Consider the following 44,697-nt stretch of genomic DNA (forward strand, 5'->3'; position numbering starts at 1 on the left):
ATAGAATCCTTTTATTCACTTTTGTTGCTGCCATCGGATGTGCGCAATCTAAAACCACCGGGTCATCTGAACCAGCAATGTTTGATGAAGATCAATTACTCGAACACGCAAGGGTTCTTAGTTCTGATAGTTTTGAAGGAAGAGCAACAGGGGAACGCGGCAACGATTCTGCAAGGGCATATATCATAACCCAGTTTAAAAAGCTAAAGGTTAATCCATTTAATGCTACTTATGAGCAAGTATTTTCTTTCGATAGAACAGGGGTTGCTTATGAAGCTAAAAATATCCTAGCTGAAATTCGTGGAACAAAATTCCCTGATACATACATTGTAATAAGTGCACATCAAGATCACTTGGGTATAAGAAACGGTAAGATTTATAATGGTGCTGATGATAATGCCTCTGGTGTATCTGCCTTATTTAGTATTGCAGAATACTTGATTGAGAACCCGCCAAATCATACGGTGATTTTTGCGTCGTTTGACGCCGAAGAATTAGGACTACAAGGATCGAAGTATTTTGTAGATAACATAGACAAAGAGAAGCTGCTTCTCAATATGAATATGGACATGATTAGCCGTAGTGCTAAGAATGAACTTTATGTTGTAGGAAGTCGATATCATAAATCACTGAAAAGGCATATAGAGGCTTTTAAAAATCCAACAGATTCTAAACTTTTAGTTGGACATGATGGTACTGACGGTAAACAGGATTGGACGCATTCCTCTGATCATGGCCCATTTTATAAAGCAGGCATTCCTTTTCTCTATTTTGGCAATGAGGATCATGAGGCTTACCACAGCCCAACAGATGATTTTAACGATATTACTCCTAAATTTTACATCAATGCCGTTCGTATAATTTTATCTATCTTCAACACCATAGATGTATCTGGCCTATAATGAACATAATGCAACAAACAATATCATTTTATAAAGCACAACATACGCATCACCAATCAACTTCTAAAGCTATTTTTAAGAAGATGGGATGGTATAGTGCATTAAGACTTCTAGTATTTGGTGTTACTATTTTTGGGATTTACCTGACCTTCTCTAACTGGAAACTCGCTTTTATTATTGGCATTTTTGGTAGTGGTACGTTTTTGTATTTATTGTCTCAGTATACAGACCTCAAACAAAGCAGAGCCTTACACAAACGTTTAGCAAAGCTCAATGAAGAAGAACTCGAAATCGCTACAGGTAATTTTCACCATAGATATGATGGTAGTCAATTTCATAATCCTAAGCATGCTTATAGTCTAGATATAGATTTATTTGGGAGAGGGTCCTTTTTTCAGTACATCAATAGAACTAGCATCCAAGAAGGTACGCAATCGCTGGTCTCAATTTTATTGGCCAATGATATATTAAATATAAAAACACGTCAAGAGGCCATTAAAGAATTGGCATCTATACCTAAGTGGAGGCAACATTATTCAGGTATTGCTAGAGGAGTAGAAGTTGAGCATTCTGCGAGATCAATTATTAAGTGGTTAAAAGCGTATCAGCCATTTTTAAAAACAAGATTGTATTGGTTAACTATTGTATTTAGTGTAGCTTCAGTGAGTCTCATTACTTTAGGAATCACTGAAATTATTCCAATAAAGTATGTAGGATATTGGTTAATCTTGGGCCTAATAATTACTGGTAAATTCTTAAAACAAATTAATAAAGTTGCTCAAATTACGGAAAAAGCTAAAGATACATTTAGACAATATGCCTTATTATTAAAACAGATAGAAGACACTAATTTTGAGTCAGATTTATTGCGGCAAAATCAAGAAAAAATAAAGTCTGAGAACCTAAAAGCATCTCAAATTTTCTCAAAGTTTTCAAAGGCATTAGATGCATTAGATAATAGAAATAACTTAATATCAGCCATCTTTGGAAATGGCTTTTTGCTTTGGGATCTTAGACAGACTTATCATATTGAGCAATGGATCATTACTTATGCAGATAAAGTTGAGGATTGGTTTGAGGTTGTTACTTTTTTTGATGCCTTCAATAGTTTGGGTAATTATGCATTTAACCACCAAAACTTCACTTATCCTCAAATTGTACATAATGGAAATACGCTCTCAGCTAAAGCCTTAGGACATCCACTGCTTAATCCGCAAAAACGAATAGATAGTGATTTAGACATTCAGAAACAGCAATTCTTTATAGTTACAGGTGCAAATATGGCTGGTAAGAGTACTTTTTTAAGAACTGTAGCTTTACATATTGTTATGGCTAATGTTGGGCTACCAATTTGTTCTAAGGAAAGTATTTACAATCCAATCAAGCTAATCACGAGCATGCGTACAACAGATTCCTTAACTGATGACAGTTCTTATTTCTTTAGTGAGCTCACACGTTTAAAGTTTGTGGTGGACACTATCGAAAAGGATAGCAACTATTTTGTGATATTAGACGAAATTTTAAAAGGAACCAATAGTACGGATAAAGCTATAGGTTCAAGAAAATTTGTAGAGAAACTTGTTCATCTCAATGCTACTGGCATTATCGCAACTCATGATCTAAGCCTCACGGAAATAGAGAAGCAACTCGATAAGGTTAAAAATTATTTCTTTGATGCTGAAATTAAAAATGACGAGCTCTTCTTTGACTATAAACTAAAAGAAGGAATTTGCCAAAATATGAACGCTAGCTTCTTATTAAAGAAAATGCATATTGTGTAAATAAAAAAACCCTCTCTAAATAGAAAGGGTTTAATTTTTTTAAGAAAGGTTTCTTAAGCTTCAAATGGTGCTATAGAAACATAAGATTTATTATCTTTCTTTTTCGTAAATTGTACGATACCATCAACTTTAGCATGTAAAGTGTGGTCTTTTCCTTGGTATACGTTTTCACCTGGGTGATGAGTATTACCTCTTTGTCTTACGATGATGTTCCCAGCAACAGCAGCTTGTCCACCAAAAATCTTAACACCTAAGCGTTTCGATTCTGATTCTCTACCGTTTTTAGAACTACCAACTCCTTTTTTATGAGCCATTGTTTTTGGTTTTTATTATTTACTTTTTAATGCTTTAAATCTATCGATGTTAGCAATTATTGCGTCATCTACTTCTTCATGAGTTAGGATTTTTTTCCCTAACTTTTCTTTAGTTTCAACACCTAATTCTGTTAATGCTTTTCTATTAGCTATAGATTGAGATAATCCATTTTTCTTCAAGTGATAGTTCAGCTCGTGATCCTCACCAAAGTTAACCGTAGCTCTATCAGAGTTCGGATTTGCACTAGATGTTTTAGGTTCAGCTTTTTTAGTTTCTTTCTTAGGTGCAGCTTGCTTTGCTCCAGAAGCAGTAATACCTTCAATTACAATTTCAGTTAAAGCTTGTCTGTGTCCATTTTTTACACGGTAACCTTTACGTCTTTTCTTCTTGAAAACAATTACCTTGTCACCCTTAAGGTGTTTTAAGACTTTTGCACTTACTTGTGCTCCGTCTATAGCTGGGGCGCCTAAAGTAATGTCTTTACCATTTCCTATTAAAAGAACGTTATCGAAAGAAACTTTCTTACCTTCTTCGGTAGATAAACGGTTAACAAAAACTTTCTGGTCTTTTTCAACTTTAAATTGATGCCCTGCTATCTCTACAATTGCGTACATAGCGTAACGTTTTTATTAGATTATTTATATCAAATTTTGCTTTTCTTAGAAAGCGGATGCAAATATACTTCTAAAATCGTAATATACAAACGTTTTGGGGCTTTTCGAGCGGCTATATTCTCTTCTTTTAAAATTTAATGCGGTTAAATCATTTTTAAAAAACTAGAATATAAAGTTTTCACATTTTGTTTAGTATTTCAAGGGAAAGGATTCCTTATTTTTGCTAGGCCTATTGTAACAATACGCCAATAGCTAAGACAAACACTAAAACAAATTAAATTTTTAAACACTATTAATAATGAAAAAAAGCTTATTTACTCTAGCTCTTTTGATGCTTGTTGGGTTTTATATCAATGCCCAACAAGTTGAATTTGAAGAGTTTGATTTAGACAATGGCTTGCATGTTATCCTACACCAAGATAATACAGCGCCAGTAGTAATTACATCTGTAATGTATGATGTAGGTGGTAAGGACTTAGGAGGAAAAGCAGAGACTGGTTTTAGAACAGGATTTGCTCACTTCTTTGAGCACCTATTATTCGAAGGATCTGAAAATATCGAGCGTGGTGAATTTATGAAGATTATTCCTGCTAATGGAGGTACTTTTAATGCCAATACATCGCAAGACAGAACCTATTACTATGAAATATTTCCTTCTAATAAGTTGGAGTTAGGCTTATGGTTAGAGTCGGAGCGTATGTTACACCCAGTTATTGACCAAGTAGGTGTAGATACACAAAACGAGGTTGTAAAGGAAGAAAAGCGTCAACGATACGATGCTCCTTATGGAAAACTTTTAGAAGTTATTGGCGAAAATTTATTTGAGGCGCATCCATACAAGTATCCAAATATTGGTTTTATGGAAGATCTTGACGCATCAACTTTAGAAGAATTTTATGCGTATTTTGACAAGTACTATTCTCCAAGTAATGCTGTATTAATTGTAGCCGGCGACATAGAGTCGGGCGAAACCAAAGAAATGGTTAAAAAATACTTTAACGCAGTTAAAAGAAGACCTGATTTTGTGCGAGATTTTCCTAAAGAAAAACCAATTACAGAAACTAAAAAAGTAACGGCTTATGATGCAAATATTCAAATCCCAGCAATAATTGCCGCTTACAAATTACCAGGGCAAGCAGAAAGAGATGCTTATGTATTAGATATGATTTCTACTTATCTGAGTGGTGGTAAAAGTTCAGTACTTTACAAAAAGATTATCGATGAGCAAAAACAAGCATTAACAGTACAGGCAGTTAATCTTGGTCAAGTAGATCACAATATTTTTGCATTGTTTGCCTTACCTCAGGGTGACGTATCGTTGGATACACTTTTGGAAGAAATGGACGAGGAGATTGCAAAAATGCAAACTGAATTAATTTCTGAGCGTGATTACCAAAAATTATTGAATCAATATGAAAATCAATTCGTGAACTCAAATTCGAGTGTGGCTGGTATCGCTAATTCATTAGCGAGATATTACATGTTATATGGTGATGTTAACCTAATTAATACACAATTAGATTTATATAGATCTATCACAAGAGAAGAAATAAGAGATGTGGCTAAGAAGTATTTAAGCCCAAATCAGAGAGTTGAAATTCAGTACTTACCTAAAAAAGATGAAGAATAAGATGAAGAATTTTAAAATAAAATTAGCTGTATTTATTGGTATTACGTTAATCACATTTAGTGCTAATGCCCAATTAGACAGGTCTAAAATGCCAGAACCAGGACCAGAACCAACTATTAATTTAGAAAAACCAACTGAATTTCAATTGAAGAATGGCATTAACGTAATGGTTGTTGAGAATAACAAACTTCCAAGAGTGTCTTACCAATTATCAATTGATAATAAACCTTACAGAGAAGGAGATAAAGCAGGAGTTGCAAGTATCTTATCTGCTATGTTAGGAAATGGAACAACTTCTATATCTAAGAATGAGTTTAATGATGAAGTAGACTTTTTAGGCGCTAACATTAGCTTTGGTTCAAGTGGCGGTTTTGGTAGTGGATTAGTTAAATATTCAGATCGAATAGTTGAATTAATGGCAGATGCCACTATAAATCCGTTACTGATAGAAGAGGAGTTCCAAAAGGAAAAGGATAAGTTATTAGAGAATCTAAAAACTGACGAAAAAAGCTTAGATGCTGTGTCTGGCCGTGTTGGTGGTGCGCTTTCTTATGGAAAAGATCATGTTTTTGGAGAATATGTAACCGAAGAAACTGTTAATAATGTCACTTTTCAGGATGTTTTGGATTTGTACAAAATTCGTTTTGCTCCAAACAATGCAGATATTGTTGTTGTAGGCGACATTGATGTAAAAACAGTTAAGAAGCAAATGAAAAAATATTTTGGAGTATGGGAAAAGGTTGATTTAGCTGACATGCCTGCACCAGAATTAACGGCGAATGCATCTGGCGCACAAATTAATTTTGTGGACATGCCAAATGCAACACAATCTGTTATAACAGTAACTAATAATGTAGATCTTAAGCAAAGTGACGAAGATTATTTTGCAGCTTTAATGGCAAATAACATCCTTGGTGGTGGTGGTGAGGGTTATTTATTTAAAAACCTTCGTGAAGATAAAGGTTACACTTATGGCGCTTATTCAAGATTAGGTGCGAGTAGATATGGTGTTTCGCGTTTTACTGCAAGTGCAAAAGTGCGTAATGCAGTGACAGATAGTGCAGTGGTAGAATTTTTAAAGGAGATTAAACGCATAAAGACTGAACCTGTAGAGGCATTAACCTTAAAGAATGCCAAAGCTAAATATGTAGGTAATTTTGTAATGGCTTTAGAAAGACCGCAGACAATTGCTAATTATGCGCTCAATATTAAACGTAACAAATTGCCAGAAGATTTTTATGCCAATTACCTTGATAACATAAATAAGGTATCTATTGAGGACGTTCAACGAGTTGCTAACAAATACTTTGATTTAGATAATGCCAGAGTTATTGTTGTTGGTAAAGGAAGTGACGTTTTAGATAATTTGGAGAAAGTAGGATTACCAATCAACTATTATGATGCTTATGCTAATGAGACGGATAAGCCAAATTACGACCTTGACGTACCAGAAGGTGTTGATGTAAGTACAGTGATCAATAAATATCTTGGAGCTGTTGGTGGAAAGTCTAAGATTGATGCTACAAAATCTATCTTAGTCTCTTATGAAGGATCGGCAATGGGAGCTACAATTGTTAGTGAAGAAAAACGTATTGACGGAAAAGCATCACAGAGTATTTCTATGAACGGAAACGTTATGATGGCCGTTGTTATGACGAAAGACAAAGTAACAATGAATAAGAACCCATTACCAGAAAATATGGCCAATGACATGCAAACATTATCTGGGTTATTTCCTGAATTAAATATTTTGAATTCTGAAAAAGCTAAATTTACTGGCGTAGAAGCTGTTGATGGTAAAGATGCTTATAAGATCGAAATCCCAGGAGAGGTGATCACGCTAACGTATTTCTACGATGTAGAATCTGGATTGAAAGTAAAAGAAATTCAAACGACGAACATGCAAGGTCAGACGCAGAGCCAAGAAACATTCTTGAAGGATTATCAGGAATTTGGAGGGTTAAAATTTCCTGGAGTTAGATCAGGAACACAAATGGGTCAGGTGATCGAATTCAAATTAAAAGAAGTTAAAATTGACGAAGGTGTGTCAGACGCTGATTTCGATTAATTTTAATTCCCATAATATTAAAAGAACCGAAGCATTTGCTTCGGTTTTTTTATGCTCTTTTTTTATGTGATAGATATACACCAACAAGAATTAGCAATGCTGCTAAGGCTTGTACTACACTAAAAGCTTCACCATCTAAAACTCCCCAAATCAAAGCGACTATAGGCATTATGTATGTTACGGAAGACGCAAAGACTGGTGTAGAAATCTGAACTAATTTATTAAAAATTACCTTAGCCATTGCAGTTCCAAAAACCGATAAGATTGTTACATACAACAAGGCATTAGGTAAATCTGGGTTATTTAGTCGCGAAGTCGTAAAGAAATCTGTGAATAAAAGAACAATTATAGCCGGTATTACTATAAACACATAGTTTCCCGCTGCAATTGCCAAAGGTTTAACATCTTGTAAGTAGCGCTTAATAATATTTACGTTTGTAGCATACATTAACGTTGATGCAATAACGAAACCAGCATATAAATAGTTTTGGTTAGGATTTAATTCAGAGCCTTTAAGAATGAGAATGGCAGTACCTATAAAACCAATGATGACTCCGAGAATCTGCCGTTTTGTTGATGCAATTTTAAATATTGCAAATCCTAATAATATGGTGTTTAAAGGTACTAAAGAGTTTAAAATTGAAGCTACAGCACTATCTATTTCGGTTTCTGCGATAGCAAAAAAGAAAGCAGGAATAAAGGACCCAAGTAACCCTGAAATAAATAGCCATTTCCATTTTGTTTTTGGAATCTGTTTGAGTTTAGGATATCCAACACCTAGAAGAATGACACCTGTTATTATGGTTCGAAGTGCTCCTAATTGGTAAGCAGTTAATCCAATGAGAGCCTTTTTAATTAGAATAAAAGAGCTTCCCCAAATTACAGATAAGATAAACAGATATACCCATTTAATATTAGGGTTTTTCATACTAAGGCTTTCTAAACGAATCACAAAATTCGTTAATTCTTGCGTAAGAAAGCGCAATAATTATTAGTTTTAGGCAAAATTTAATAGTTTAAATCAATGAACACATTTAAGAGTTTATGTATTGTTGCAGTTTTAGCTTTGAGTTTTATAGCCTGTAAAGATGAAGCAAAACCAGAAGTAAAAACAGTTGAGGTTGAGGTTAATGAAAAGGACGTTGCTCAAACATTAGAACCTAATGCTACATACGCAAAAGTAGAATTTGGAATTGATGGAATGACATGTGCTATGGGTTGTGCTAAGACCATTGAGAAAAAAATAGCCAAAATGGACGGGGTTAAATCTGCTAAGGTAGATTTTGATAAGCGCATCGCTAAAGTAGAGTATGATGAAGCCAAAGTAACTCCTATAATTTTAGAAAAAGCGGTAACCAGTGTCGCTGATGTTTATACAGTCAGAGACATGAAAAAGGTTCAAGACTAATTTCGCTTTATAAAATTTAAAAGTTGAAGTGCTGTCTTTATGACGGCATTTTTTTATTGCACTTGGAATAAAATAATAGCAATAGCCAAACATCCTATTGGTAATAGCCAGAGTAAAAACATAGAGTACTTTCCCCTAACTTTAGCCTTAAGGACATTTCTCTTTTTTCCGTTATAACGCAACCAGTTTTTAAAAACAATAAAGCAGCTTATTAAACTAAATAATAACCAGAATTTAGTCATGGACATAATTGGTATATTCATTTGATTTGCAAATGCTAAAAAGAATGCTGAACATGCTAGATATAACGACAGTTCAAAAAGATTAATATAAAATAAAGCAATCTTTAAACTGATCTTACCCAAACTTTGTTTGTAGTAGTTAAAAACAGCTATATAGAAATTATCTAGCATTTGGTTGAATTAAAAAAGCCATGCCTAAAAGAATAGACATGGCTCAAATTTATAACTTTTAAGTAACTATTGCTTAGTTACCCGTAACAATTACATTATCGACGTGGTATCTGGTTGTTGCACTTGGATCAGAGCCTTCATAGAAGAATCCAATTACAGCTGTACCATCAACACAAGAAATATTCACAGGACCTACAGTTTCAAAATTTCCGAAAGTACTTGCAGGGCCAACAGGAATTGTAACATCTAAAATAGACCAAGTTGCTGTTGTTGGGTCACCAGCGTAATCTGTAGAAATCCAAACTGATAAGTTAGTACCATTATCAAAATTTGCTTGGATATCAAATGATAGTTCTTCACCAGTTGTCATGTCCATATCAATTTCTGGTGTGACTAACCAAACATCTGCCTCATCATTATCTGAGTTAAATGCCGAAATTCTTGAGTAGAAGTTTCCACTGAAACTACTGATAAACCAATCCGTATCAGTACCACTAATGTTTATGTTATCCCAACCTTCAGAATTGTAAGTGCCAAATCCTTCAAAGTCTTCTTCATAGATTGCACTACCTCCTCCAGAAGGACTTGTACACTCTAAGAAATCTGGATCACAACGCTCTGGGTTATCAAAATTGATGTCTTCAGGGGAATTCACAACAACATTATAAACCTCTCCAAAGAAGTCTTTGGTTAAAATTGCATTCATACTCCCTCTTCCTGCTGGTAAGGTCAAGGCTTTAAAATCTGAAAAAGTACTTGTACTGAAAATTACAGCGGCAGCAGCAGAACAGCTTTCTAAAGTACGTTCGCCATCAAACTCATCTGATGGCTCAGCAGCATAAGTTTGTGCATTATCACCAACGATATTTCTGTTAAACTGTACATCTGGTAATTGGATGAATAAGTTAGTCTTATCATCTGAAAATTCAGAGAAATCTAGTGGCATTGGCACTAAGGTTTGAACTGTTGCAGATCTGAGAATGATATCACTTTCTGCAGCAGAAGGAATTTTATCTACCTCATTTCCATTTAATGCTCCAAGCGTTAATACACCATTAGTGATACCAACTGATAAACCATTAAGTTTTACGTAGACCTTTCGACCTGGTTCGTAACGAACAAATAATGGGTTAACATCAATTAATAATTTAATGCCTATTGTTGGATTTTCGAAATTGTCTTGAATGATAATTTCTTCAAAGAAATTTCCACCTTCATCAGATGATACAACAAATCCTTCCATGTATATAGGAGCTTCACTGAATGTATACGAATACGTTGTTTCTTCATCAGTATAGTCTAACGATGTATTATCCTGTGCTTGTGCTAATTCACCAGCAAGTGCACTAATCTGTACCTTAGCATTTTCAGGAATATTAGGTTCAACAACAGATGTGTCAGGTGTGTTAAATTCATCATCTTGCACACAAGCTGTAAATACTACTAAGCTTAGGAGTAGTATTATGATTTTGTTAATTTGTAAAGTCTTCATTTTTTGTAATTTATTTTGTTCTGACATAGCTTTTTTAGAATCTTACGTAAACATTAAGGTAATACGTTGTACCATTTCCATAGAAATATCTTGGACCAAAAACAGGACCATTAGCTCTAGACTGGTCTTCTTGCATGCGTCTGAAGTTAGCTAAACGCGATTGCTCAAAACCACCTGTTTTATACTGTTTATTAAAAACATTATTGATGGTCGCAAAGAAACCAACGAAGTAATCTTTGATTTTCCAAGATTTACCACCTATTATATTTACTAACATATAGTCGTCAAATTGTTCTTGCCTTAATAAATCTCTTGCAACATCAGCATCATAGTCGTTAAACGTGTTACCATCAAAATCCGAAGTAAAATTAGCAGATCTTGCTAGGTTACTTACGTCTACATAAGCGTTAGAGAAAAAGTTTGACGTTATTCCAATATTCCAGAAGTCAGGATCTCTATATTCGAAACCAATTTGGTAAGCACGTTCTGGTCCACCAGCAACATGGTAACCGTCTAATTGTGTTGTTCCATCACCAAATCTCACTTCTGTTCCTATATCACTTCTATTTTGGAAATCTACACTGGTTAAATATAAATTTGGATTATTTTGGAAGGTATACTGCCCTATAGAAGCAGCCCCTTTTAATTTGATGGTTGGGGTTATCTGAGCTTCAATACCTAATTCTACACCAACATGTCTGCGTTCTATGTTCGTTAGGATTTCTTGCACAAATGCATCACCCGTATCAACACCTAGACCAGCTAAGTCTTCTGTAAAATAGAATCCTATATCTGAACCATCTCGGAAACCAGAATAAAAACCTGTAACTCTAGCTTTCACTTTTGGTGATCTAAAAATGTAACTGACATCTACAGATTGTACTTTTTCACTCTCTAATCCAATAGTCGTAGCGTTAGATTGTCTAGCATTACTAAATGCGTTTCTAATAGCAGGTGCTTTTGTAAAATAGCTTCCATTTACATCAATCAAATGTTTACCTGTTACCTTATAAGTAAATCCACCTTTTACACCATAGTTAGAGAAACTTAATTCTTCACTATTACCAAATGACCCATCTCTTCCATCACCTTGGAAGAATCCATTTTCGTAAAGACCATTTCTTTGATACGTGGTTTGTGATAAACTAACACCAGCGTAAAAATCAACTTTGTTGTATTTAAATTGTGCTTGTGCAAATCCACTTATTACATCAGCATTAATCTCATAATTGTACTTGTACCGATCACCTTCAACTGCAATTCTGTTAGGGTTTCTTACATCAGACTGTGCAAGGTTTGCAGCAACTTCATCACTAATAGTAGAGTTTGCATCTTCCTCCGCAAAGAAATCAACGTCTAAATACCCAGTGCCACCAAGTAAATCTTCAACTCTTGCGAAGTTTTCACTTTTTAAGCTTCGGTAATTAATAGCGGCATTTAATCTAATATTATCTGCTAATTCAGCATCTAAGATAGAATTGAACGTTAATTGCTGGTCTTTTACAACATCTGCTTGGAGAACATATAAAGAGTTCCCTCCTTGCGCTCTTAATGTGGCATTACCTTCGTAAAGTGCGTTCCAATCCCATTGACCATCATTGATAAAATCTTGCTCTGCTAGGTAAGCCTGCTGATAATCAAAAGCTGTTGGGTTAGCATCTTGTAAAAAGAAGCTAGGTAGGTTTTGATAATACATTGGGTCTGGGTTACGTGCACCACCTAAATAAGCATTCTCACCATTTATAGTTACTAATCGTGTACCTCCATTATCGATTCTTGTATTGGCAATTTCACCAAACTGATAAGCGACGTTAGTGTTAAGCTTCACTTTTGAATTAATATTCCAATAGTGATTTAACATTAATATTGGCTCATTCGTTTCACGAATTCTAGAGTTACGGATATCTCCATTTAAAGTTCCCCAAAATGGATTGTATTGTCTTCCTTTAAGATTAAATACTTCTTCAGTTATAGCTGTAGATCGACCACGTCTGTTTTGTGCGTAGATTCCAGTAAAGTTAAGGCTATGTTGATCGTTAATTTGTTTTTCAACCGCTACAAAAAGTGAATTGGCATCGTATAACGTTCCTTCAATATACCCTTCGTTTCCAAAACGTCTAGAGCCTAAAACAGAATAAGACCAGCCACCTTCTAATAATCCAGAGCTGTAGCTTCCCATAACTCTGCCAGTATAACTTCTATTAGCAGAGGCATAAGAAACGCGTCCTCCACGTCTATATTTAGAGGCGCGCATTACAATGTTATTTGTACCAGCTAAGTCTCCAAAGTTGTAGTCATTTGCAGACATTCCCATTGAAAATTCTTGGTTACGCTGCACATCGTTTAAGCCTCCCCAATTTGCCCATTGTGGTCTACCATTAAACTGTTTGTTCATTTCAACACCATTGACAAGTACTTTTCCATTGGCGTTATCTAAACCTCTTGGTCTAAAGAATGTTGCACTAAAATCAAACGCGGCAGCACTAAGAAATACATCTCTGGAAGCTTGTAAAAGACCAGAAATGTTATCGGTTAAACCGTCATCTTCACTGTTTAGGTTGGCATCTGAGATTGAAATAACAAATAAATCTTTCTTGTCGCTTGTGTCAAAATCTAGCGTCATTCCGCTGATATCAACAGTTTGCCCTTCATTGACAATAATTGGATAGCGTTTTGTAGTATATCCAATCTTTTCAATTTTCAGGACTTGTTCTCCTAATGGCACATTTTGAGTAAAACTAAACTCACCCTTACCGTCTGTTTTTTTGGTTTGTCCAGTTTCTTCAATGGTAATAGTTACATCAGGAATTGGTTCTCCTGTGGTTCCATCCAAAACGCTTCCTTTAACAACAGTTTGTTGTGCAAAACTTGTTAGAGAAAAAGCTATTCCAAATAGAAAGAGTAAAAAACTTTTTTTCATACCTATTTTAAAAATTGATTGTTACAGTAGATTAAATTAAAGTTATTTAAGGGGGTGCAAAGGTACATCATTTATAATAATTACATACTTTTGGCAAGCAATTTGCTTAGAATATAACAATTAGATAATATATCAATCATGAAAATACTAAAATCCCTTCTTTTGACCCTTGCAATGATTTGTATTTCAAGTGTTTGGTCACAAGAAAAACGTTTTAAAATTCATACTGTAGCATTCTACAATTTAGAGAATCTATTTGACACCATCAATGATCCTTTAAAATATGATGAGGCAAGTCCAATCATGGAGATGAAGGCTAATCGTTCTGAGGTCTACCAGAAAAAGATCAAAAATATGGCTCGAGTTATTGCTAATATTGGAACTGATATGGCAAAAAACTCCCCAGCTGTCATTGGTGTTTGTGAAATAGAGAATAGAGATGTTCTTGAAGATTTAATTAACGATCCACTGTTGTTAGGTAAAGACTATGGTATCATACATTATGATGGACCAGACCGCCGAAGCATTGACGTTGCCTTATTATACCAAAAAGCGCTCTTTAAACCCATAGATTCAAGCTCACATGAATTATTAATTTACGACGATGTTACTAGAAAGCGTGTATACACAAGAGATCAGTTGTTGGTGAGTGGAGAACTTGATGGGGACCTTATTCATATTCTTGTTAATCATTGGCCTTCAAGAAGTGGTGGTGAAGCTAGGAGTCGGTCTAAACGAGTAGGAGCTGCAAAGCTTAATAAACGACTCATAGATTCTTTACAATCCATAGATCCTTATGCAAAGATTTTTACAATTGGCGATTTAAATGATGATCCAACAAATGAAAGTGTAAAGAAGGTGTTGAAAGCTAAAAAAGATAAGAAGAAAGTACCTTTTAAAGGTATCTATAATCCTTATGAAAAAATGTTTACTGAAAAAGGCTGGGGAACGACTGCTTACAGAGATGCTTTGAGTTTATTTGATCAAATAATGATGACAAAGCCTTTGTTAAATGAAGATTATTCTTCCTTTAGATTTTGGAAAGCTGGAATCTATAATCCGTCATATATGTTCAACAAGCGTGGGCGTTATGAAGGTTATCCCTTCAGAAGTTTTGCTGATGGAGGTTTTACGGGCGGCTTTAGTGATCACTTTCCAGTGTATGTTTATCTCATAAAGGAAGTCAAAGAATAGGAAGAGGCTACAGAAGACCAAGAAAATAGATTAAAAAGAAAAGCGCAAACTAAAGTTTGCGCTTTTCTTTTTAACTAAACCAAAGATTCCAAGGAATCATATATAAAACTAAAGCCAATGCTATGGTATAAAAGGTAGCAAGGACTTTAAATTTAGGTTTAGAGACGAGTTTCTTTTTATGTTTAGAATATCCTATTGTTACGAGAGCCACAGCAATAATCATAGTTGTAGGATGTTCTACCGCTAATTTTCGAATAGCTCCATTCTTCATAACTTCTCCAACACCCATCTCATCAAAATAGCCTTTAGAGAACCATAAAATTATACCTAATAGTAATTGAATATGCATGGTAATAAGAGCAAATAACGAAATCCGGAAATCTTTAGCATCAAATTCCTTGTCGCCAAAAAACTTAATCAGTGCATTGAGTGTGGCGAGCACTAAAACGACGAGGACCAGATAAGCCCATTTAGAATGTAAAAATTGTAAGGTATCCATAATACTATTGCTGTTTATTAGAACAAAAATAAAGATTTAGGGATTAAGAATCTCTCTTAATTAACAATTGTAATTTTGTGTTGTAATTCGTTGCCTAAATTATCAACTACTGTAAGGATATGTTCCCCTTCTTTAGGTATTATGGCAAAATCATGAATATCTTTTGTGCTTCCAACATAGGTATCGTCGATGTACCAAAACAATACAGACTCTGGTGCAGAGTGCGCTACTTTAAGGACCAGTTCATTAGTTGTTCCATCAAAATCTTTGGGTAAGAAAATGGTGTTTTGCTGATTTGGATATATAAATTCCATAGTAATCCTAGATTCTTGGGTGCAGTCGGATCGGTAAGGCGGGAGATCCTTATAGTAAGGGTCTCTATTTTTATAATAATACGCCTGTAAAGGAGGTAAAGAAAACCAAGCCGTTGAAGTTATACTTCTGAGATCAGAACATGACGAATTTACTTGATAGTTATTAGTTGCATCTAGATGCACCAACTTATGAAACGGGCAAGGTGGGGTTTTTTGCCCACTGGTTTGGATAAACCTTAATTCAACATCATCACATATAGTAGAAGCTCGGTATCCACTTTTTTTACAAATTCCAACTTCTAGCATTTCGTCATAAGGTTTACTGAACCATTCACTTTTAGGCAATAGCTTAAAAATATCGAACAGAATAGGAGCTGCTGTCTCCACACCGACTAAACCAGGTCGTCCTTCGCCATCGGCATTACCGACCCAAATACCAACCACATAATCCGTAGTAGCTCCAATGGCCCAAGCATCTCTATATCCAAAACTTGTCCCTGTTTTCCAAGCAATGTCTTGAGCGGAATCATAAAGGTCCCAACTTTCATCAGATTCTGGCCTATTTACTTGTTTCATACTGTCGAAGGTTAGAAATATGGATGCTGCATCATATATTGTTTTTTCGTTCTTAAGAATTCCAAAATCAACATTTTGATTGAAAAGAAATGAGGGTTCAACAAATTCATTCGTAAAATACTGGCTTGAATTATCATTAAAATGGTTGAGCGTGCCAGCCATGGCAGCATAACTCTTAGATAAATCCCAAAGGTTACTTTCGGCTCCACCCAAAATTAAAGATAATCCGTAATGATTAGCATCATATTTAAGATCTTTAAGTTGAAGTTGATCCAAATAGTGGTAAAACCGATCCAAGCCAAAGTTCTGTAGCATTCTTACAGCGGGCACATTTAAGGATCTTGATAAGGCTTCATTTGCTGGCACAGCACCATCATAGGTTTTATTAAAATTTTCAGGCTGATAACTTCCAAATTGCGTCGGAACATCTGGAATTAAGGTATGAGATAATAAATCACCCGAATCTAACATTGCTGCATAAAGAAATGGTTTTAAGATACTTCCTGTACTTCTTGGCTTATCAATAATATCTACACTTTTTTGATGTGTTTTGTCAGTAGGAGAATTACCAATATAAGTTAGGACTTGTCTTGTTTTTACGTCTAAAACTAAAACAGAAAGATTATAGATTTCATTTTGTTTTAATTGGTTGTAATGTTGTGTTACAATGCGATTAGCCTGTTCTTGCAAGTTGGTCTGAATTGTTGTTTTTATGCGCTTTCCTTTGTGAGATTTAGCAATCTTTTGAAGTAAATGAGGTGCTATCTGTGGTAAGGAATATGGTTTTTGAGGCAAGCTTTCTGCCACTGATAACTTGTAAGTGAGCTCATCTATTATTCGATTGTCATACAGTTTTTTTAACAAACGATTACGCTTATCTAATAATCGCTTTTGATTTTTACCAGGATAGATCAAACTCGGAGCATTGGGTAATACAGCAAGTGTTGCGCTTTCTGCCCATGATAGATTTGATGCACTGCGATTAAAATAGCGCCAAGCAGCAGCATCAAGACCCACAATATTACCGCCAAATGGAGCATGACTAGTATAGAGTTTTAATATTTCATCTTTGGAAAGTCTTAATTCTAAACGAGTAGCTAAAATGAGTTCTTTAAGTTTCTCTGTGTAGGTTCTGGCTTTTCCTTGTCGTGACAGTCTAATTACCTGTTGTGTGATGGTACTTCCTCCACGTTTCACAGATCCAGAGCTTATATTTTCCTGAAGTGCCTTAAAAATTGAAATGGGATTAAACCCTGGATGCTTGTAAAAGTATTCGTCTTCAAATGCAAGAATACAGGTTTTGAATTTTTCAGGTATGTGTTCTGTCTCAGGAAATCTCCACTGACCATCATCAGCTATAATTGCGCCTAATAGTTCATCGTTATTACCAGTTATTACTGTAGCTTGTGGGTCGGTAAATAAATTTTTAGGCAGTGAGAAATAATAGAGCACTAATAGAACAATAATCACTATTGATTTTATCCTATTTTCTCTTATATATCTGATTGACCTATACATAGACTATACAAAGGCGATTTTAATTACTATTTTAATGAAAAGATATAATGATTACTAAACAACTTATATATATTTAAACGTGCGTTATCATATCTTAGATCTTAAAGTACTCATAATTTTATGTGTTTTTTTCATATCGGGAAAAATTCATGCGCAACTTGGATTTTGTCAGGGAAATTCTGGTGATCCAATTTTTGTAGAAGATTTTGGTGAAGGTTTAAATGATGTAGCACTACCTCCTGGCACAACAACGTATACCTATGCTAATGGACAACCTCCGGATGATGGGTTATATACGGTAACGAGCTATACTAATTATTTTGATTGGTTTAGTATTGGCGATCACACCCCTAATGACACTCACGGACGAATGCTTATTGTTAATTCAAGTTTTAGTGCGGGGGAGTTTTATAGAACCAGTATAGACGGACTTTGTGAAAATACAACTTATGAATTTTCTTCATGGCTTTTAAATTTGGCGCCACTAAATGGATTTTGTGGAGCAGGAGCAATTCCTGTAAATGTGCGATTTGAAATTTGGGATAGTACAGACACTAATCTCTTAGCCTCTGGTAATACAGGAAATATTACAGGCACGCTCTCTCCAACTTGGGATCAATATGCCTTGGTTTTTCAGACCGTACCTAATCAAACCTCTGTAATACTGAAAATGATTAATAACAGTAGTGGCGGTTGTGGCAACGACGTTGCTATTGACGACATTGTTTTTAAAAGTTGCGGGGACTTAATCACTATTGAAGATAGCAATGGAGTCGATTCCGTAACCACATGCAATGCTGCAGCATTTACAGATACTATTACAGCCACCCCAGATTTTACAGTATTTAGCACGCATTTTTATCAGTGGCAAATAAGCACGGACGGCATAAACTGGACAGACATTTCTGGCGAAACCAACGCTTCAATAACGGTCGCTGGCATTACCACTACAACTTATTTGAGAGCTAAAGTTGCTGAATTTCAGGCTAACTTGAGTAATGAGGACTGTATTACACTTTCAGATGTTTATCAAATTTTAGTTATTCAAGCACCACCTCCACCTGTTTTAGAGTGTTGGGAATCTGCAAATTTTGATGATGTTACATGCAGTTGGTTCATTACGGGAACTCAACCTGCGGAGCCTACAGGACTAGAGTGTTGGGAGACGGCTATTTTTAATACCACCACGTGTGCTTGGGAAATAACAGGAACCCAGCCTACACAACCAATAACGGAGTGTTGGGAAACAGCAACATTTAACACTACCATCTGTAGTTGGGAAGTTATAGGAACACAGCCTTCAGAACCAACCGGATTAGCGTGTTGGCAGACGGCTAGTTTTAATACCACAACTTGTGTATGGGAAGTCACTGGGACGCAACCTTCAGAACCAACCGGATTAGCGTGTTGGCAGACGACTAGTTTTAATACTGCGACATGTGCATGGGAGATTACTGGAGCCCAACCAATACAACCAATACTTGCCTGTTGGGAAACAGCTATGTTTAGTACTACGACTTGTGCTTGGGAGGTAACGGGTACCCAACCTGCTGAACCCACAGGGCTACAATGCTGGGAGAATGCAGTGTTTAACATAACGACTTGCTCCTGGGAAGTTTCAGGGACGCAACCCGCTGAACCAATAGATTTGGCGTGCTGGGAATCGGCTGTTTTTGACACTAATTTGTGTTCTTGGCAAATTACAGGAACGCAACCAACAGAACCTGCTGATCTGCAGTGTTGGGAGACTACATTGTTTAATGCTGTAACCTGCCTATGGGAAGTTACAGGAACCCAACCCGAAGCACCAACAGATTTAGAATGTTGGCAAACGACGTCATTTAATGTGAATACCTGTTCTTGGGAAATTGAAGGAACACAACCTCAAGAGTTTAGAGACGAATTTAGATCTATATGTGAAGATAGTGACCTTAGCTTGATTGTCGATTCAACCATAAATAACCCTCAATTCCATTGGGATTCTGGTGAAACGTCTCAATCAATAACCATTCAGTCAGCAGGCACTTACGAGGTAGAAGTTACAGATGGTTGTTTTACCGAAATAATAACATTCATTGTTTCAGAAATAGCTAATCCAGAAATAGAGAGTATCGTTTCTGAAGGAAGTACGATAATTGTTACCCTTAGCAACCAAGGTAATTATCAATATTCGTTAGATGGGTTTACCTATCAATTCAGTAATATTTTCACCAATGTCCCAATTGGATTATACACGATTTATGTAAAATCAGATGAATGCCCTACCGTACTGACACAAGAGTATTTTCATTTTTTCATTCCTAAATTTATAACACCAAATAACGATGGCAAAAACGATTTCTTTGCGCTAAATGTAACACAATTCTTTACAAGTACAGAAGTCTATATATTTAATCGCTATGGTAAAATTGTGTATTCAGCCATTAATTCTAATGCGCTTTGGGATGGTACGTATGGGGGTAAAGATCTCCCTGCCTCAGATTATTGGTACCGTATTGTTTTAGATGGTACTGAAATTAAAGGTCATTTCACATTAAAGCGTTAAATTAGAGGCATGGTAAAAAATTTCATCAGAACAATAGGCGTTGTTGGATGTCTATTATTCCTTTTGGCATCGTGTTCTCCACTTAAAAGGTATGCTAACGCAGCAGCTCCCTGGGAACCTCATATAAAGCAATTAGAACTCAAAGATCAATATGAGAATATTCCTGATGATTATATTCTCTATTTAGGGAGTTCTAGTATTAGACTTTGGGATTCGATTCACCAAGATATGACACCATACAAATCTGTAAAACGCGGTTATGGTGGTGCTCATTTTTATGATTTAATTCATTTTACAGAACGCCTTGTAACACCACATAGAGATGCAAAAGCCATCGTTTGTTTTGTTGCCAACGATCTAACAGGTATTTGGGATAATCCAAAAACTAAGGTTACACCAAAGCAAGTGAAACGCTTGTACGTATATTTTACAAAACAGATTAGAGCTATTGCCCCCGATACTCCAATCTTCCTAATTGAAATTACACCAACGCAAAGCCGATGGAATATTTGGGATAAAACAGTTAAAGCTAATGATCTTATGGAGGCCTATTGTAATACCCGAAATAATATGTACTTTATCTCAACTTCAGAGCAATTTTTAAATGAAGAAGGATTGCCAAGAACTGAATTGTTTATTGAGGATCAACTGCATTTAAATAGAGATGGCTACAGACTTTGGTCTCAAATTATTAAATCGCATTTAGAGAAGCATTTGGATTAGGTATCTAAATTAAATTCATACTCGCGTTCTACTTTGCAAATACGAACGTTGTACCAATTGTACCATTGTTCGCGGCCTCTTTTTTGGGTTAATAAATGATCTGTATTGGCTTTCCAGTGTTTAATTGCCTCTAAACTTTCCCAATAACTTACTGTAATACCTACATCATTTCGAGCGCTATCTATACCTAAAAATCCTAGTTGTTTCTTTGCTAAGGATTCCATTTCTATTGCCATTTCGGAGTAACCTTTGGTATTATCTGTATGTGTTGACGTAAATATTACAGCAAAATATGGTTTAAAGTTTTTCATAGTTTATTTACCGTTGGGCATTTTAAATTCAATGATTTTTTTGGTGATATTATCTTCAAAATCTGTCAATATAAATTTAATAAAAACACGGTTTGTAGTCACACTTACTGGGAAGTCTTTGATGTTATTTATGGTTTTTACATAATTATACCAATCTTCGCCACACTTATCTACAACGTCATCTTTAAGATCTTTAGTGGCCGATTCAATAAAAGTAATCCAATCTTTTTCTGAATAAGATAAAGTCTCGTAGCTATTGGTATTTAGTTGCTTTAATGGTTTCCACTCGGTATCAAATTGTGTCCATTCATTAGTATTGCATTTGTTGTCTGCACTCATAAATGAAAAACTGTTTTCGTAGCGCTGAAACAAGCTTACTTGTTTATAATCATTATCTACCAATACTATAGTTTTTGCTTGTGGCGAATCACTTTCGTCAACATTGATGGTTGCTTTTTCATCAAATTTTAAGCTATGACTCCTTTTATAATCACTTGTAGCAACATTTTTTAATTCTGCTTTTAGGTGATCAAAATCTAGTCTAATGGTTCTTGCGATTTTATTTGGAGATAGATAGCCGTCAAACACATAACCAATATGATTTCTGGTTTCGACTTTTACCCACTTACCACTAATTTTTTCGCCAGCATCTAAGACCACTAAGTTCTTGTCTGTGTCTTCTAAAATACCAATGGCTTCACCATAAGCCAGTTTGGTTAACATTTTAGCACTGATATCTGGTTGGTCTCTTAAAGACAAACCACTTTCAGCGGCAACGTACGCTTCTTCATTTTGCGCAGTAATTACCGCTAGGTTGAACACCAATCCTAAGGCTAAAATCATTTTTAAATTTTTCATAATTTCTAAGTTTTAAATTGAACATTTAAGCGGTTTGTTCTCTTAGGATACTTGTCTGTCGACCGACAAGTTGTTTAGTTTATTTTTCTACGATTACCCATCGTCCTTTATTTCTTACTAAGTAGTCATCGTTATTATACATAGCTTCTGCTTGTGCTCCAGGTAAATAATAAGTGCCTAAGTAAGCAGCGTTGAGCATGACCGTAAATGTTTTAGTACCGTATTTTCCTTTTCTATTCATATCAAAATAGAAATTAACACGATCGTCTTTTATATCTGTGAATCTTGCTTGACTCACTGTAGTATCGCCAAAATCGGTAAATCGGGTATTCACAATTTCCCATCCTGAAGGAAAAATTTGAGTTAAGGCAACGTCATTGATATAGTCGCTAGTTAAGTTTGAAGTACTTACAGTTGCGACGAAGTCTTGACCTTGTTGAAGTTTAGATACATCAATTCTATTACCTTGTAAATCCTTATATATTGTTGAAATTGAGAACCCACGTTGCTCTGAGGATTCTTCTCCTAATTTTAGTTGTCCAGAGTTAAGTATTCGTAAATAAACCATGTTGTCTTTGCCATTAGTAAAACTCACTTTGTTGAAACCATCATTGATAGGGATACTGCGTTGCGCAATTCCGTTTTTGGTATCAATGGTTTCAGTTTTTCCGTTTACGTTATAAGTAACCTTAAGGTCTTTTCCTCCATTTTGCTTGATCATTTTCCCTAAGGCTAAGAGGCTGTAAGATGTAGTTTGAGTACTCATCCATTGATCAGTGGATAGTGATTTCGCAATTTGTTTTGCGATTTCTACTTTACTAGGATGATCAACTAATAACATGGTCTCTAAGGCCATGGCTCGGTTTCTATAAACAGAGCCGTAGGTATAACGATCTTCATCTTCTGATATAAAATCTATATTGGCCGATTTGACGATGGCATCGCTAGCTTCTTTTTGCCCGGCTAGTGCGTAGGCTGCGGCTAGTCTCCACTTGGCATTATTAGATAATTCTTCAAATTCACGCAATCTATTCATACTAGCTAAATCAGGACTGCCGGCTAAGGCTAATGTATAAAGGCGATAAGCTTGCGCTAAATCACTCTTACTATTGTGGTAGCTTGGTCTCCAATTTCTAGCAGCTTGCCTTTGATAATTTGTCCAATTGTTTTTGAAGCTTAATGGTAATACAAAACCTCTTTTCTCTGCTTCCATCATAAAATGTCCAGCATAAGTCGTTCCCCAATCATTCGCAGAATTTTCACCCATCCAATAGCCTAGTCCTCCTGTAGCATTTTGAAAACGACCTAATTTATTAATGGCAATTTCTATATTATGTTTAATTTCTTGTTTCTTTTTATCTGTTAAATCAAATACATCTGCTAAATATAATTGTGGGAAGATGCTAGAAGTTGTCTGTTCTACGCAACCATGTGGATAACGAATAAGGTATTCCATACGTCTTGAGAAATTCATTGGTGGAAGTGTCGAAAATTCTATGGTTGCATGATTGCTATCAGGCACTCCAAAGGTCGAAAACTCTATAGTGGTATTACCATTGGCTTGCAACTCTCTATCAATAACACGCGAGGTTATTGGATTTGGATTTACCACATCGATTTCTACTTTATAGGTTGACTTTTCTCCATTTCCAGAAGCAATAACTTCTATGGTTTTAATACCTCGTGCTTTAGTAACATCTAATTCAAAATAGGCCATTTTTTCGTCTGGCTTATTAAACTGAAGATTTTGTGTTGCCTTACCTTTTACAGTAATGCCATCGCTTAATTTTAAGGATAGATTTACGTTTTTGACCTTATCCTCCATAGCAAAAACAGTAACTGGTAGCGTTACTTTTTCTCCTGGACTGAGTTTACGCGGTAAAGAAGCTAAGACCATCAGAGGCTTTTTTACTTTCACTGATTTTTCAATACTTCCATAAGCTTCTTGATTGTTGTTTCCCGCAACAACCATGGCACGTACGGCCCCAACATAATTTGGCATTTTTAACTGATGGGTCTTTGTCTGCCCTTTTTTAAGTAAAAATGGTCCGAGATAGGTCACTACGGGTTTAAAACGATTCGCTTTTTTGTTTTTACCCTTAGCTGCGGCACCGTCACCTCCAATAGCGTAGACTTGATCTATGCTTCCAGAATAGGCGCCAATGACATCATCAAAAATATCCCAAGTTTTTACACCCAATGCTTCGCGAGCATAAAAACTATTCCATGCATTTGGTGTTTTAAACCGGGTTAAATCCAAAAGGCCTTCTTCAACTACAGCAATGGTATAGGTCATTGATTTATTATTTTTTTCTGAAACTTTTATATCATAGCTGGTTTCTGGTCTAATAACATCTGGCATACTAATCTGAGGTTCTAAGCGTGTCTCTGGATTTTCTACCATCATTGGTATAACTCCGTATAATCTTATAGGTAAATCATTGGAGATAATGGCATGTGGTTGTAATAATGAGATATTGACAAATACATTTGGCGCCATTTCTGAAGTAACAGGAACCTTAACTATTGTTTCTCCTGGTTTGGTTTCTACCCATTGATGTTGTAACACTTCAGTACCATTTTCTATACTCACTAAAGCTCTTCCTTCATGGCCAGAAGGGAAGGTAAGCATCGCTGTATCACCGACGTTATAAGTTTCTTTATCTGTTGAGAAGACCAACATTTTTGCAGCGTCCTTGTCTCCTGTTGATGTGTTAGACCACCAATTTCTGTAGAAATAGGCTGTTCTTCCTGTGGCATGCCCACTTGCAGGATCATAAACTCTAATTAAGTAGCGACCTCTTTCAGTTTCTGGAATATTAATTTTAAAACTTCCTTTTCCGTTGGCATCTGTTTTAATTTCAAATTGTTGTACTGGTCTGTGATAACTACTAGAAACGTAACTCGACAAATTATCATAAGAGGCGTTCCACCACCAGCGCCACTCAATACGATAGACTTTAACTTCTAATTTATCACTTTTGATGGGTTGACCATCTGCAGTGACAGTTGTTACATCAAAGGTGTGGTTTTCATCTGTATTGAAGGATCCGTAGTTATTCCCTTTTGGGGAACGTAATCCTACAAAACTTTCATAAGGAGCAAAAGGTATACTAAATGCATCTAGAGAATAATCACCACCATTCTCAAATGCTCTTACCAAAAATTGAGCATTCAACATTCCAGGTGCATTGTCTCCAACATTAAGATCTGAATCTATTTTGGCCTGACCTTCTGCATCTAAATTGCCCTCAAAAACATTAAACTCCTCAATATTAAAGGTTTTTGTAGGATCATTAAAGACGTAGTTATGATATCCTTTGAATCGTGTTGTGCTTGATGTAAATTTTGCCTTAACCTCAGCTTTAAGATTTTTAGCTGGTGCACCATGTAACCAAGCGACATTAAGATCTCCTTGAAGTGCCTTTTTTATTTTTAAGATGTCATCTTTAAAATCGATATTTATTTTAAGTCGGTTGGGTTTAACTGTTTCAATTTTTAAGGTTTTTGAAAACTGTGCTCCTCCAACAGAGATGTTAGCGTTGTAATTTCCTGTTTTAAAGTCTGCAGATGTTGGGACTTTAAAATCATAAAAGTTATTTGTGTTGTCAATAGATACATCACGGTAAACCAACTTGCCAACAGGATCAGTAACCTCTAATTTTACAGGATGACGCTGAGGTAATTTATTAGCCTTATCGTTAAGAACAAAGGTTAGAAATAAACTATCGCCTGGTCGCCATATTCCACGTTCTCCATATAGGTAACCTTTAAGTCCACGTTGCAATCGGCTTCCAGAAACATCAAATTTACTAAGAGATAGTGCGTTACCATCAAACAGTTTTACATAGCTGACACTTTCACCCTTCGAAACGATAGCAAATGCTGCTCGTTTTTTGGCATCAATTTCTACAATACCATCCGAATTGGTAATACCCTTAGCTAACTCTTGTTTTTGGTAATTGTAAAGCGCAACCTTAGCGCCAGATTCTGGATTTGTATTTAAAATGTTGGTAACAGCAAAAAAGTAAGTATTATCGTTGCCTTGTTTGGCAATAACTCCTAAGTTTGATCCTATAAGATTAATTGCTACTGTACGACTTCCGTAATTAAAATAAGAGTCTGTACAAGGATTGTTTCTATCACGATATCTATAATTGGTGTCACGGTAACTGTAGGTAAGATTATCCCAATACCGTTCTTCTCTTAAATTGGCTTCTTCTTCAGAAATATCTTCTGTGGCATAAAAGTCTTCCTCGTAGTAATCATCATAATATTCTTCGTAATAGTCATCTTCAATTTCGGTAGTATTGGAATCTGAAGAGCAGTCGTAAAGTGAATAATCTTTTTTAAAGCTAAGTTCTACTCTGTAGATGGCTCCTGGATCTGCCTTCAGATATTTGGATAGATCAATACTATAAGCTTTCCACTTCCCTGTGTTTTGATTCGCGTTTTGTATTAGAGTAATTGTCTCTTTAGCAATGCGGCGCCCAACATGTTTTATATGATACTCGTTGTTACTGTTAATGTTATTTTCTTGAAGAAACTGTAATACATTGTCTTCAAATATTTTGATAACTCTAACATCGACCTTGCTTAAATTAACGGCTTCAAAATTAAATTTTAAGTCTTTGGAATTTGGTAAAATAGAGCCATTACTAATTAAACGAACTTCTGGTTTTAATTCTTCGAAAGTGAGGGTTTGGGTAAATGATTTTTTTAGTTTGAAGCCATCAGTGTTTTTAATACCAGTAAAAACATCTACTCTGATATCTCCAACCAGTTTATTGTCTGGATATACTTTTAAAACGTTTCCATCAACGATATATCTTGGGTTTTTTGCATTTTGAATAGTAACCAATCCCGAAAAATTTTGTTGTTTTTTTAAGGGGTCTGAGAAATTAATTGAGAGGTATTGTTCAGGGTTTTGGTAGACATTAGTTTCAACAATGCTAAAGTTGTTTTTTCCAGGAATGGTAATGAAATTCTCTCCTTTATTTGCGGCTTTAATAGCATTACCATCCCAACGAATATCAATTTTACTGTCTTCAATATTGCGCTTAATACTATCAATACGGAACTCGAAATAACGTGATGGTTGCGTTACATCCAACCAAGCTATATTGAGTTCTCTTTTATCCTGTTTTGCAGTAACGAGTTGCTTAGCATCATTTAAGCTAATCACATCCGATGAACGTAATTGTCCTAATACATACTGCCATTCCTTGCTATAGGACTGCAAGTCATTGGTCATAATAGTAAAACTTGGAGTTATCGTTTTAAACTCAAAGGTGTAACTGCTAAATTCTTCTGGAATGTCTTTATAGATATTACCTAGTTTAACGGTAACGCCATATGTTGTTGCTGGTTCTAAGGCTTCATCTGGCGTAAATAATAGTGTATGTTTATTCAGTGTTTTTAATGCGCCTTGTATATAGGGCTGTGTTTTAATTAAACCAGCATCTAACTCTTGCTCTGCGTCCCAACCCTCAACCTCTTGCGCAAGATTAATCTTAATAGGTGATTGTACTGATACGACTCCTGAAGTTGTATAACTTATATAATCTCTGTATTTAAAGATATTATCTGTTATTACAGGCTTTTTTTTACATGAAATAGCGGTTACAATTAGAGCTAGGACGACAAGGTGCTTTTTGATCTGCATAATTGGTGATGGTATTAAATAAAACTTCAGTAAAAAAGAAGGGTAGGTGCTTTTTTGTTAAATAATTACGCCAGTTTTCAAATGTTTAGATTTTGGACTGCTGTTAAATTGTTCTTAAAGTTACAAAAAGGTGGCTTGAGGAGACTTTATACACTACAAAAGTTATTGTGACCTTTTGAAGTTAATATTCACAGTTGTCTATGCATTTTGGCGCTTGCTATTAAGAAGCTATAACAGGTACTTTTATCTTTCAAGTTGTTCTGTAATTAAAGAATCTACAAGGCGAATTTGGCGTAATGTACTATTGAATTGATTCGAAATTTCCCTATCTATACCTAATAGAATATTAATGTCATTACGAAATTTTAGAGATTTAAATTTGTCATAATTAATAATTTCCCCGCTATTAAAATCTACATCAGCCTTTATGGTATTGAAGAAATCACTAAATCTAATATCTATTCCTTTGTTTGAAATTGTTTGAAGATCGTCTTGAAATCCTTTTAATATGGCCAGTTCTTTCGTAATATCAGAGGCATTACTTTCGTGAGAATTAATATAGTTTACTATATTGTTTTGATTAAAAGAGTAGGATGTACATCTCATAATTTCTGCAAGGTAATCTTGCAAACTATCTTTGTGTAATTTTAAATCACCATTTTTTAAAAATGTATTGAAACGGGTCATTAATTTCGGTAAATTTTCTCTGTATGTTGAGTCTCTTTTAACCTCTCCTAAATTAATGGTGTTCTCTTCTTGGAGTTTTTCTAAAAGAATAATTTCATTTTTCTCTTTTTTACGATTTTCATTCCAATTGTTAATACCAAGAGCAATTAAAATCCCAATCACTACTAACAGAATTTCACCAATAGCGTATTTAAAATATGTAACCATTTGATTTGAGTTGATTAGTGAGCGACGAATATGACGAAAGAATTTTATCATTAATTTTTTGCATCAAGTATTAGTGCCGGTAAATTCAAAGATTTATACAGTCTGTTATAGGATTTCATCTCATTATTTATAATGGCATTGTATTCGGTTTTATACACTTGCCAATCGTTTAATAAATCCTGAAATCGTTCTTTTGCACCGCTAGTAACCTTAGGGTTGGCTTGGTCTATATATCCCTTAAGATTAATGAGTTGCGCATTAAGTTTGTTATTAAAATTAATAACATCCTGAAAGGTTTTTTGCTTTTCTTGAATTAAATTTTCTTCCCAATTATTTATGCGCTTTATCAAAGCTTCACCCTTTTCAATCAAAACTACTGCAGTCTCACGGTCTTTAAGTAATTTTGTATAACCTTCAAGTTGTATTTTAGCAGATCGCATTTGGTTAACCGATTGATGCATGTCTTTTAAGATATTTTCAACTTGAACCAAAATACCTTGTTGTTCCATAAAATCTTGTGGATTAGATTCAATAGCGGGATTAGGAAGAATCCTAGCTTTAGTCTCTACACTTTTCCCTTCTAAAGTCAATCTTAATGTGTAATTTCCTGGTGCCACACTTGATCCTGACAGACCACCAAAAACAAAGACATTATCAATAGCTGGGATATCCGCTCTATTAAAATTCCAAGTAAATCGTTGATATCCTTTTTTCGAAGGTAAAACTTGAGGTGCATTGGGTCCACCTGGCCAGGATTTAAAGCCTTTTGGTTTTTTGTTGGTATAGGTTCTAATCACTGAACTACCATCTAAGACTTCAAGTTTTAAGTCAAGTGTATCAGCATCTTTATCTAGATAATAATCGAAAGTGACTCCAGACCTTGGATTTTGTCCCTGTCCAACAGCCTTAGATACACCTCCAAAAATACGATAGCTTGACTTTGGTTTAAATAATTCTAAAGTCTTTTGATTGGTGTTTAGTTGTTGCAGGAATCCTAAATCATCCAAAATCCAAAAACCGCGACCAGAAGTGGCTGCGACTAAATCGTTATCTTGAATGATAAGATCATTAATGGCCACTATCGGCATGCCTAAATTAAGACGTTGCCAGTTTAATCCATCATTAATAGAAACATACATACCAGTTTCGGTACCAGCATACAATAAGCCTTTTCGTTGTTTGTCAGCCCTAATTACACGAGCAAATCCGTTTGGATCATCAAGACCATTTATAATTTTAGTCCAAGATTGTCCGTAATCTTTAGTTTTAAAAATGTAGGAGTTGAGATCCAGTGATTTGTAACGCATTACGACCACATAAGCAGTTGCTGGATCATGTTCAGAAATATCAATGCTATTAATAATACCATCAGAGATATCACTTGGGGTGATATTTTGCCAACTCTCACCTCCATCTTTGGTAATGTGTAATAAACCATCATCTGTACCTGCGTAAAGCACACCTTCTTTATGCTGAGACTCGACCAATGCTGTAATGGTATTGTAGTTTTCTCCTCCTGCAGCTTCATTAGTAAAAGGAGCACCGCCAGGTCCATGCTTGTCAGTCTCATTTTTTGTAAGATCTGGACTAATTTCTGTCCAAGTCATACCACCGTCAGTTGTCTTAAAGACTACATTCCCTGCATGATAAATAACGGATCTATTATGAGGAGACGAGATAATTGGTGCATTCCAATTATAGCGATATTTTGAATCTTTTGGCGCAATACTAAGACCCAATTCGGGATATTCTTTAATGGATTTTTGTTCTCTGGATGATTTTGTCCATTTACTTATATTTCCTTGGTAGGTACCACCATAAACTGTTTCTGGATTATCTGGGTCAAAGGCTAAAAAAGCACTTTCTCCACCTGCGACAGAATACCAATCTTTCCAATCTATACCACCATCATTTGTGCGGCTAGCAATGGCGATAGCAGAATTGTCTTGTTGACCACCATAAACATTGTAAGGCACTAAATTGTCGGTTATTACCCGATAAAATTGGGATGTTGCTTGGTTCTGTTGTGTACTCCAACTGTTGCCACCATTGAATGAGATATTGGCCCCTCCATCGTTAGAGTTTATGAGATTAGTATTGTCTTGAGGGTTAATCCATAGATGATGATTATCTCCATGTGGAACGGGAATGTTAGAAAAGCTTTTTCCTCCATCGATAGATTTCATAACAGGAGCATTTAGAACGTACACTGTATTTTCATTTTGAGGGTCTGCAAAGATTTCCATATAGTACCATGATCTGGCAATGTTAACTCGATTGTTATTGACTTGTTTCCAAGTTTTACCAGCGTTATCAGATCTATAAACGCCTCCTTTCTCACCTTCTGCCTCAATAACTGCAAATACACGTTCAGAATTTGCTCTAGAGACTGAAATACCCGATTTACCAAAGGCCATAGGTAACCCTTTCTCCATCTTATTCCAAGTCTCACCACCATCAACAGACTTGTAAAGTCCCGAATGTTCTCCACCTGATTCTATGAGCCAAGGGTAGCGACGATGTTGCCACATCGAAGCATACAGAATTCGAGGGTTATTCATGTCCATTGTTAAAGATGAGGCTCCAGTTGTAGAATTAACAAAGAGTACATTTTGCCATGTTTTTCCCCCATCAACGGTCTTGTAAACTCCCCTCTGATTTGTTGGTGCATATTGTGCTCCTTGAGCAGTGACATAGATAATGTCTGGATTAGTAGGATGAATAACTATATCTGAGATATGATATGTTTTTTCCAAACCAAGATGTGTCCAAGTTTTTCCAGCATCCATGGATTTGTAGACACCGTCTCCCATGGATGTCATTACTCCACGTGCAGCATGTTCGCCCATACCTACAACTACAATATTGGTATCACTTTCGGACACAGCTATGGATCCAACAGATCCAGTTTTAAAGAAACCATCAGATATATTTTCCCATGTAATTCCTGCGTCTGTCGTTTTATAAACTCCACCACCTGTAGAACCCATATAATAGGTTTGAGGTTGATTAATAACTCCTGTTGAGGTCACACTACGACCTCCTCTAAATGGTCCAATATTCCGCCATTTTTGACCGTGGAATAAAGAGTCGGAAAGAATAATTTCAGGATTACTATTTTTTTTCTTGCGCTTTTGAGCTGTTATACTTATTGGAATTAATAAGATGCAGAGTATTAGACTTTTTACTAGTTTCATATTAAAGGTATCGGTTGGTGTAAATAAATTTTTTTAGGGTTTATTGTTCATATATTCCAATTGATAATTCACCTTTATCGTTCATTGTAGCTCTATACATTCCTGCGGTATTAAAGTCGGCTACCATATTTCCATCTTTATCTACGGCAACAATGCCTCCATCACCTCCTAAAGCTTTTACCTTATTTAGAACCTGACGTGCAGCGTCTTTAAGACTTATGTTTTTGTACTCCATAAGGGCTGAAATATCATGAGCAACCTGAGCTCTTATAAAGTACTCTCCCCATCCTGTACTTGATACTGCACATGAGGCATTATTAGCGTATGTTCCACTTCCAATTATCGGAGCATCACCAACTCTTCCATAGCGTTTGTTGGTCATACCTCCCGTAGATGTTCCAGCAGCCAGATTGCCATTTTTATCCAATGCTGCGCAACCTACGGTTCCAAACTTTGCATTTTTAATATCCGCATCATAAAAATCTAAATAAGCAGATTCAGTATCTACTTTACCTGCTGCTTTAGCTTCTCTTTCCTTAACACGTTTAAGAGATTCTAATCTTTTGTCTGTGTGGAAGTAAGATGGATCTACCAAGGTTAATCCTTGTTTTTCTGCAAAGGTTTCTGCACCTTTTCCTGAAAGCATGACATGCTTAGACTTTTCCATAACAGCTCTAGCCAAATCAATTGGATTTTTCACAATTGTAGTTCCTGCTGAGGCTCCAGCATTGAGTGTTTTACCGTCCATTATAGAGGCATCTAATTCATTAGTTTCAGCATTTGTGAAAACGGCTCCTTTCCCGGCATTAAACAGTGGCGAATCTTCCATAACATTGATGGTTTTAGTTACCGCATCTAAACTACTTCCTCCATTTTTCAGAATTTCGTAACCCACACGAATGGCCTCCTCAAGTTTAGCCTTATAAGCAGCTTCTTTTTCTGGTGTCATGTTCTTTTTTAGGATGGTTCCAGCTCCTCCATGAATTATAATCGCGAATTCAGGCGTATCGGTTCTGTTTAATCTGTCTATTCTTACAGAAGTAGATTTATCTGCCCGTTTCATATTTTCGGGATTGTCATCTGGATTGGGAACTAATTCTCCACAGCTAAAAACAATTAAAATACATAGAATTAGAGGAAATATTTTTTTCATGATGGCTTAGAATTTTTGTGTGCTCTAAAGTTACATTTTTAGAGTGCTAGCTTCAAGTAAAACTGACAATTTATTAGTAATTTTGTGCCACAATTTAATAATTCATAAAAAATACACATATATGCAAGTAGTTGCTAAGGATTTCGGAATAAAAGAGGCTTTAGAACAATTAGGAGTTAAAGACATAAACCAGGGAACTTCAACTGGGTTAACGGACTTTTCAAATGGTGAGCTCATTGAATCTTTTTCTCCTGTAGATGGTCAGTTAATTGCCAAGGTAAAATCTTCAACAAAAGAAGATTATGAAAAAGCTATGTCCTCAGCGACTGAAGCTTTTAAAACTTGGCGTATTATGCCCGCCCCGCAACGAGGTGAAATTGTTCGGCAATTCGGTGAAAAGCTCAGAGAAAAGAAAGAAGCTTTAGGTAAGTTAGTGTCCTATGAAATGGGGAAATCATATCAAGAAGGATTAGGTGAGGTACAAGAAATGATAGATATCTGTGATTTTGCTGTTGGATTATCGCGACAGTTACACGGCCTAACCATGCACTCAGAGCGACCAGGACATAGAATGTATGAGCAATATCATCCGTTAGGAGTTGTAGGAATTATTTCGGCCTTTAACTTCCCAGTTGCGGTTTGGTCATGGAATACCGCATTAGCATGGATTTGTGGTGATACTTGCATATGGAAACCGTCTGAGAAAACACCCGTTTGTGGTGTGGCTTGCCAGAATATTATTGCTGAAGTTCTAAAAGAAAACAATTTACCTGAAGGTATTTCTTGTTTAATTAACGGGGATTACAAAGTTGGTGAAATGATGACTAAAGATACCCGTGTGCCTTTAGTTTCTGCTACAGGTTCTACAAGAATGGGTAAAATAGTAGCGCAAGACGTGGCAGCCCGCTTAGGGAAGTCTTTACTAGAATTGGGAGGAAATAACGCTATTATTGTAACTCCAGATGCTGATATTAAAATGACAATTATTGGCGCTGTTTTTGGTGCTGTAGGTACTTGCGGTCAACGCTGTACGTCAACTCGCCGCTTAATTATCCATGATTCAATATATGACAAGGTAAAGGATGCTGTGGTAGATGCCTATAAGCAATTACGAATAGGGAATCCTTTAGATGAAAACAACCATGTTGGTCCTTTAATTGATAAAGATGCAGTAAAAATGTATGAGAATGCATTAATTCAAGTTGTAGAAGAAGGCGGAAACGTTGTTGTTGAAGGCGGAGTGCTTTCAGGTGAAGGCTATGAGTCAGGTTGTTATGTAAAACCATCTATTGCAGAAGCAGAGAATTCAATGAAAATTGTTCAGCACGAAACATTTGCACCAATATTATACTTATTGAAATATTCTGGTGATGTAAATAATGCTATAGATATGCAGAATGATGTAGCTCAAGGCTTGTCTTCAGCAATTATGACGAATAATCTTCGCGAAGCAGAACGTTTTTTATCTCATGCTGGTTCTGACTGTGGTATTGCCAATGTTAATATCGGAACCTCAGGTGCAGAGATTGGCGGTGCTTTTGGCGGCGAGAAAGAAACTGGAGGTGGGCGAGAGTCTGGGTCCGATGCTTGGAAAATCTACATGCGTCGTCAAACAAATACGATTAATTATACAACTGAATTACCACTAGCACAAGGAATTAAGTTTGACTTATAGATAGTAGTTAAATATTCAAATATATTGAAGTCACATTGTAAGATGTGACTTTTTTGATTTTAGAGTTTCAGATTAATTGTAAAAGTTGTTAAAAATTTAATATATTAATAGTCAATAACTTAAAAACACTAACTAATGAGTAAAAAAACATCTTACCTTTTAGGTATTTTACTTACTATCATTATTGGTACCTTAATGTATTGCTATTTATGTGATGGTTGTTATTGCTATCCGAGTAGTGAAACAGAAGCGGACATTACCAATACTGTTGAAGAACCTGAAGTTATTCCAGCAACCCGAAATGCATTTGCTATTTCTGATGCAGATGGAGACTTCAACATTAAAGTTAACGATAACTTTAATTTTAAAATATCGAACTTTTCAATTTTAGAACCTATTTCTAACGATGTGACTTCTGAAGTCACTAGATTGAAAGATTATCTTGTAACCAATCCTTTAAAACATATTGATATTACCGGATATTATCGTAGTGATGAAACCAATAATTCGGCCTATCCTAATTTAGGTTTGGCAAGGGCGAATGCGGTAAAAAAATATTTGACCGCTTATGGCATTCCTGCAAAACAGATTAATACATATGGTGAATTGGATGATGCTATGAATCCTGATGCTACTAATACTTTATTTGGACCATTAAAATTCGGTATTATTACTTTGGAAGAAGATCACAAGGATGAAGCATTAGAAGCGGCATGCGATGCTATTAGAAAGACCCCTGTAGTACTATACTTTAATACAGGTCAAGCTCAAATCAATTTGACAAGCGAACAACGTCAGAAGATAGCAGATATCTCACGTTGCGTAGATAAATTAGGAATTAAAGTAAAGGTTGTTGGTCATACCGATAGTACAGGTAATGCTGAAAATAACGTCATACTTGGACAACAACGCGCAGATTTTGCTAAAAGCTACTTAGTTAGAAATGGAATTCTATTTGAGAATATTGATGCTACATCAAAAGGGCAAGCTGAGCCTATTGCAGACAATGCAACAGATGGTGGAAAAGCAAAAAACAGACGAACTGTAATAACAATTAACTAACAAATTTAAAATATTATATAATTATGAACTGGTGTATATTAATCCCATTACTTGTAGGTCTAATAAGTGCATTATTAGGTTATTTACTAGGACGTCTTTTTAGAGGCGGTAATGATGATAGTGATAGAATCGCAAAATTAGAAGCAGACCTAGAGGCCTGTAAAAATTCTAGAACATCTTTAGAAGCAGATTTAAAGTCTGCAAATGCTGATTTAGCAGCGGCATTAGCTTCAGGTGCAAGTACAATACCATTTGACGCAATGGCAGCTAAAGCAGTTTTTGGAAAGAAAATAGAAGAAAATGATTTAACTATTGTTGAGGGTATTGGGCCTAAAATTCAAGAGTTATTTCACAAGCACGATATTATGACATGGAAAGCATTGTCTGAATGTTCTGTAAATAAATGTCAAAGTGTTTTAGATAGCGGAGGTGACCGTTTTAAAATTCATAGTCCCGGTTCATGGCCAGAACAAGCTAAAATGGCTTATGAAGGGCGTTGGTCTGATTTATTAAAATGGCAAGATGAACTCGATGGTGGAAAATAAGTAAAATTCAAAAACCGTTTCTAAATAAGAAACGGTTTTTTTTTAATCACAGAGATTAAACCATTCTTAATAGATTGAGTCTAATGAGCATGACCTATAAAGAAATACAGCATTTATATTGGAGGGCAGGCTATGGTCTAAAGCCAAGGGAATTGCAGTATCTATCTACGTTGAGTAAAGCAGTAATAGTTGATGATTTATTCAAAAAGTCTAAAACTATAGTTCCCTTAGAGAAAGATTTGTCATTTATAAAAGATTTTCCTCAAGATAAATTAAAAGTTAATAAAGAATTACGTCGCAAGTTTAACAGACGAAATTTTGAGGAGACTAAAATTTTAAACATAATCTGGTTAAAGCGATTAGAAACTACACCAAGGGTGCTTAGAGAACGTATGACTTTGTTTTGGGCCAACCACTTTGTTTGCAGAGATATGACTACGAGCCATATTCTGCAGTTTAATACAACGTTGAGGACACATGCATTAGGAAATTTCAAAGACTTTCTAAAGGCCATTTCCAAAGAGGCCTCAATGATTAAGTACCTTAATTTAAGACAGAATAGAAAAAGTAGTCCAAATGAAAATTTTGCGAGGGAACTCTTAGAGTTATTTACACTTGGCGAAGGGCATTATTCAGAGAAAGATATTAAGGAATGTGCAAGGGCTTTCACAGGTTATAATTATGAATTCGATGGCACATTTAGATTGGTTAAAAGACAGCATGACTTTGGACAAAAACAAGTCTTTGGACGACAAGGAGATTTTAATGGTGATGACATTATCGACATTATTTTGGAGAATCGGCAATGTGCAGTTCATATCTGCGAAAAAATATATAGCTATTTCGTAAACACTAATTTAAATGACGATCATATTGAGAAAATGGTTAAAGTTTTTTATAGTAATTACGATATTGAAAAACTGATGCGTTTTGTGTTTTCTTCGTCATGGTTTTACAATAGTGAGAACATTGGCACCAAAATTAAATCACCAATAGATTTAATTGTGGGAATACAGAGAATGGTACCAGTTCACTTTACAGAAAAGCGAGAGCTTTTTAAACTGCAGACCTTGTTGGATCAGTTTTTATTAGATCCGCCAAATGTGGCTGGATGGAAAGGTGGTAAATCTTGGATTACAACAAATAGTCTTTTATTAAGAATCAAGTTGCCATCGATGATTTTGGAAAAAGAAAGTTATTCCTTTCAGACAAGAGGTGAAGAAAGAAACTCGAGAATAGTTTCTGTTAAGAATAAATACCAAGAAAAATTAACGGTTGACGTGGATTGGAAAGCATATAGACGTAGTGTTAAGAAAATTTCATTAGAGTTACTAAGAGAATCTTTGATTCTGAGTGATATTAATAAAGGTACTCAGTATTATGTGAATAAGATGGGTCTAAAGCCAAGTAGAAAGAATCTGGTAAAACTTATGTCATTGCCGGAGTATCAGTTGTGCTAAGAAACAGGAGATTAAATTATTACAATGAAGAGACGTCATTTCATAAAAAATACATCATTAGCCACTGGGATGGCCTTGGTCCCAAACTTTCTTAAGGCCTTTGACGACTTAATGCCTGAAATATTGAGCCATAGGAATTTAGTGGTTATTCATCTCGAAGGTGGTAATGACGGGCTAAATACAATAGTTCCTTTTAATAATGATATTTACTTTAATTCGCGTCCGAAGATTGCTATAAAAAAGCAAAACACCATTAGATTAAATGATGATTTAGGATTCCATAAAAGTTTAGCACCACTAAAACGTCTTTTCGATTCAGGTCATTTAAGTATTATAAACAATGTAGGCTATCCTAATCCAAGTCGATCACATTTTGTGTCTTCGGACATTTGGCAAACAGCAAGCAGTCATGAAAGCATTCAGACGTCTGGGTGGATTGGTCGTTACCTTGATAAATATGGAAAGATGCCATACGATGCCATACAGATAGATGATGATTTGTCCTTAGCGCTTCGTGGTGTTCATCGCAACGGTATTGCTACGCGAAATGCAAAACAACTATACCGTTCTTTACAAGAATCTAATTTTAATGAGATATTATCTTATTATGAGAAAGAGCATCATGCCGAACACAATTTAGGATACTTATATCAAACAATGATTGACTCTAAATCGTCGGCGAGGTATCTATATGAGACGGTACATGATTCAAAGTTGTCCGATAAATATCCAAAATCAGGTTTATCTGGTCAACTAAAAGTTATAGGTCAGTTTATTAATTCTGGTTTAGATACGCACATATATTATGCCAAGTTAAAAGGGTTTGACACTCATGCCTCTCAATTAGGTAAACAAGACAAGTTGTTAAAAGTCTATGCAGAAGCTATTGATGTATTCGTAAAAGACTTAAAGAAAACTAATCGATTTAAGGATACTTTAATTTTAACGTTTTCAGAATTTGGTAGACGCGTTAAGCAGAACTTTAGTAATGGAACAGATCATGGTGCAGCAAATAATGTTTTTGTTATTGGCGAAACTTTAAAAAAATCTGGCTTATACAATGATTTAGCCACACTCCAAGACTTAGATGCTAATGGTGATATAAAATATGAAGTAGATTTTAGGTCTATATATCAAACGATTCTCACAAACTGGCTACAAGTATCAGCTGAGGGTATTGTTAATTCGAGCCAGAAAAATTTAGGATTTATATAAAAAAACCTTGTTCAGAACTGGTTTTATTAGTCAAAACAAGGTTGTGTAATTGTTTAATAGCAAATCAAAGATGCGAGATATTCTTTTCGATTCTGGAATTTTTTGATGAATGGTAGTAAAAAATGTATAATCTGTACCTTTTTAAAATTTAGTCCGATGAGTTGCAAATAATTTGGCTAAAATCATCGTTTTAACTTAGTTGTATTTGACTTTTCTTAAGATTCTCATGGTTTCTTTATAGGATTTATATAACTCGGAATTATATTTTTTAATGTAAAGTTTAGAATATTCTAGTTTAGGTAAGGCTTCTTCAAAGCCGTTAAGGTAGCAGATCAGGTAACTGGCTGCTAAACTTTCTAGATCTTTAATTTCTCGATTTGCCAAAGTGATGCCTTTTTCTAGTTTTTCTAAAATGGCATTATTGGTATTATATATGTGATGTAGGACTTTTTTATCAAATTGCGGAGGTTCAAAAATTAAGTCAACATGTATAGAATAGCTGGCATTATTATCAAAGCTAATAATTTTTTCTTCGAGCTTATAATACCTGTAAGATTGTTGCAGACCTAAACGAACATATTCTATTATTCTAAAAGAATCGTCATTATAAAAAATAGCAACCTCATCTAATGCAGAGTAAAATAATCGTACTTGTTCGTTTATTAATTCAATATCTACTCTTGAGTAAAATACTTCGTCCTTAACATTCTTTTTCTGTCCAGACCAGCATAGGACAAAGTACTCTTTAAAAACTTTATATTTTGGATCAAAGTCCTGTCTTTTATTTAGGAAATCAAATACCCCGTCAAGTGTCAGTTGAATGTTGCTTTGAGCATGATTCTCTATTGCAGAGACAATTTTAGAGTTAACATCTTTAATTTTTATATCAAAGACTTTAGGCATGCTCATACTGCCATCTCTAAAGAAAACGGATCCTCCGTAATATTTCCAAATATTTTTTCGTAATGCTGTAATTTCTTCGTTGGGTCTAATAGTAACCAGTCCAACCACCTTATCATCTGGTAAATGTGGGAAAGGAATATTTTCGTATTGAACAATGGGTGGATTGGTCAGATAAGCATTGATAAGATTTTGAATCTTGCTATCATCAAAAAAATCGACTCCTGTGATTTTATTATCTTCATCATCAACACCAATAACGATGTAAGAGTTATTTTTTGGATTACTGTTTGATAGTGCACAAATATGCTTTAAAAACTTGGCCTTACCTTCCTTATAACTAATATCGACTTTACGTTTCTTATCATAAAAACTATTCTCATCATTATGAGCCAGAAGATTTTTAATAAGTAAACGTTTATTAATCATACATTTTTTACTCTACCTTCAATACTATTGGGAATCGGTTTTATTGACTATGGTTGAATTGGCTTGTGCAGTGCAGAACATAAGTACATCTGCAATATTAACGTGAGCAGGTCGTGACACCGCAAAATAAATAACGTCAGCCACATCTTTTGCTTGCAATGCTTTATAGCCTTTATACACACTGTCTGCTTGCTCACCGCCTTTGAAACGTACTCGAGAAAATTCGGTTTCTACGAGACCAGGATTGATCGCTGTAACTTTTATTCCGAATGGATTGAGATCAATACGCATGCCTTCTGTAATTGCTAAAACGGCATGTTTGCTGGCGCAATACACATTTCCTTTAGGGTATACTTCTTTACCAGCAGAAGAGCCAATATTAATTATATGACCAAACTTTCGATTAGTCATTCCTGGAATTATAGCCTTACTAACATAAAGTAAACCTTTTACATTGATGTCCATCATGGCATCCCAATCGTCAAGACTTCCACTTTGTATAGGATCTAAACCATGAGCATTTCCCGCATTATTGATAAGAATATCAATATCCTGAAACTGCTTGGGTAATGAGCTAATCGCCTCTAAAGTTTTAGTCTTGTCTCGTACATCGAAATTAAGTGTACAAACATCCGTTTGTTTAGAAAGTGCACGTTCTATACTTTCAAGTCGTTCTTGTCTCCTACCACATAAAACTAGCCGGATGCCGTGTTTTGCAAATTCTTCTGCTGTAGCCTTACCAATGCCACTTGTTGCTCCTGTAATTAGTGCTATTTTAGCCATATTTTCAATTTTATGGGACCTTATGGCCTTGACTTGCTACTAAAATTAAAAACCAATCTTCCAATTCTAAATCTATTTCAGCAGCCTGAATAGCATTGCTTAGTCTTGTTTTATTGGTTGTACCAACAACAGGATGTATGTTAGATGGATGTTTCAAAATCCAAGCTAGTAATAGTTGATCTTCGGTAGCATTATACTTATCCATAAGCTCACCCAGTTGTTTATGAATGCGTCTGGTTTGTTCGGTATTTTCTCTAAAGACAGTACCTAGTGGTGACCAAGACATTGGTTTTATACCGCATGTTTGCATGTAATCTAAAGTGCCATCATGCATTGCGGAATGCTGGGTCAATGAAAATTCTATCTGATTGACATCAATGTCCATGCGTAAGCCGATCATTTCCATTTGAGCAGGTGTAAAATTAGAGACTCCAAAATCTCTAATTTTTCCTTGCTTTTTAAGTATGGTAATGGCTTCAGCAATTTCTTCGGCAATCATTAAAGGACTTGGTCTGTGAAGCAATAAAAGATCTAAATATTCAGTTTGTAAGTTCTTCAAGGATTCTTCAACAGACCAGATAATATAGTCTTTACTGTAATTGTAATGCTTCACTTTATTGTTGCGATTGTCGCACATATACTGAATACCACATTTGGATATCAACTGAATATCTTCGCGCTTTATTCCAGACTCAATAAAGGCCTTTCCAAAGTCGGCCTCGGTTGTGTAAGCTCCATAAATATCGGCATGGTCGAAGGTGGTTATTTTATGATCCAAGCAATGTTGCATCAATTCTGTCATATCGTGTTTTGAAAGTTGTTTGCCCCAACCTCCCCAGGTCATCGTACCTGCAATTAATCGAGAGTATCTCACTTTTTTCTGTTTCTACGGATTTTTATGCATTATGTGTATAAAAATACTCAAAACATTAGGATTGCGGTATCCTTGTTATGTAATTATTACACAAGCCCAAATCATGAAACAATTACAACCTTAAAAAATCAATTATTTTACTGCTATTATTTACTTTTTTTTGAGTTGTTTGAAAGACGAGGTTCATCCATCTACAAACGTTACCAATATTTGGTTAAACTTAAAAATACGCTTGGTCAATTAGATAATGTTTATATAGATATTGGTCATATTGTAATTAAAGTAAGAAATACTAACGAAGCCGACGGATGGCTTAGTTTAGTAGCAGAAAATTCAGATTTTATAGTGCCTGTAGTTTTTCTGACAGTAAGCCTTTATTACTTATTGATAACTTCGAAATTGAAACTAATTATTTGCATGAAATTAGATTGGTTTTGGGTGATGGCAACTTTATGAATATCAATAATGTTTTATATAGTTTAGACGGTTCTAATACTGGGAATACCAACCTATCAAATTTAATTGATACGCAGTTGAAACCTAAACGTCAAATGATGTTACAATCGAAATCAATGTTGATGCCTCAATCAGATATAATGAAAGTGAAATATGATGGTATTAAATCCACAATTATACACCGAAATATGACAAATTGAATATGAATTGCGTTAATCCATAATTAATAAAGGAAGAAGGGCGAAACTTAGCTGTTTTACGCTTTATTTTTTAACCAATTGTTAACAGCAACTACGAAATTATTTTAACATTTTGCATCTTTATAAAAACAGAAAAAAAAGATCGTTCTAAAACCCTTAATAACATGGAAGATACGAGTACAATTGATATAAAATCAATTAATGAAAAGATAGAGAAAGAAAGTGCATTTGTAGACCTACTCACCTTAGAAATGAATAAGGTAATTGTTGGACAAAAACATATGGTAGAACGACTGTTAATAGGATTATTAGGACAAGGCCACATTTTGTTAGAGGGTGTTCCTGGTTTGGCCAAAACATTAGCCATCAACACCTTATCAAAAGCTATTGATGCGAGTTTCAGTAGAATTCAGTTTACTCCAGATTTACTGCCAGCTGATGTTGTTGGTACCTTAATTTACAACATTAAGGAGAACGATTTCTCAATCAAAAAAGGGCCAATATTTGCCAATTTTGTATTAGCCGATGAGATTAATAGAGCTCCTGCCAAAGTGCAGTCAGCTTTATTAGAAGCTATGCAGGAAAAGCAGGTTACAATTGGTGATGAGACTTTTGGATTAGACCGACCATTTTTAGTTATGGCAACTCAAAACCCTGTTGAGCAGGAAGGAACATATCCATTACCAGAGGCACAAGTCGACCGTTTTATGCTGAAAACGGTTATCGATTACCCAAAGTTAGAAGAAGAACAACTTATTGTGAGAGCTAACTTAAAAGGGGCTTTTGACAAAGTAAATCCTGTAGTGTCCATTAAACAAATCATTAATGCCCAAGAAGCAGTGCGTGAGGTATATATGGATGAAAAAATTGAGAAGTATATTTTAGATATTATATTCGCGACACGTTATCCTGAAAAATATAGACTTGGTGATTTAAAAGCATTAATATCGTTTGGAGCATCCCCTCGTGGCAGTATTAATTTGGCAACTGCAGCAAAATGTTACGCATTCATAAAGCGCAGAGGTTATGTTATCCCAGAAGATGTTCGCGCTGTGGTATATGATGTATTGCGTCACAGAATAGGAATAACTTACGAAGCAGAAGCTGAAAATGTAACTTCAGAAGATATCATTCATAAGATCGTCAACGAAATCGAAGTGCCATAAATTTGAGATTTGAGAAACTCGATCACGATTATAAGAATCGTCAATCACCAATCTTCTTTCGAAAGTTGAAATATGGATACTAAAGAACTTCTAAAAAAAGTACGAAAAATTGAGATTAAGACGCGTCGCTTGTCTGATCATATTTTTGGTGGAGAATACCACTCCACCTTCAAAGGCCGTGGTATGACTTTTTCTGAAGTGCGTCAATATCAATACGGAGATGATGTTAGAAATATAGATTGGAACGTTACTGCACGTTATAATGAGCCTTTTGTAAAAGTTTTTGAGGAAGAGCGTGAACTAACCATGATGCTGATGGCAGATGTTTCCGGAAGTAAATTTTTTGGAACTCAGAATCAGTTTAAGGATGAAATTGTTACTGAAATTGCAGCAACGCTAGCATTCTCTGCCACTCAGAATAATGACAAAATCGGTCTCATTTTGTTTTCTGATGAAATCGAACTATACATTCCACCAAAGAAGGGACGTTCACATGTATTGCGAATTATTAGAGAATTATTAGAATTTCAACCAAAAAGTAAGAGTACAGATATTGCTCAAGCTTTAAAGTTTTTGTCTAACGTTATGAAGAAGAAAGCCATTGTTTTTGTGCTTTCGGATTTTATAGCAGATGATTATAAACAAACGTTAAAAATTTCTGCGGGGAAGCACGATATTACGGGTATTAGAATTTATGATAGGCATGAAGAAAGCATTCCAAATATTGGGATGGTGCAAATGCAAGATGAAGAAACAGGTGAATTAATGCTTGTGAATACGGCATCTAAAAAGGTAAGAAACAATTACAGCAAATTCTACAGTGAGAAAGTAAATTACTTTAAGGATACATTCACAAAATCAGGTGCTGGAACTGTAGACTGTAGGGTCGACGAAAGTTATGTAAAGAAACTATTAGGTTATTTTAAACGAAGAGGGTAACAC

Annotated in this window: 33 protein-coding genes; 16 read left to right on the top strand and 17 right to left on the bottom strand. The window is 35.3% G+C overall.

From position 1 onward, the window contains the following. Positions 1-902, top strand: a 902-nt coding sequence (locus HRU49_RS03255) for a M28 family peptidase (protein WP_363146212.1), incomplete at its 5' end; no start/stop codon positions are given. Positions 903-910: 8 nt separating this feature from the next. Beyond that, entirely contained in the window at positions 911-2,683 is a 1,773-nt protein-coding gene (locus HRU49_RS03260) for a DNA mismatch repair protein MutS (protein ID WP_296354118.1), read from the top strand. A 53-nt stretch (positions 2,684-2,736) separates the two neighbouring features. Here the strand turns inward: HRU49_RS03260 and rpmA are convergent, their stop codons facing one another. After that, positions 2,737-2,997 carry a 50S ribosomal protein L27 gene (gene rpmA / locus HRU49_RS03265; RefSeq protein WP_076618949.1) on the bottom strand — a complete coding sequence of 87 codons (261 nt, stop codon included), beginning with the start codon at positions 2,995-2,997 and terminating at the stop codon, positions 2,737-2,739. A gap of 15 nt (positions 2,998-3,012) precedes the next feature. Beyond that, positions 3,013-3,612, bottom strand: coding sequence for a 50S ribosomal protein L21 (gene rplU / locus HRU49_RS03270; protein ID WP_296354123.1), 600 nt, complete (start codon positions 3,610-3,612; stop codon positions 3,013-3,015). 298 nt (positions 3,613-3,910) lie between these two features. Here rplU and HRU49_RS03275 point away from each other — a divergent pair, with 298 nt between their 5' ends. Further along, positions 3,911-5,242, top strand: coding sequence for a pitrilysin family protein (locus HRU49_RS03275; RefSeq protein WP_296354125.1), 1,332 nt, complete (start codon positions 3,911-3,913; stop codon positions 5,240-5,242). Beyond that, complete coding sequence (locus tag HRU49_RS03280; protein ID WP_296354127.1) at positions 5,232-7,310, top strand: pitrilysin family protein; 2,079 nt, start codon at positions 5,232-5,234, stop codon at positions 7,308-7,310. The genes HRU49_RS03275 and HRU49_RS03280 overlap by 11 nt, the downstream gene beginning before the upstream one ends. A gap of 49 nt (positions 7,311-7,359) precedes the next feature. Here the strand turns inward: HRU49_RS03280 and HRU49_RS03285 are convergent, their stop codons facing one another. Continuing rightward, on the bottom strand, positions 7,360-8,238 hold the full coding sequence (locus HRU49_RS03285; RefSeq protein WP_296354184.1) for an EamA family transporter: 879 nt from the start codon (positions 8,236-8,238) through the stop codon (positions 7,360-7,362). A gap of 96 nt (positions 8,239-8,334) precedes the next feature. Here HRU49_RS03285 and HRU49_RS03290 point away from each other — a divergent pair, with 96 nt between their 5' ends. Beyond that, positions 8,335-8,718: a cation transporter gene (locus HRU49_RS03290; protein WP_296354129.1), complete on the top strand. Its 384-nt coding sequence runs from the start codon at positions 8,335-8,337 to the stop codon at positions 8,716-8,718. A 53-nt stretch (positions 8,719-8,771) separates the two neighbouring features. On the opposite strand, the gene HRU49_RS03295 is transcribed toward HRU49_RS03290, so the two are convergent. The 3 genes from HRU49_RS03295 to HRU49_RS03305 all read right to left on the bottom strand — a co-directional run bounded on the left by HRU49_RS03295 (position 8,772) and on the right by HRU49_RS03305 (position 13,543). After that, positions 8,772-9,131: a hypothetical protein gene (locus tag HRU49_RS03295; RefSeq protein WP_296354131.1), complete on the bottom strand. Its 360-nt coding sequence runs from the start codon at positions 9,129-9,131 to the stop codon at positions 8,772-8,774. Between the two features lie 73 nt (positions 9,132-9,204). Continuing rightward, complete coding sequence (locus HRU49_RS03300; protein WP_296354133.1) at positions 9,205-10,623, bottom strand: DUF5689 domain-containing protein; 1,419 nt, start codon at positions 10,621-10,623, stop codon at positions 9,205-9,207. Positions 10,624-10,657: 34 nt separating this feature from the next. Further along, positions 10,658-13,543 (bottom strand): carboxypeptidase regulatory-like domain-containing protein, encoded by a 2,886-nt coding sequence (locus tag HRU49_RS03305; RefSeq protein ID WP_296354135.1) that lies wholly within the window; start codon positions 13,541-13,543, stop codon positions 10,658-10,660. Positions 13,544-13,681: 138 nt separating this feature from the next. Here HRU49_RS03305 and HRU49_RS03310 point away from each other — a divergent pair, with 138 nt between their 5' ends. After that, positions 13,682-14,737, top strand: coding sequence for an endonuclease/exonuclease/phosphatase family protein (locus HRU49_RS03310; protein ID WP_296354137.1), 1,056 nt, complete (start codon positions 13,682-13,684; stop codon positions 14,735-14,737). 70 nt (positions 14,738-14,807) lie between these two features. On the opposite strand, the gene HRU49_RS03315 is transcribed toward HRU49_RS03310, so the two are convergent. Both HRU49_RS03315 and pbpC read right to left on the bottom strand, forming a co-directional pair. Next, the gene (locus tag HRU49_RS03315; RefSeq protein ID WP_296354186.1) at positions 14,808-15,239 is read right to left on the bottom strand and encodes a hypothetical protein; all 432 of its coding nucleotides are present in this window, start codon (positions 15,237-15,239) and stop codon (positions 14,808-14,810) included. Between the two features lie 53 nt (positions 15,240-15,292). Beyond that, complete coding sequence (gene pbpC / locus HRU49_RS03320; RefSeq protein WP_296354139.1) at positions 15,293-17,644, bottom strand: penicillin-binding protein 1C; 2,352 nt, start codon at positions 17,642-17,644, stop codon at positions 15,293-15,295. Between the two features lie 79 nt (positions 17,645-17,723). Between pbpC and HRU49_RS03325 the strand changes: the two genes are divergently transcribed. Next, positions 17,724-20,189, top strand: a complete 2,466-nt coding sequence (locus HRU49_RS03325) for a T9SS type B sorting domain-containing protein (protein WP_296354143.1) — start codon at positions 17,724-17,726, stop codon at positions 20,187-20,189. 9 nt (positions 20,190-20,198) lie between these two features. Beyond that, the gene (locus tag HRU49_RS03330; protein WP_296354145.1) at positions 20,199-20,912 is read left to right on the top strand and encodes a GDSL-type esterase/lipase family protein; all 714 of its coding nucleotides are present in this window, start codon (positions 20,199-20,201) and stop codon (positions 20,910-20,912) included. On the opposite strand, the gene HRU49_RS03335 is transcribed toward HRU49_RS03330, so the two are convergent. From HRU49_RS03335 to HRU49_RS03360, 6 genes are all read right to left on the bottom strand, one after another. Continuing rightward, the gene (locus HRU49_RS03335) at positions 20,909-21,223 is read right to left on the bottom strand and encodes an antibiotic biosynthesis monooxygenase (RefSeq protein WP_296354147.1); all 315 of its coding nucleotides are present in this window, start codon (positions 21,221-21,223) and stop codon (positions 20,909-20,911) included. The two genes, HRU49_RS03330 and HRU49_RS03335, sit on opposite strands and share 4 nt — an antisense overlap. Before the next feature lie 3 nt (positions 21,224-21,226). Then, positions 21,227-22,081, bottom strand: coding sequence for an SH3 domain-containing protein (locus HRU49_RS03340; protein WP_296354149.1), 855 nt, complete (start codon positions 22,079-22,081; stop codon positions 21,227-21,229). A gap of 79 nt (positions 22,082-22,160) precedes the next feature. Continuing rightward, positions 22,161-27,746 carry an MG2 domain-containing protein gene (locus tag HRU49_RS03345; protein ID WP_296354151.1) on the bottom strand — a complete coding sequence of 1,862 codons (5,586 nt, stop codon included), beginning with the start codon at positions 27,744-27,746 and terminating at the stop codon, positions 22,161-22,163. 243 nt (positions 27,747-27,989) lie between these two features. Beyond that, the gene (locus HRU49_RS03350; protein WP_296354153.1) at positions 27,990-28,691 is read right to left on the bottom strand and encodes a DUF6090 family protein; all 702 of its coding nucleotides are present in this window, start codon (positions 28,689-28,691) and stop codon (positions 27,990-27,992) included. Continuing rightward, the gene (locus tag HRU49_RS03355; protein WP_296354155.1) at positions 28,691-31,837 is read right to left on the bottom strand and encodes a glycosyl hydrolase; all 3,147 of its coding nucleotides are present in this window, start codon (positions 31,835-31,837) and stop codon (positions 28,691-28,693) included. Before HRU49_RS03355 ends, HRU49_RS03350 begins: the two co-directional genes overlap by 1 nt. A 40-nt stretch (positions 31,838-31,877) precedes the next feature. Beyond that, positions 31,878-32,990, bottom strand: a complete 1,113-nt coding sequence (locus tag HRU49_RS03360) for an isoaspartyl peptidase/L-asparaginase (protein WP_296354157.1) — start codon at positions 32,988-32,990, stop codon at positions 31,878-31,880. 121 nt (positions 32,991-33,111) lie between these two features. On the opposite strand from HRU49_RS03360, the gene HRU49_RS03365 reads away from it, so the two are divergent. From HRU49_RS03365 to HRU49_RS03385, 5 genes are all read left to right on the top strand, one after another. Beyond that, positions 33,112-34,665, top strand: a complete 1,554-nt coding sequence (locus tag HRU49_RS03365) for an aldehyde dehydrogenase family protein (RefSeq protein ID WP_296354159.1) — start codon at positions 33,112-33,114, stop codon at positions 34,663-34,665. Between the two features lie 135 nt (positions 34,666-34,800). Then, positions 34,801-35,727, top strand: a complete 927-nt coding sequence (locus HRU49_RS03370; protein ID WP_296354162.1) for an OmpA family protein — start codon at positions 34,801-34,803, stop codon at positions 35,725-35,727. Positions 35,728-35,750: 23 nt separating this feature from the next. Then, complete coding sequence (locus tag HRU49_RS03375; protein WP_296354163.1) at positions 35,751-36,272, top strand: hypothetical protein; 522 nt, start codon at positions 35,751-35,753, stop codon at positions 36,270-36,272. 89 nt (positions 36,273-36,361) lie between these two features. Next, positions 36,362-37,732, top strand: a complete 1,371-nt coding sequence (locus HRU49_RS03380) for a DUF1800 domain-containing protein (RefSeq protein ID WP_296354165.1) — start codon at positions 36,362-36,364, stop codon at positions 37,730-37,732. A 24-nt stretch (positions 37,733-37,756) separates the two neighbouring features. Continuing rightward, positions 37,757-38,947 carry a DUF1501 domain-containing protein gene (locus tag HRU49_RS03385; protein WP_296354167.1) on the top strand — a complete coding sequence of 397 codons (1,191 nt, stop codon included), beginning with the start codon at positions 37,757-37,759 and terminating at the stop codon, positions 38,945-38,947. A gap of 195 nt (positions 38,948-39,142) precedes the next feature. Here the strand turns inward: HRU49_RS03385 and HRU49_RS03390 are convergent, their stop codons facing one another. The 3 genes from HRU49_RS03390 to HRU49_RS03400 are packed head-to-tail and all read right to left on the bottom strand — an operon-like array spanning position 39,143 to position 41,933. Next, positions 39,143-40,276, bottom strand: a complete 1,134-nt coding sequence (locus HRU49_RS03390; RefSeq protein WP_296354169.1) for an ATP-binding protein — start codon at positions 40,274-40,276, stop codon at positions 39,143-39,145. Between the two features lie 24 nt (positions 40,277-40,300). Next, complete coding sequence (locus HRU49_RS03395; protein ID WP_296354171.1) at positions 40,301-41,059, bottom strand: SDR family NAD(P)-dependent oxidoreductase; 759 nt, start codon at positions 41,057-41,059, stop codon at positions 40,301-40,303. Positions 41,060-41,069: 10 nt separating this feature from the next. After that, complete coding sequence (locus tag HRU49_RS03400) at positions 41,070-41,933, bottom strand: aldo/keto reductase (RefSeq protein ID WP_296354174.1); 864 nt, start codon at positions 41,931-41,933, stop codon at positions 41,070-41,072. A 210-nt stretch (positions 41,934-42,143) separates the two neighbouring features. Here HRU49_RS03400 and HRU49_RS03405 point away from each other — a divergent pair, with 210 nt between their 5' ends. The 3 genes from HRU49_RS03405 to HRU49_RS03415 all read left to right on the top strand — a co-directional run bounded on the left by HRU49_RS03405 (position 42,144) and on the right by HRU49_RS03415 (position 44,694). Then, a complete protein-coding gene (locus HRU49_RS03405; RefSeq protein ID WP_296354176.1) occupies positions 42,144-42,389 on the top strand; it encodes a hypothetical protein in 246 nt (81 codons plus the stop codon). 364 nt (positions 42,390-42,753) lie between these two features. Continuing rightward, positions 42,754-43,755 (top strand): MoxR family ATPase, encoded by a 1,002-nt coding sequence (locus tag HRU49_RS03410; RefSeq protein ID WP_296354178.1) that lies wholly within the window; start codon positions 42,754-42,756, stop codon positions 43,753-43,755. Positions 43,756-43,827: 72 nt separating this feature from the next. Then, positions 43,828-44,694 (top strand): DUF58 domain-containing protein, encoded by an 867-nt coding sequence (locus HRU49_RS03415; protein ID WP_296354180.1) that lies wholly within the window; start codon positions 43,828-43,830, stop codon positions 44,692-44,694. Positions 44,695-44,697: the final 3 nt, after the last annotated feature.

It is taken from the genome of Winogradskyella sp. (genome assembly GCF_013213975.1).
Taxonomy (GTDB): Bacteria; Bacteroidota; Bacteroidia; order Flavobacteriales; family Flavobacteriaceae; genus Winogradskyella.

Excerpts from the sequence above, each read along its gene's own strand:
- HRU49_RS03260 (WP_296354118.1), top strand. The coding sequence starts at position 911 with ATGCAACAAACAATATCATTTTATAAAGCACAACATACGCATCACCAA.
- rpmA (WP_076618949.1), bottom strand. The coding sequence starts at position 2,997 with ATGGCTCATAAAAAAGGAGTTGGTAGTTCTAAAAACGGTAGAGAATCA.
- rplU (WP_296354123.1), bottom strand. The coding sequence starts at position 3,612 with ATGTACGCAATTGTAGAGATAGCAGGGCATCAATTTAAAGTTGAAAAA.
- HRU49_RS03275 (WP_296354125.1), top strand. The coding sequence starts at position 3,911 with ATGAAAAAAAGCTTATTTACTCTAGCTCTTTTGATGCTTGTTGGGTTT.
- HRU49_RS03280 (WP_296354127.1), top strand. The coding sequence starts at position 5,232 with ATGAAGAATAAGATGAAGAATTTTAAAATAAAATTAGCTGTATTTATT.
- HRU49_RS03285 (WP_296354184.1), bottom strand. The coding sequence starts at position 8,238 with ATGAAAAACCCTAATATTAAATGGGTATATCTGTTTATCTTATCTGTA.
- HRU49_RS03290 (WP_296354129.1), top strand. The coding sequence starts at position 8,335 with ATGAACACATTTAAGAGTTTATGTATTGTTGCAGTTTTAGCTTTGAGT.
- HRU49_RS03295 (WP_296354131.1), bottom strand. The coding sequence starts at position 9,131 with ATGCTAGATAATTTCTATATAGCTGTTTTTAACTACTACAAACAAAGT.
- HRU49_RS03300 (WP_296354133.1), bottom strand. The coding sequence starts at position 10,623 with ATGAAGACTTTACAAATTAACAAAATCATAATACTACTCCTAAGCTTA.
- HRU49_RS03305 (WP_296354135.1), bottom strand. The coding sequence starts at position 13,543 with ATGAAAAAAAGTTTTTTACTCTTTCTATTTGGAATAGCTTTTTCTCTA.
- HRU49_RS03310 (WP_296354137.1), top strand. The coding sequence starts at position 13,682 with ATGAAAATACTAAAATCCCTTCTTTTGACCCTTGCAATGATTTGTATT.
- pbpC (WP_296354139.1), bottom strand. The coding sequence starts at position 17,644 with ATGTATAGGTCAATCAGATATATAAGAGAAAATAGGATAAAATCAATA.
- HRU49_RS03330 (WP_296354145.1), top strand. The coding sequence starts at position 20,199 with ATGGTAAAAAATTTCATCAGAACAATAGGCGTTGTTGGATGTCTATTA.
- HRU49_RS03335 (WP_296354147.1), bottom strand. The coding sequence starts at position 21,223 with ATGAAAAACTTTAAACCATATTTTGCTGTAATATTTACGTCAACACAT.
- HRU49_RS03340 (WP_296354149.1), bottom strand. The coding sequence starts at position 22,081 with ATGAAAAATTTAAAAATGATTTTAGCCTTAGGATTGGTGTTCAACCTA.
- HRU49_RS03345 (WP_296354151.1), bottom strand. The coding sequence starts at position 27,746 with ATGCAGATCAAAAAGCACCTTGTCGTCCTAGCTCTAATTGTAACCGCT.
- HRU49_RS03350 (WP_296354153.1), bottom strand. The coding sequence starts at position 28,691 with ATGATAAAATTCTTTCGTCATATTCGTCGCTCACTAATCAACTCAAAT.
- HRU49_RS03355 (WP_296354155.1), bottom strand. The coding sequence starts at position 31,837 with ATGAAACTAGTAAAAAGTCTAATACTCTGCATCTTATTAATTCCAATA.
- HRU49_RS03360 (WP_296354157.1), bottom strand. The coding sequence starts at position 32,990 with ATGAAAAAAATATTTCCTCTAATTCTATGTATTTTAATTGTTTTTAGC.
- HRU49_RS03365 (WP_296354159.1), top strand. The coding sequence starts at position 33,112 with ATGCAAGTAGTTGCTAAGGATTTCGGAATAAAAGAGGCTTTAGAACAA.
- HRU49_RS03370 (WP_296354162.1), top strand. The coding sequence starts at position 34,801 with ATGAGTAAAAAAACATCTTACCTTTTAGGTATTTTACTTACTATCATT.
- HRU49_RS03375 (WP_296354163.1), top strand. The coding sequence starts at position 35,751 with ATGAACTGGTGTATATTAATCCCATTACTTGTAGGTCTAATAAGTGCA.
- HRU49_RS03380 (WP_296354165.1), top strand. The coding sequence starts at position 36,362 with ATGACCTATAAAGAAATACAGCATTTATATTGGAGGGCAGGCTATGGT.
- HRU49_RS03385 (WP_296354167.1), top strand. The coding sequence starts at position 37,757 with ATGAAGAGACGTCATTTCATAAAAAATACATCATTAGCCACTGGGATG.
- HRU49_RS03390 (WP_296354169.1), bottom strand. The coding sequence starts at position 40,276 with ATGATTAATAAACGTTTACTTATTAAAAATCTTCTGGCTCATAATGAT.
- HRU49_RS03395 (WP_296354171.1), bottom strand. The coding sequence starts at position 41,059 with ATGGCTAAAATAGCACTAATTACAGGAGCAACAAGTGGCATTGGTAAG.
- HRU49_RS03410 (WP_296354178.1), top strand. The coding sequence starts at position 42,754 with ATGGAAGATACGAGTACAATTGATATAAAATCAATTAATGAAAAGATA.
- HRU49_RS03415 (WP_296354180.1), top strand. The coding sequence starts at position 43,828 with ATGGATACTAAAGAACTTCTAAAAAAAGTACGAAAAATTGAGATTAAG.